Source organism: Rahnella sp. PD12R (assembly GCF_019200965.1).
In the GTDB taxonomy this organism is placed as follows: domain Bacteria; phylum Pseudomonadota; class Gammaproteobacteria; order Enterobacterales; family Enterobacteriaceae; genus Rahnella; species Rahnella laticis.
Genome location: NZ_JAHTMS010000016.1, coordinates 1 through 56,234, shown reverse-complemented (window position 1 = coordinate 56,234; position 56,234 = coordinate 1). Strand labels below are relative to the sequence as shown.

At 52.5% G+C, this 56,234-nt stretch carries 58 protein-coding genes and 1 other RNA gene (1 of these 59 running past the window's edge); 36 read left to right on the top strand and 23 right to left on the bottom strand.

Translation table 11 applies throughout. From position 1 onward, the window contains the following. The 6 genes from KWG64_RS23245 to gatZ all read right to left on the bottom strand — a co-directional run. Positions 1-321: the beginning of a tagatose bisphosphate family class II aldolase gene (locus tag KWG64_RS23245; protein WP_195823712.1), read on the bottom strand. Its footprint begins 534 nt before the window's first position; the window shows 321 of its 855 coding nt (coding positions 1-321); the start codon lies at positions 319-321; the stop codon falls past the left edge of the window. A gap of 4 nt (positions 322-325) precedes the next feature. Continuing rightward, positions 326-1,375 carry a galactitol-1-phosphate 5-dehydrogenase gene (gene gatD, locus KWG64_RS23240; protein WP_218523295.1) on the bottom strand — a complete coding sequence of 350 codons (1,050 nt, stop codon included), beginning with the start codon at positions 1,373-1,375 and terminating at the stop codon, positions 326-328. Between the two features lie 44 nt (positions 1,376-1,419). Further along, entirely contained in the window at positions 1,420-2,787 is a 1,368-nt protein-coding gene (locus KWG64_RS23235) for a galactitol-specific PTS transporter subunit IIC (protein WP_195823710.1), read from the bottom strand. A gap of 3 nt (positions 2,788-2,790) precedes the next feature. After that, positions 2,791-3,075, bottom strand: a complete 285-nt coding sequence (gene gatB, locus KWG64_RS23230) for a PTS galactitol transporter subunit IIB (protein WP_195813907.1) — start codon at positions 3,073-3,075, stop codon at positions 2,791-2,793. A gap of 74 nt (positions 3,076-3,149) precedes the next feature. Then, a complete protein-coding gene (gene gatA, locus KWG64_RS23225; protein WP_195813908.1) occupies positions 3,150-3,632 on the bottom strand; it encodes a PTS galactitol transporter subunit IIA in 483 nt (160 codons plus the stop codon). After that, entirely contained in the window at positions 3,625-4,920 is a 1,296-nt protein-coding gene (gene gatZ / locus KWG64_RS23220; RefSeq protein ID WP_218523265.1) for a tagatose-bisphosphate aldolase subunit GatZ, read from the bottom strand. Before gatZ ends, gatA begins: the two co-directional genes overlap by 8 nt. 266 nt (positions 4,921-5,186) lie before the next feature. On the opposite strand from gatZ, the gene KWG64_RS23215 reads away from it, so the two are divergent. Next, positions 5,187-5,969, top strand: a complete 783-nt coding sequence (locus KWG64_RS23215) for a DeoR/GlpR family DNA-binding transcription regulator (protein WP_218523264.1) — start codon at positions 5,187-5,189, stop codon at positions 5,967-5,969. 191 nt (positions 5,970-6,160) lie between these two features. Here the strand turns inward: KWG64_RS23215 and KWG64_RS23210 are convergent, their stop codons facing one another. From KWG64_RS23210 to smpB, 3 genes are all read right to left on the bottom strand, one after another. Continuing rightward, on the bottom strand, positions 6,161-6,940 hold the full coding sequence (locus KWG64_RS23210) for an ABC transporter substrate-binding protein (protein ID WP_218523263.1): 780 nt from the start codon (positions 6,938-6,940) through the stop codon (positions 6,161-6,163). Positions 6,941-7,287: 347 nt separating this feature from the next. Beyond that, positions 7,288-7,651, bottom strand: a transfer-messenger RNA (tmRNA) gene (gene ssrA, locus KWG64_RS23205). 49 nt (positions 7,652-7,700) lie between these two features. Then, entirely contained in the window at positions 7,701-8,183 is a 483-nt protein-coding gene (gene smpB / locus KWG64_RS23200) for an SsrA-binding protein SmpB (protein ID WP_101075405.1), read from the bottom strand. A gap of 156 nt (positions 8,184-8,339) precedes the next feature. On the opposite strand from smpB, the gene KWG64_RS23195 reads away from it, so the two are divergent. Then, entirely contained in the window at positions 8,340-8,774 is a 435-nt protein-coding gene (locus KWG64_RS23195) for a type II toxin-antitoxin system RatA family toxin (RefSeq protein WP_195823690.1), read from the top strand. Further along, on the top strand, positions 8,767-9,051 hold the full coding sequence (locus KWG64_RS23190; RefSeq protein WP_195823689.1) for an RnfH family protein: 285 nt from the start codon (positions 8,767-8,769) through the stop codon (positions 9,049-9,051). Before KWG64_RS23195 ends, KWG64_RS23190 begins: the two co-directional genes overlap by 8 nt. Before the next feature lie 77 nt (positions 9,052-9,128). On the opposite strand, the gene bamE is transcribed toward KWG64_RS23190, so the two are convergent. The 3 genes from bamE to nadK all read right to left on the bottom strand — a co-directional run bounded on the left by bamE (position 9,129) and on the right by nadK (position 12,222). Then, entirely contained in the window at positions 9,129-9,473 is a 345-nt protein-coding gene (gene bamE / locus KWG64_RS23185) for an outer membrane protein assembly factor BamE (protein ID WP_165059234.1), read from the bottom strand. Between the two features lie 112 nt (positions 9,474-9,585). Then, positions 9,586-11,247 (bottom strand): DNA repair protein RecN, encoded by a 1,662-nt coding sequence (gene recN, locus KWG64_RS23180; protein ID WP_218523262.1) that lies wholly within the window; start codon positions 11,245-11,247, stop codon positions 9,586-9,588. Positions 11,248-11,343: 96 nt separating this feature from the next. Then, positions 11,344-12,222, bottom strand: coding sequence for an NAD(+) kinase (nadK, locus tag KWG64_RS23175; protein WP_104923140.1), 879 nt, complete (start codon positions 12,220-12,222; stop codon positions 11,344-11,346). Positions 12,223-12,359: 137 nt separating this feature from the next. Here nadK and grpE point away from each other — a divergent pair, with 137 nt between their 5' ends. Continuing rightward, entirely contained in the window at positions 12,360-12,947 is a 588-nt protein-coding gene (gene grpE, locus KWG64_RS23170; RefSeq protein WP_195813924.1) for a nucleotide exchange factor GrpE, read from the top strand. A 60-nt stretch (positions 12,948-13,007) separates the two neighbouring features. On the opposite strand, the gene ung is transcribed toward grpE, so the two are convergent. Continuing rightward, entirely contained in the window at positions 13,008-13,694 is a 687-nt protein-coding gene (gene ung / locus KWG64_RS23165; protein ID WP_195813925.1) for a uracil-DNA glycosylase, read from the bottom strand. 339 nt (positions 13,695-14,033) lie between these two features. On the opposite strand from ung, the gene grcA reads away from it, so the two are divergent. Next, complete coding sequence (gene grcA / locus KWG64_RS23160; RefSeq protein WP_104923137.1) at positions 14,034-14,417, top strand: autonomous glycyl radical cofactor GrcA; 384 nt, start codon at positions 14,034-14,036, stop codon at positions 14,415-14,417. A gap of 90 nt (positions 14,418-14,507) precedes the next feature. Here grcA and srmB read toward each other — a convergent pair whose 3' ends face one another. Further along, a complete protein-coding gene (gene srmB, locus KWG64_RS23155; protein WP_195813926.1) occupies positions 14,508-15,836 on the bottom strand; it encodes an ATP-dependent RNA helicase SrmB in 1,329 nt (442 codons plus the stop codon). A 156-nt stretch (positions 15,837-15,992) separates the two neighbouring features. On the opposite strand from srmB, the gene KWG64_RS23150 reads away from it, so the two are divergent. After that, positions 15,993-16,739: a tRNA1(Val) (adenine(37)-N6)-methyltransferase gene (locus tag KWG64_RS23150; RefSeq protein ID WP_305080209.1), complete on the top strand. Its 747-nt coding sequence runs from the start codon at positions 15,993-15,995 to the stop codon at positions 16,737-16,739. 46 nt (positions 16,740-16,785) lie between these two features. Here KWG64_RS23150 and nadB read toward each other — a convergent pair whose 3' ends face one another. Continuing rightward, positions 16,786-18,387, bottom strand: coding sequence for an L-aspartate oxidase (nadB, locus tag KWG64_RS23145; protein WP_195823687.1), 1,602 nt, complete (start codon positions 18,385-18,387; stop codon positions 16,786-16,788). Positions 18,388-18,601: 214 nt separating this feature from the next. Between nadB and rpoE the strand changes: the two genes are divergently transcribed. Genes rpoE through rseC form a run of 4 tightly spaced genes read left to right on the top strand, consistent with a single transcriptional unit; the run spans position 18,602 to position 21,309 of the window. Beyond that, positions 18,602-19,177 (top strand): RNA polymerase sigma factor RpoE, encoded by a 576-nt coding sequence (gene rpoE, locus KWG64_RS23140; protein WP_037040184.1) that lies wholly within the window; start codon positions 18,602-18,604, stop codon positions 19,175-19,177. 30 nt (positions 19,178-19,207) lie between these two features. Continuing rightward, entirely contained in the window at positions 19,208-19,855 is a 648-nt protein-coding gene (gene rseA, locus KWG64_RS23135) for an anti-sigma-E factor RseA (RefSeq protein ID WP_218523261.1), read from the top strand. Beyond that, positions 19,855-20,805: a sigma-E factor regulatory protein RseB gene (gene rseB / locus KWG64_RS23130; RefSeq protein ID WP_218523260.1), complete on the top strand. Its 951-nt coding sequence runs from the start codon at positions 19,855-19,857 to the stop codon at positions 20,803-20,805. Before rseA ends, rseB begins: the two co-directional genes overlap by 1 nt. A gap of 27 nt (positions 20,806-20,832) precedes the next feature. Beyond that, positions 20,833-21,309: a SoxR-reducing system protein RseC gene (gene rseC, locus KWG64_RS23125; protein WP_218523259.1), complete on the top strand. Its 477-nt coding sequence runs from the start codon at positions 20,833-20,835 to the stop codon at positions 21,307-21,309. Between the two features lie 58 nt (positions 21,310-21,367). Here the strand turns inward: rseC and KWG64_RS23120 are convergent, their stop codons facing one another. Beyond that, positions 21,368-22,186: a DUF6585 family protein gene (locus tag KWG64_RS23120; protein ID WP_218523258.1), complete on the bottom strand. Its 819-nt coding sequence runs from the start codon at positions 22,184-22,186 to the stop codon at positions 21,368-21,370. A 423-nt stretch (positions 22,187-22,609) separates the two neighbouring features. Here KWG64_RS23120 and lepA point away from each other — a divergent pair, with 423 nt between their 5' ends. From lepA to acpS, 7 genes are all read left to right on the top strand, one after another. Continuing rightward, positions 22,610-24,409, top strand: a complete 1,800-nt coding sequence (lepA, locus tag KWG64_RS23115; RefSeq protein ID WP_152327815.1) for a translation elongation factor 4 — start codon at positions 22,610-22,612, stop codon at positions 24,407-24,409. 28 nt (positions 24,410-24,437) lie between these two features. After that, on the top strand, positions 24,438-25,415 hold the full coding sequence (gene lepB / locus KWG64_RS23110; protein ID WP_195813930.1) for a signal peptidase I: 978 nt from the start codon (positions 24,438-24,440) through the stop codon (positions 25,413-25,415). A 288-nt stretch (positions 25,416-25,703) separates the two neighbouring features. Then, positions 25,704-26,384, top strand: coding sequence for a ribonuclease III (gene rnc, locus KWG64_RS23105; RefSeq protein WP_013576719.1), 681 nt, complete (start codon positions 25,704-25,706; stop codon positions 26,382-26,384). Further along, positions 26,381-27,286, top strand: a complete 906-nt coding sequence (era, locus tag KWG64_RS23100) for a GTPase Era (RefSeq protein ID WP_152327817.1) — start codon at positions 26,381-26,383, stop codon at positions 27,284-27,286. Before rnc ends, era begins: the two co-directional genes overlap by 4 nt. An 11-nt stretch (positions 27,287-27,297) precedes the next feature. Then, positions 27,298-28,032, top strand: coding sequence for a DNA repair protein RecO (gene recO / locus KWG64_RS23095; protein WP_101075423.1), 735 nt, complete (start codon positions 27,298-27,300; stop codon positions 28,030-28,032). 101 nt (positions 28,033-28,133) lie between these two features. Further along, complete coding sequence (gene pdxJ / locus KWG64_RS23090) at positions 28,134-28,865, top strand: pyridoxine 5'-phosphate synthase (RefSeq protein ID WP_218523257.1); 732 nt, start codon at positions 28,134-28,136, stop codon at positions 28,863-28,865. Then, positions 28,865-29,245, top strand: coding sequence for a holo-ACP synthase (acpS, locus tag KWG64_RS23085; protein WP_152327820.1), 381 nt, complete (start codon positions 28,865-28,867; stop codon positions 29,243-29,245). The genes pdxJ and acpS overlap by 1 nt, the downstream gene beginning before the upstream one ends. Positions 29,246-29,266: 21 nt before the next feature. Here the strand turns inward: acpS and KWG64_RS23080 are convergent, their stop codons facing one another. Continuing rightward, positions 29,267-29,521 (bottom strand): YfhL family 4Fe-4S dicluster ferredoxin, encoded by a 255-nt coding sequence (locus KWG64_RS23080; RefSeq protein ID WP_195813931.1) that lies wholly within the window; start codon positions 29,519-29,521, stop codon positions 29,267-29,269. Positions 29,522-29,621: 100 nt separating this feature from the next. After that, positions 29,622-30,470 carry a MurR/RpiR family transcriptional regulator gene (locus KWG64_RS23075; protein ID WP_218523256.1) on the bottom strand — a complete coding sequence of 283 codons (849 nt, stop codon included), beginning with the start codon at positions 30,468-30,470 and terminating at the stop codon, positions 29,622-29,624. Positions 30,471-30,612: 142 nt separating this feature from the next. Here KWG64_RS23075 and murQ point away from each other — a divergent pair, with 142 nt between their 5' ends. From murQ to tadA, 4 genes are all read left to right on the top strand, one after another. Further along, positions 30,613-31,518, top strand: a complete 906-nt coding sequence (murQ, locus tag KWG64_RS23070) for an N-acetylmuramic acid 6-phosphate etherase (RefSeq protein WP_218523255.1) — start codon at positions 30,613-30,615, stop codon at positions 31,516-31,518. Positions 31,519-31,533: 15 nt separating this feature from the next. Beyond that, complete coding sequence (locus KWG64_RS23065) at positions 31,534-32,901, top strand: PTS transporter subunit EIIC (RefSeq protein WP_218523254.1); 1,368 nt, start codon at positions 31,534-31,536, stop codon at positions 32,899-32,901. Positions 32,902-32,905: 4 nt separating this feature from the next. Further along, positions 32,906-33,544, top strand: a complete 639-nt coding sequence (yfhb, locus tag KWG64_RS23060; RefSeq protein WP_218523253.1) for a phosphatidylglycerophosphatase C — start codon at positions 32,906-32,908, stop codon at positions 33,542-33,544. A gap of 151 nt (positions 33,545-33,695) precedes the next feature. Further along, on the top strand, positions 33,696-34,208 hold the full coding sequence (gene tadA, locus KWG64_RS23055) for a tRNA adenosine(34) deaminase TadA (RefSeq protein WP_218523252.1): 513 nt from the start codon (positions 33,696-33,698) through the stop codon (positions 34,206-34,208). Between the two features lie 20 nt (positions 34,209-34,228). On the opposite strand, the gene mltF is transcribed toward tadA, so the two are convergent. Next, positions 34,229-35,689, bottom strand: coding sequence for a membrane-bound lytic murein transglycosylase MltF (gene mltF, locus KWG64_RS23050; protein WP_195813936.1), 1,461 nt, complete (start codon positions 35,687-35,689; stop codon positions 34,229-34,231). Between the two features lie 275 nt (positions 35,690-35,964). On the opposite strand from mltF, the gene purL reads away from it, so the two are divergent. From purL to KWG64_RS23025, 5 genes are all read left to right on the top strand, one after another. Further along, positions 35,965-39,858, top strand: a complete 3,894-nt coding sequence (gene purL, locus KWG64_RS23045; RefSeq protein WP_218523293.1) for a phosphoribosylformylglycinamidine synthase — start codon at positions 35,965-35,967, stop codon at positions 39,856-39,858. A gap of 255 nt (positions 39,859-40,113) precedes the next feature. Continuing rightward, positions 40,114-40,725 carry a lipid IV(A) palmitoyltransferase PagP gene (gene pagP, locus KWG64_RS23040; protein WP_218523251.1) on the top strand — a complete coding sequence of 204 codons (612 nt, stop codon included), beginning with the start codon at positions 40,114-40,116 and terminating at the stop codon, positions 40,723-40,725. 173 nt (positions 40,726-40,898) lie between these two features. Continuing rightward, positions 40,899-42,200, top strand: coding sequence for a bifunctional glucose-1-phosphatase/inositol phosphatase (gene agp / locus KWG64_RS23035; protein WP_218523250.1), 1,302 nt, complete (start codon positions 40,899-40,901; stop codon positions 42,198-42,200). A gap of 103 nt (positions 42,201-42,303) precedes the next feature. Beyond that, positions 42,304-43,311 carry a fatty acid desaturase gene (locus KWG64_RS23030; protein WP_218523249.1) on the top strand — a complete coding sequence of 336 codons (1,008 nt, stop codon included), beginning with the start codon at positions 42,304-42,306 and terminating at the stop codon, positions 43,309-43,311. A 15-nt stretch (positions 43,312-43,326) separates the two neighbouring features. Beyond that, positions 43,327-44,124 (top strand): phosphate/phosphite/phosphonate ABC transporter substrate-binding protein, encoded by a 798-nt coding sequence (locus tag KWG64_RS23025; protein WP_218523248.1) that lies wholly within the window; start codon positions 43,327-43,329, stop codon positions 44,122-44,124. Between the two features lie 48 nt (positions 44,125-44,172). On the opposite strand, the gene sseA is transcribed toward KWG64_RS23025, so the two are convergent. The 3 genes from sseA to KWG64_RS23010 all read right to left on the bottom strand — a co-directional run bounded on the left by sseA (position 44,173) and on the right by KWG64_RS23010 (position 46,525). Beyond that, positions 44,173-45,018, bottom strand: coding sequence for a 3-mercaptopyruvate sulfurtransferase (gene sseA, locus KWG64_RS23020; RefSeq protein WP_218523247.1), 846 nt, complete (start codon positions 45,016-45,018; stop codon positions 44,173-44,175). 34 nt (positions 45,019-45,052) lie between these two features. Further along, positions 45,053-45,601: a GNAT family N-acetyltransferase gene (locus tag KWG64_RS23015; protein ID WP_218523246.1), complete on the bottom strand. Its 549-nt coding sequence runs from the start codon at positions 45,599-45,601 to the stop codon at positions 45,053-45,055. A gap of 132 nt (positions 45,602-45,733) precedes the next feature. Beyond that, entirely contained in the window at positions 45,734-46,525 is a 792-nt protein-coding gene (locus KWG64_RS23010; RefSeq protein WP_218523245.1) for a helix-turn-helix transcriptional regulator, read from the bottom strand. Positions 46,526-46,665: 140 nt separating this feature from the next. On the opposite strand from KWG64_RS23010, the gene KWG64_RS23005 reads away from it, so the two are divergent. Then, on the top strand, positions 46,666-47,433 hold the full coding sequence (locus KWG64_RS23005) for a class I SAM-dependent methyltransferase (RefSeq protein ID WP_218523244.1): 768 nt from the start codon (positions 46,666-46,668) through the stop codon (positions 47,431-47,433). Positions 47,434-47,484: 51 nt separating this feature from the next. On the opposite strand, the gene KWG64_RS23000 is transcribed toward KWG64_RS23005, so the two are convergent. Then, positions 47,485-48,399, bottom strand: coding sequence for a DUF808 domain-containing protein (locus tag KWG64_RS23000; RefSeq protein WP_218523243.1), 915 nt, complete (start codon positions 48,397-48,399; stop codon positions 47,485-47,487). A gap of 429 nt (positions 48,400-48,828) precedes the next feature. Here KWG64_RS23000 and KWG64_RS22995 point away from each other — a divergent pair, with 429 nt between their 5' ends. The 9 genes from KWG64_RS22995 to KWG64_RS22955 all read left to right on the top strand — a co-directional run. Then, positions 48,829-49,104, top strand: a complete 276-nt coding sequence (locus tag KWG64_RS22995) for a DUF1471 domain-containing protein (protein WP_218523242.1) — start codon at positions 48,829-48,831, stop codon at positions 49,102-49,104. Between the two features lie 252 nt (positions 49,105-49,356). Beyond that, a complete protein-coding gene (locus tag KWG64_RS22990; RefSeq protein ID WP_218523241.1) occupies positions 49,357-49,935 on the top strand; it encodes a class I SAM-dependent methyltransferase in 579 nt (192 codons plus the stop codon). A gap of 276 nt (positions 49,936-50,211) precedes the next feature. Then, a complete protein-coding gene (gene aroL, locus KWG64_RS22985) occupies positions 50,212-50,736 on the top strand; it encodes a shikimate kinase AroL (RefSeq protein WP_218523240.1) in 525 nt (174 codons plus the stop codon). A gap of 557 nt (positions 50,737-51,293) precedes the next feature. After that, positions 51,294-52,058 (top strand): IclR family transcriptional regulator, encoded by a 765-nt coding sequence (locus KWG64_RS22980; RefSeq protein ID WP_195813949.1) that lies wholly within the window; start codon positions 51,294-51,296, stop codon positions 52,056-52,058. Positions 52,059-52,131: 73 nt separating this feature from the next. After that, positions 52,132-53,709 (top strand): OPT/YSL family transporter, encoded by a 1,578-nt coding sequence (locus tag KWG64_RS22975; RefSeq protein WP_218523239.1) that lies wholly within the window; start codon positions 52,132-52,134, stop codon positions 53,707-53,709. A 133-nt stretch (positions 53,710-53,842) separates the two neighbouring features. Next, complete coding sequence (locus KWG64_RS22970) at positions 53,843-54,772, top strand: DUF1177 domain-containing protein (RefSeq protein WP_195823671.1); 930 nt, start codon at positions 53,843-53,845, stop codon at positions 54,770-54,772. A gap of 5 nt (positions 54,773-54,777) precedes the next feature. Further along, positions 54,778-55,455, top strand: a complete 678-nt coding sequence (locus KWG64_RS22965) for an AroM family protein (protein WP_195813952.1) — start codon at positions 54,778-54,780, stop codon at positions 55,453-55,455. A gap of 194 nt (positions 55,456-55,649) precedes the next feature. Continuing rightward, a complete protein-coding gene (ppnP, locus tag KWG64_RS22960; protein ID WP_101075794.1) occupies positions 55,650-55,940 on the top strand; it encodes a pyrimidine/purine nucleoside phosphorylase in 291 nt (96 codons plus the stop codon). Positions 55,941-56,137: 197 nt separating this feature from the next. Continuing rightward, on the top strand, positions 56,138-56,234 hold a 97-nt coding region (locus KWG64_RS22955), incomplete at its 3' end, for a transposase (protein ID WP_218523292.1).

Genomic DNA, 56,234 nt, shown 5'->3' with positions numbered 1-56,234 from the left:
ATGTGAGGCGTCGATCATGACGGATCGGATCCCCGAGCGGACTTTCGCCGCGATGTCTTCCAGTTCCTCATGATGATCAAGATGCAGTGCCAGTGGAATACGGTTTTTCCGTGCCGCTTCCTGACATATCGAAATCAGGTACCGGGTTCCCGCATAACTGAATGTGCCGGGCGTTCCGGCGAGTATGACCGGAGAGCTCATCGCGGCCGCCGTTTCGGCCACAACCTGTACCGTTTCCATATTGTGGATATTGAATGCCGGAACCGCATAACCTTCGCGCTGCGCCGCCAGCAGCATTTCTCTGTTTGAGATCAGATACATGAATTTAGCTCCTTGTTAAATCCAGCAGGATTTTGCCCGCCATAGGTTTTCCCTTCAGGGCGGTAACTTCTTTGACAAATTCCTCCGGGTCGCCAAGACAACCAATGAGCGGTGTCAGATTTATTTTCTGTTCCGCGAAAAGCTGCGTTGCGAGTTGCCATTCACTGCCGGGCCAGGGCGCGGAATAATTCATCCAGCTGCCGAGTAACGTCAGCTCCTTACGCAAGATATGGCTGAAGGTTGCCACATTCAGGGTCAGATCTTTATGCAGCGTACCGACCAGCGCGACCTGTGCTTTCGGTCCCGCAATGTCGAGAGCCAGCGCGACGGTTTGCGGCGTGCCAGCGGTTTCGATAATCAGCTGATTAAAACGACGCTCCTGACTTTGCTGGCGGATTTCGTCAGCGTTCAGCATGGCGCTGTTGAAGCTATGGCTAGCACCGGTTTCCAGAGCAAGCGCCAGCCGCTGGGGGTTGATGTCTATGGCGGTCACGGAACGCGCACCCAGGGCGCTTGCGACCTGAATGATCAACTGACCGATCGTCCCCGCACCAATCACGACGACTTCTTTGCCTTCACAACCCCCAGCCAGTTTCAATGCGTGTAAACCCACGGTGATCGGTTCCAGAAATGCGCCCTGCAACAGAGAAGCGTTTTCCGGCAGCCGGAAGAGATTTTTTCTCGGCGCGACCACATATTCCGCATGGCCGCCATCGCGCCGGGAGCCGATAAACTGGTAGTGCTTACATTGTGAGTAGGCTTCTTTTTTGCATTCTTCACACTGGAAGCAGGGGAGCAGAGGAACGCACGCCACAGCATCACCTTCCTGTAAATCATGAACTTCGCCACCTGTACTGACCACGTAACCACTGAATTCATGGCCGAGCGTGATCGGATAATAATGCGAAGAGTTGGCGAAAATACGCGGAATATCAGAGCCGCACAGGCCGGAATACGCAACGCGAACTAACACATCATCGGGCGCGCTTAATACAGGATCTGCCTTTTCCTCGACGGTAATTGTTCCGCCCTGATGTACAACTACAGATTGCATCATTGTTTCCTTAAGGCGGAGGTAACCCTCCGCCTGGATGAGGGTTAAGCGCTGGCCAGTGCAGCCGCTGCCAGTTTTTCAGCCCGGGTAAAATTACGGGCGCGTCGCCATGTGAGGAATACACCCACGGCGTAAATGACGCCGATGATGCTGAGCCCCGCGATGTTTTTCAGCGTACAAAGTTGGATCAGAAGATAGGTAATCGGAGAACCGCCCTGATCCATGGATGCCACCCGGCCACCGGCTGTGAGAGCACCGGCATTTGCCGCGAGCTGCGTATGCAGGTCGATAGTCTGCGTCGCAATCCAGAGGGTGATACTCATGATGATGCAGCCCGAAATCAGCGTGCGGAACAGGTTCCCCTGATGCACGGCAACCGCAATCGCCACAAAGAAACCGATTGTTGCCAGATCCCCAAACGGCAGAACCTGATTTCCCGGTACCAGCACCGCAATCAAAATCGTTAATGGAATAAAGATCAGGCTGGCGGAGACGACGGCGGTATGGCCGAGCAAAAGCGCAGGATCCAGACCAATCAGGAATTCCTGTCCACCGAAACGGGCTTGCAGACGTGTACGGGCATGGCGTGCAATAGGTGTTAACCCATCCATGATCGGTTTAATCACCCGCGGCATCAGGAGCATGACGGCAGCCGTTTTGACAGCCAGCTGCAATACGCCTTTGATGTCATATCCGGCGAGATAACCAATAATCAGACCCATGACAAAACCCACGGTGACGGGTTCTCCGAACGGGCCAAAGCGTTTCTGAACATCGTCGGCGCTGAAGTGGATTTTGTTCAGGCCTGGGATTTTCTCAATAAGGGTATCGACCAGCACGGCAATCGGGCCGAGATAAGCCGAGGAGCCGTGCGGGATAGCGATGCCTTCAAGGTTGAAGAAATCGCGGGTATCTTTCGCAAACCAGTCGCCAAGTTTGTAGATGAACGCCGCGTGAACCACGACGCCCATGATCCCCAGCCAGTATGATCCGGTTGCCAGATGCAGCATGGCGCCGGTGAATGTCATGTGCCAGATGTTCCAGATATCGACGTTGACGACGCGTGTCATGCGGGTCAGCAGCATCACGATATTCACCCCGATAGCAATCGGAATGGCGACCAGCGCAATCTGGGATGCCCAGGTCATCGGTGATGAACCCGGCCAGCCGATATCCACCACTTGCAGGTTGATTTCAAAATGCTCGGCCATCGCTTTTGCCGCAGGCCCGATGGAATCGAGCATAAGGCCAATGACCAGACCGATCCCGACGAAGCCGATGCCAATGTGAATGGCTGATTTAAATGAGTCCCCCAGTTTCATGCCCAATATCAGGGAGAAAATGATGATGACGCCGGGCAGCATGACTGTCGGCCCGAGATCGAGGATGTAGCGCATTATTTCGGTAAACATGGCTTACTCCTGCAACAGGGTCAGTATTTGCTCACGCAACGCATCCATGCCGACGCCAGAAATGAACGGCATCCCATGTACCAGCGGAATTGCACCGAACTTACGGTCAACTCTGGCCGTGGTGCAAATCAGATGCGCACCGTCCATGTAGGTTTCGATCTCAGTGACGCGGCACTGGACGAGATCCACTTCAATATTATGTGCTGCGCATAACTCTTTGATTTCCTCTGCTGCCAGAGTGGAAGTGGCAACGGCTCCGCCACAGGCGACAATGATTTTTCGCTTCACGGTAAGGCTCCTTGATGCTTTGTTTTAATGTTTTTAAGTAAGGTGTAGAGGAGGTGCTTCGGTTGGTAACGGCTTCAGATATAAACGGGAGAAATTTTCTCTTCAGCCGGTAAGAAAACCTGTTGCTCAAAGAGGGATGCCAGCTGATTTTCTGGCGCAGTAAGCAGTTTTTCTAAAAATTCCGGCTTCTGTAGCTGACTGAAAAGTTGACGTAACAAGCTCAGCTGTTCTGACGGATGTGTGACGATAAGCGCCACAATCAGAGACGCAGGAACGGTGCCTTCATCATCAGCCTGAAAGAATTCAACGGGAGCATCCGGGCGAATCAGGTAGATAGCCGGGCTCCGGGCATGGCTGGCTTCGCAGTGCGGAATAGCGACTGCATGCTCTTCAAGCTGAATGCCCGTCGGGAATTCGGCCTCGCGATTCAGCAGCGCCTGCGGATAGGTGCTTTCAACCACACCAGCTTTGACCATGCTTTCTCCGATGTGGGCCAAGGCTTCCAGATAATCCGTGAAGGCAATATTTGTTTTGACGAAGATTTCGCAGTTAAGCATTGCTGCAGGCCTCCGCGCTGACGGGTTGCGGGGAACAGCCGTAATGGTAGGCGCGCAGAACGTCCTGAATTTTATCGATAATCAGTTCGTGAGGATCGCTGGTCAGTTTATTCACCATCACCCGTTCAAATTGCGCAGGAAGATATTGGCTCAACAGGCCCAGCGGGATTTCTACTGATTTTAAATTGGCGACCAGCGCTTCCATAGCCCGGTTGATGCGGGCATTGGGCCAGTAATAACGAATGCGATCTGAAAGGCTGAAATGCAGGTCGATCAGCGAAAGGCTGAATGTCGGGTTGTAGTATTTTTTCCAGTAAACCGGTTCGTCCAGCATGACACCGTCGATCACGGTCAGTATCTGGCTGCGGGATTCGGGGGCGATCAGCACCTGTTCGATATTCGCCAGAGCAAAAACGGCTTCACGAAGGGCAAAGGTTAACGCAGGCCCGACTTTCAGAATGGCAAAGTGATCCTCAACCAGATGACGATAGGATTCTCGGGTTTGGTAATCGGTTGAATGTGCCTCATAAACCAGTGGAGTTGTTGTTATATAAGCCGATAATCCCGCAGCGAGTTTCGGCTGATAGTGGATCACACGGCTATGATCAAACTCTACACCTGGCTGCACAACAACGGCGATGATCCGCTCAATTGCCGCCTCAAGCCCCATTTCACGGAAAGCCTGATGATGCATTTCGAGCGTAGCTTGCGCGTCTTTCGACTCGGTCACATGAACATGCTGGATAGCAGAAGCTTCACCGCCCGGAACCGGAACTTCGGTGCCAATGACGTAAGTCAGCGAGCGTTTCTGTTGGGGTGTTGCTACACGTTCGGCCACCTGACACAAACGTGCTGCGCGCTGAGCGACAACAAAAGGATCAAGCGGAACCGGATCGTCTGCGCATGACATTGACGCGTCCAGATGGATTTTGCTGAAACCGGCTTCAACATATTGGGCTATCAGCACTTCTGCCTTAGACATTGCAGTTTCAGCATCTTCATTTTGCCAGCAGTTTGGCCCCAGATGGTCCCCTCCCAGAATGAGTCGCTGCACCGGGAATCCGACTTTTTCCGCAATCGCGAGAACGAAATCCCGAAAATCGATCGGCAGCATTCCTGTATAGCCACCAAACTGGTTCACCTGATTGGAGGTGGCTTCGATCAGCACTTTACGATTGGTGCGGAGATCTTCCCGCAGGGCGGCTTCGATTACCAAAGGATGTGCAGAGCAGACAGAACAAATCCCGGTGCTTTCGCCTTGCTTATGTTTTTCGATAATATCTTTCATATTGGCCTCCGTTTGTTTTCGAAGATACTCATATCATTTCGAAAGCCAAACAATAGCGTTTTACAGAATTCGTGACAGTGATCGAAATATTTCGTAAGGTTGTTGCATTCGTTTTCTTTCGACTTTCGGGTTGTGCCGTAATATGAAAGCAATCAAAGCCTGGCGGGCAAGGTGATATCACGTTTCACAATGTCGGGATTTTTTTCTCCTCTTAATGACGCCTTTTGTTTACACTGTCCGCAATACAGTCTTTCGGATCCTTAATCATGAATACTTATGATAGACGTAACAAAATCATTGATTTAGTGAATCAAAACGGCACCGTCATGGTCGCCGAGCTTTCGAGTTCTTTCGACGTTTCTGAAGTGACAATTCGTTCTGACCTGGGATTACTGGAACAAAAGGGGGCTCTGAAGCGCTTTCATGGCGGTGCGGCGAAACGCGATGCTTCAGTGGCCAACCTGACGGGATTGCCGCAGGATGAAATGGTGCTAGAAGAACGTTATTTGCAGGCCAGTGATCCTAAAAAACGTATCGCTCAGGCGGCGGCAGGATTGGTAAAACCCGGAGATACCGTCATTCTCGACAGTGGCAGTACCACCATGTTGCTGGCGGAAGAACTGGTAAAATCAGGTGATATCACCGTCATCACGAACAATTTGCCCGCTGCGTTTGTGTTATCTGAAAACCCCGATATCACGCTGGTGGTCTGCGGCGGAACGTTGCGGCATAAAACGCGCTCTTTGCATGGAAACATCACGGAATATGCCTTGCAGGGAATCGTCGCCAATCTGATGTTTGTGGGCGCAGACGGCCTGGACGCCGCGACAGGCATCACCACATTTAATGAGGGCTACAGCATCAGCGGTATTATGGCTGCCGCCGCTCAGCGGGTCGTCGTTGTCACTGATTCCACTAAGTTTGGCCGTCGCGGATATAACCTGGTGTTGCCGATGGAAAAAATCGACACAATCATTACGGACACGGATATTCGTGATGAAGCTTTGCAGGCGCTCAGGCAGACATCGGCGGATCTCATGTTGGTGTAACCTTTTCAGATAACGTTTATCGGCGAGGCTGACTTTAGGCTGAAAGCCGAATCAGTGAAACGGGAAGGTTTGAGGATTGCGGAGGTTCACGAAAACAATCTTCTGAATTGCAGTTTCTGGCAGGTGGTATTGGAATCCGTCCCGCAAATATTGAGCCGCATGGTTAGCCACATGCGGCCTGATGAAAGGAATTACGGCTGTTTGGTATAGACCTCAAACGTGAAGTATTTCTTTTCCAACGTCTGGTAAGTCCCGTTTTTATGGATTTCTGCCAGCGCATTATTGATAAGTGTCAGGTGCGCCTGATCATCCTTACGCAGGCCGATAGCCGTTCCTTCGCCCAGATAACGGGTGTCGTTTAACGGCTCGCCAGCAAAGGCATAATCTTTGCCTTCAGGCGTTTTCAGAAAGCCTGTTTCGGCTGCCGCCGCGTTAGTCAGCGTTACGTCGATACGGCCAGAGGCCAGGTCCTGATTGACGAAATCCTGATTCTGATAAGAGACGACGTTCACGCCTTTCTTCTGCCATTCGCCTTGCGCATATGCTTCCTGCGTGGTTCCCTGAGCGACGCCGACGGTTTTGCCTTGCAGCGATTCCGCTGTCGGTTGCAGGCCACTGCCTTTTTTCGCAATCAGCACACTGGGTACGTGATAAAGCATGTTGGAGAAAGTGACCTGCGTTTTGCGCTTTGGCGTCATCGACATGGCGGAAAGTACGGCATCAAATTTTTTGGCATTCAGGGCAGGAATAATACCGTCATACGCGGTTTCAACCCACTCACATTTAACCTGAGCCTGCTGACAGATTGCGTTGCCCAGATCGATATCAAAACCGACCAGCTTGCCGTCCGGCGCTTTAGATTCAAAAGGGGGAAACGAAGGATCTACGCCAAAACGCAATGTTGTTTCAGCCTGTGCAAAACCGCTGGTAGCGGCCAGCGCAAGAATGGCCAGCAATATGTTTTTCTTCACAAGTAATCTCCTGATGGTGCCAAAAAAACAAACCCCCGCAGCTAAAGGCGAGGGTAAAAGTGATGCTTTCTTATTTCGAATATGACGACTCAATAAGTCAGGGTCAAGCGCCACACAACTGCGCAAAACGGGCAATAGTCGAAGATGGCAGCAATAAGATAACCGGCCGCTATGGAAAACGATTATCCGCAGAAATGGATGAGATAAATGTCGTGTTTTGGATGAAAAACAAAAGGATAGACTGCGATGACTCAACGGAGAGGTTGCAATAAAAAAGCCGCAAACCCTTGCGGGCTGCGGCTTTCTTTGCGGTAACGGCCTTATCTGGTAATAACCGAAACCTTGTTTGGTGGAGCTGGGGGGATTTGAACCCCCGTCCGAAATTACTACACCGTCGGCACTACATGCTTAGTCCAATCTTTACATTCGCCGGTTAGCTGCGGATGGACACGCCACTAACAAACTATCCTGATTGGGTTTAACGCTTTCACCCCAGGCAAGGTGTCCACGCGATCTCTTTTGGGTTTGACCTCTCTTGATCCCCGTCCTAAGAGCGGAGGCTAGGGAGAGAGGGCTCTAAGCAGGGTATTAAGCTGCTAGGGCGTAGTTTTCGTCGTTTGCGACTATTTTTTTGCGGCTTTTTACGAGGCCAACCGCCCCTCGGCATGCTCCTTGGGCTTCGCAAATCCCGTCGAATCCAGAATCAGCCCCAAGTACTATTTCGCAGTATACCAGAAAAACTGCAAGCTAAGCCAGAGACTTAGCGGTTTGAGTTCTTCATGATACGTGCTTTGTCTACTTTCCACTCACGATCTTTAATGTCATCGCGCTTGTCGTGCTCTTTCTTACCTTTTGCCAGGCCAATTTTCACTTTTGACCAGGCATTTTTCCAGTACATGGAAAGCGCGACGACGGTGTAACCATCGCGTGTCACTTTACCGAACAGCGTCTCTAACTCACGTTTGTTCAGCAGTAATTTTCTTGTGCGGGTCGGATCACAAACCACATGACTTGACGCCACGTTGAGAGGTTGAATGGTTGCGCCGAATAAAAAGGCTTCACCGTCGCGGAATGTGACATAACTGTCAGTGATGTTTGCTTTACCAGCACGCATCGATTTGACTTCCCATCCCTGCAAAGCAAGCCCCGCCTCGATCTCATCTTCGATGAAGTATTCATGGCGAGCGCGTTTGTTCATCGCGATAGTCGCGGAACCGGGTTTATGTGCTTTTTTCTTTGTCATAGTGACACTTATTATACTGTAAGCGATGCCGAATGAAATCCCCACGCGGTCAGAGTCAGATGTTTTTCCTGTTTGTAGCGCGCTGTGCTTCGTAGTTTTTATTACCGCGCAGATAAATGGTATTATCTGTACGTTTTATGACTCCTGGAAAATGATATGCCACAGATAAGTCGTTCTGCGCTTGTGCCGTTCAGCGTGGAACAGATGTACACCCTAGTAAATGATGTCGATGCTTACCCGCAATTTCTGCCCGGTTGTACCGGCAGTCGGATTTTAGAAAACAGTGACACGTCGATGACGGCCGCTGTCGATGTTTCTAAAGCAGGCATCAGTAAAACGTTTACCACAAAAAATACGCTGATAAGCAATAAACGCATTGATATGCAACTGGTTGATGGCCCTTTTCGTAAGCTCACCGGCGGGTGGGATTTCATCGAACTGAGCCCTGAAGCCTGCAAAGTTCAGCTTAGTCTGGATTTCGAGTTCACGAATAAGCTGATTGAGCTCGCGTTCGGTAAAATCTTCAAAGAGCTTGCAGGAAGCATGGTTCAGGCTTTCACACTGCGTGCAAAAGAGGTCTACAGTGTCTGAGATCCGCGTTGAAGTGGTCTACGCGTTGCCAGAACGTCAGTACCTGCGAACCGTCAAGCTGGAAGAAGGCAGCAATGTTGAACAGGCTGTTGTTGCTTCTGGCTTGCTTGAACTGCGTCAGGATATTGATTTAAAGAAGAACAAGCTGGGGATTTACAGCCGGCCCGTAAAATTGGTGGATACGGTGAGTGACGGTGATCGGATTGAAATTTACCGGCCGCTGATTGCGGATCCGAAAGAGCTGCGGCGCATTCGAGCCGAACGTTCTAAAAAATAAGGCGCCTGAGGCGCCTTATTTTTTTACCCTGAAAGATGATTTTTGGTAGTTACCAACGACCATCACACCCGGGCGATTTATTGCTGATCGCTCAACTTCGGTTTGTTATCGATGTTGGTCAGCTCGCCACCCTGGTTGAAGGTCAGCGTTAATGTTTGCTGAGTTATACCTTCATGACCTGGCTCCTGACGGAACACGTAATACCAAACATCACTGCCGAACGGGTCGTGCAACATCGGCGTGCCAAGAACATAAGCAACCTGTTGCTTAGTCATGCCGGTATGAATTTTTTGTACATCAGCAGGAGACAAGTAGTTCCCCTGATTGATGTCAGGCCGATAAACCACCTTTTCCAGAGTGGAACAGCCCGCAGTAAGCATTAGAAGAGCTACAGCGGCGGCAGTTAGCGTTTTACAGCGCATAGTCATTACATTCCTTTAGGGCATAAGATGCCGATGATAATAGACCTTTCATCAGTTTGAAACCTTTGCGGGGCACCTGTATGACCGCTTAAATGTAAAAAAGTTGAGCTTTTTACGCTGCGAGTAACTCTTTTGCATTGGCTAACGTGTTTCGGGTGACTTCACTTCCGCCCAGCAAGCGTGCCAGTTCCTGCAAACGCGCCTTCTTATCAAGACGATTCATTTGAGTTTCTGTCACTTCGCCGTCGGTTTCCTTGCTGACAAAATAATGCTGATGACCACATCCTGCAACCTGAGGTAAGTGTGTTACGCACATTACTTGTGTCGATTCACCCAATTGGCGCAACAGGCGGCCGACAATCGCGGCAGTTGGTCCGCTGATACCGACGTCCACTTCATCAAAGATCAGCGCCGGAGTTTCCATTTTTTGTGCCGTAATGACCTGAATTGCCAGCGCGATACGCGACAGCTCACCGCCGGATGCCACTTTAGCCAGCGCCTGAAGAGGCTGGCCCGGGTTAGTCGTAACCTGGAATTCAAGGCGATCCGCGCCTTCGATGCTGAGATGCTCAGGCTCGAACTGAACCTGAATTTTAAATTTACCGTGCGGCATGGATAGCGCCTGCATGCTTTGGGTAATCAGGTGTGTGAGTTCATCGGCGAAGTACTGACGTTTGTCATGTAATTGTTTTGCTATGGCCACTGCCTGTTGGTAATGCACCTGCACGGCTTCGCTCAATTCGGCCTGATTCGTTTCCTGCTCATCGAGTGCCTTTTGTTCTTCAAGTAACTGGCGATGAAGTTCCGGTAATTCTTCTGCGCTGACATGATGTTTACGCGCCAGATTCATTTGCCGGGATAAGCGCTGTTCCAGCTCGTACAATCGGTTTGGATCCATATCCAGACGTTCGCTGTAATGACGCAGTTCGTCGCTGGCTTCGCTAATCTGAATTGAGGCCTCATCCAGCATAATGATCAGTTCGTTCATTTTGCTGTCGAGTTCAGCCAGTTCAGTTAACTGATTACGGGCGGTGTAAAGCATGCTGACAATATTCTGTTCTTCACCATCGGCCAGCAAATACAGAGCACTCTGGCTGAGAGACAGCAGTTGTCCGCTGTTGGCCAGACGCTTGTATTCTTCGTCAATTTGCTCGTATTCACCCGGCTGAGGGGAAAACTCATTGAGCTCTTTTAACTGGTATTGAAGGAGCTGACGGCGTGATTCACGCTCATTCATCTGCTGCTGATATTGCGCCAGCTGGCGGCAGCTTTGGTGCCAGTTCTGGTAAGCGGCACGCATTTCTGCCAGCAACAAAGGCTGGTCTGAATACGCATCGAGCAGGGCTTTCTGATGCTCCGGTTTGAGCAGAAGCTGATGGGCGTGCTGGCCGTGAATCTGAATAAGATGCTGGCCCAGTTCGCGTAGTTGGGATAACGGAACAGGCGTTCCGTTGATAAAGCCACGTGAGCGGCCATCGCTGCTGATCGTCCGACGCAACAGGCAATCATGCCCTTCATCCAGCTGATTATCGGCCAGCCAGTGTTTTGCGGAAGGTGTATCGGCAAGTGTGAAACGCGCGCAGATATCTGCACGGCTTGCGCCAAGGCGAACCATGCTGCCATCGGCGCGGTTGCCCAGGCAAAGGCCCAGTGCGTCAATAGCAATGGATTTACCTGCACCGGTTTCGCCGGTGATTGCTGTCATCCCTGCATGAAAATCGATTTCTAATTCACGGACAATGGCAAAGTTACTGATAGTTAATTGCGCCAGCATGATCACCTTCCTGTACATAACAACAGACCTGTAATTACATACAGTATAAACTGGTTTTATATACAGTAAAGGGGCTGGCGAATTATTTTTATCAAATCAGAAGAGTTTTTTCGACCATCCGAGTTTTGTGCTTAATGTATTGAAATAACTGTAATCCTTCGGGTGGATTAAGTTCAGATGGAATTCACTGCGGCGGATCACCACTTCTTCACCCGGCTGGATGGGCAGGGCGATCTGGCTGTCACAGCTGATTTCCAGATCATTGCTCATATGTGAAAAACGCAGACAAATGGTGCTGCTGCTATTGATGACCAGCGGGCGTGCCGAAAGCGTATGCGGGAACATTGGCACCAGCGCGATGGCTTCAAGCGTTGGCGTCAGAATCGGCCCGCCGCCGGAAAGTGAGTACGCCGTTGAGCCGGTCGGCGTGGAGATGATCAGACCATCTGAACGCTGGGAAAATGCGAATTTGTCGTCAATATAGACTTCAAACTCAATCATATGCGCCACTTTCCCCGGATGCAGAACGACTTCATTGATGGCGGTGCTAACGCGGCATTGCTGGTCTTTACAGCGCACCATCGCTTCCAGCAGGAAACGTTGCTCGCTGATGTATTCGCCCTGCAAAACATCATCGAGTTGCTGAAGGGCGTTATCCGGATCGAGATCGGTCAGAAAACCGAGATTACCGCGGTTAATGCCGATGACTTTGATGTCATAGCGTGCCAGGACGCGCGCGGCGCCCAGCATATTACCGTCACCGCCAACTACAACGGCAAGATCGGCCAGTTTGCCGATCTCCGCCAGGCTGCCGGTTTGAGCGCCTTCCAGGGCTAAATCCTGTGCCACCTGCCGTTCAACGACGACCTGATAACCTTTTGAAATTAACCAGTGATAGAGCATTTCATGGGTGGCAAGTGCCGAAGGATGGCGTGGGTGTCCGACGATCCCAATGCACTCAAATTTTTTATTCATCGCTGTGGTTATCCTCAGCAGGGTGTGATGACACCTGCATTATGACCGGTTTCATTCAAAACCAAACCTTGAAACCCCGGTTTTGATCCCCATAATAAGCCAACTAGCAAGATTAATGCTAAAACGCGGAGAGATTCATGAGTAGTAAAGAACATAAGACACCTGACGAGCAAGTCTCTGAAGAACTGAATCAGGAACAAGAGCTGCATGCGGAAGCGGAAACTCAGGCGGCAGATGTCGTTGACCCTCGCGATGAACGCATTGCTGAATTGGAAGCACAGCTGAAAGAAGTTCAGCAGCGTGAGCGTGACAGCCTGCTGCGTGCGAAAGCGGAAGTGGAAAACATCCGTCGTCGTACCGAACTGGATATCGAGAAAGCGCACAAATTTGCCCTTGAGAAATTCTCTGGCGAATTGCTGCCGGTCATCGATAACCTGGAGCGTGCTCTGGATCTGGCTGATAAATCGAATTCAGAACTGGCAGGGTTGATTGAAGGCGTCGAACTGACCCTGAAATCTCTGCTGGACGCTGTACGCAAGTTCGGTATGGAAGTGGTAAGCGACATCCACGTTCCATTCAACCCTGAGCAGCATCAGGCCATGACGATGATGGAATCCGACGAACTGGAACCTAATCACGTCATGATGGTGATGCAGAAGGGCTACATGCTGAATGGCCGTCTGTTACGCCCGGCGATGGTTGCGGTTTCTAAAGCCAAAGCCTGATTCTGTTTCAGAACGACTGTAAAAATAAGAGGCACCTTCGCGGGTGCCTCTTTTTTTATGCTATTCCGTGGCCGGTAAAACAGGCATCCAGTCAATGGGTGCCAGGCCTTGTTGCTTGAGTAATTCATTGGCCTGAGAAAAATGCTTACAGCCCAGAAAACCGCGATGCGCAGAAAGCGGAGAAGGGTGCGGCGCTTTCAGTACGTGATGGCGGTTGCGGTCAATGATATTGCCTTTTTTCTGGGCATGAGATCCCCACAGCAAGAATACTATTCCTTCACGATTTTCATTCAAGGCTGCGATCACCCGGTCGGTAAAGGTTTCCCAACCCAGTTTGGCGTGGGAATGTGCCTGCCCGCCTTCTACGGTTAACACCGTATTGAGCAGAAGTACGCCCTGGTCGGCCCAGCTCTGTAAATATCCATGATGAGGGCGCTCGAAACCGGGGATATCCGTTGCCAGCTCTTTATACATATTCACCAGTGACGGCGGCGCAGGGATACCAGGACGAACTGAAAAGGACAGTCCGTGAGCCTGATTTGGGCCATGGTACGGATCCTGCCCCAGAATAACGACTTTCACATCGGCAAGTTCAGCGGATCGAAAGGCATTAAAAACATCCTGCTGAGGCGGATAAATCGTTTTTCCCGCCGCGCGTTCAGCGGCAACAAACTTCAATGTATCAACAAAGTAAGGCTGTTCTTTTTCCTGACCGATGACGTCATGCCAGGTGAGAGTGGTGGACATTGACGCTCTCCTTTTCAAGGTGATTTTTCTCTGCGCGTAGCTTACCTGCTCATTCTTCCGAGTTAAACCCGCCTGAGCTTTTGCTGATGTTTATCTGCGGCTTAACGGTTTTATGCAAAAATTATTGATAATTTACAAAAATAATTTAAGCCTGCTACTTGGAAAAATTGATATAAAACATAAATATGCTGAGTAACAGGAATAACCACACTGGAAAGATTGATATTAATCAAAGAATGCGGGGTGTTCTGCTGTTATATCTGACAGCAGGACAATGGGTTGTTGATCAACCCTACACCAATCAATTCACAGTATCGTAGCCAATTATGGAGGCAACATATGATCACCGGGATCCAAATTACCAAAACCAATAACGAAGCGCTGAAAAACTCTTTCTGGCTGCTGGATGATGAAAAATCGGAAGCTCGCTGTGTTTGTGCAAAAGCGGGTTATGCGGAAGACCAGATCGTTGCTGTCAGCGAACTTGGCCAGTTTGAATACCGTGAAGTTCCAATGGAAATTCAACCGACTGTACGTGTGGAAGGCGGTCAGCACCTGAACGTTAACGTTCTTCGTCGCGAAACGCTGGAAGATGCTGTTAAACATCCGGAAAAATACCCACAGCTTACCATTCGTGTTTCTGGCTATGCGGTGCGTTTTAACTCGCTGACTGCTGAACAGCAGCGCGATGTAATTACCCGTACTTTCACTGAAAGCCTGTAATCTCAACAGATTACGTAAATTTCAGATAATAAAAAACCGCCTGTTCAGTTCAGGCGGTTTTTTTTCGTCATGAATAAGTCCGCAGGTGGCTTATTTTGACGTGTCTTTCGCAGCATCAGGTTTAACGCGACGTTTGCCGACGTTTTTACTGTCACGATGGCGAACTTTAACTTTCACCTTCGATTTTTCCTGCGCTTCTTTCTGCTTCTCTTTGCGTTTCGCCAGCACTTTCTTCGATGGCTTGCCGGTGACTTTCTCGCTCGGTGCTTTCGTTTTCGCACGGAACCCGTCGAGCACGCGTGCTTTCAGCGGCTCGTTCAGGTAGCGACCGATTTTGCCCAGCAGCAGGTGGTCATGTGCTTCCACGAATGAAATGGCTGTGCCTTTACGGCCTGCACGGCCGGTACGGCCGATACGGTGCAGATAAATATCCGCCGTCAAAGGCAGGTCGAAGTTAAACACGTGGCTGATGTCGTTGATGTCCAGGCCACGGGCGGCGATGTCAGTCGCTACCAGCACGTTGACGCGGTCTTCAACCATGCGTTTTACCGCTTCAGTACGCTTCACCTGAACCATTTCGCCTTCGAGATAACAGGAGTTGATCCCTGCTTCGCGTAACCAGGCCACCAGCTCATGCACACGCTCACGCTTACGCACGAAGATTACCGATTTAGTGACATCTTCCTGTTTCAGCAAATGGATCAGCATCTGGGTTTTGTGCGCCAGATCGTCTGCGCGGTAGTACCATTGCAGAATTTTTTTACGCTCGCGGCGCGACGGGTCGGCTTCGATTTCAACCGGCTCAGTCAGAATGCGTTCTGCGAATTCACGGATGGCTTCCCCTTCCAGCGTTGCGGAGAACAGCAACGTCTGTTTACGCCAGCGAGCTTCGGCAGAAATCGTTTCGATATCCTGAGCAAAACCCATGTCCAGCATGCGGTCTGCTTCGTCGAGGATCAGCGTTTCGATTGCGCGGCAGTCAAAGTTTTCTTCTTTGATGTATTGCAGCAAACGGCCGGTCGTCGCAACGACGATATCCTGGTTTTCGCTGAACACTTCGGCGTGGTTCATATATGCCACACCGCCGGTGATCGTCGCGATATCCAGATCGGTATGTTTCGCCAGCTCACGGGCCTGTTCAGCAACCTGCATAGCCAGTTCACGAGTTGGCGTGAGGATCAGAATACGGGGCGGACCAGATTTCTTACGCGGGAAATCCAGCAAATGCTGCAAGGCTGGCAACAGGAATGCCGCGGTTTTGCCGGTGCCGGTAGGAGCCGAACCCAACACATCGCGTCCGTCCATTGCTGGCGGAATTGCCTCTGCCTGTATGACAGTCGGGCGGCTATAGCCTTTGTCGCCTAAGGCGTCAATCAGGCGTTCATCGAGTTCGAGTTCGGAAAAAGTGGTTACAGTCATGGTCTACCTCTACTTGGGGCGCCGATTATAGACGTGTTAGACGCGATCTTCACCTATTTAAGCGGTTTGCGTGCCTTTTCCTCCACATCTCTTTACCCTATGCTACGACAGTTTTCGTTCAGAGGCCTGATGGCCGGCGTAATTACGGTGAAATGAGTGGCAAAAGAAGTCAGTTCGGCCCGGCCTTTGCGGCGCAACGGGTTTACCTTTAAACAGTTTTTTGTCGCGCACGACCGCTGTGCGATGAAAGTTGGTACCGATGGCGTTCTGCTTGGCGCAACGGCGCCCGTCAGCGGGGCTAAACGCATTCTGGATATCGGCTGCGGCAGCGGCCTTATTGCCATAATGCTGGCTCAGCGCAGTGGCCCTCAAACTGCTATTGATGCCGTCGAACTCGAACCTGCCGCCGCTGCACAGGCTGCGGAGAATTTTCGCGAATCTGTCTGGGCGCAACGGTTGTCTGTCTTCGCGCAGGATATTAATGATTACGCACGGCAGCACCCAGCTGAGTATGATCTGATTGTCAGCAATCCACCTTATTTCGAATCGGCGGTAGCCTGTCGGGATGAAGCGCGAAATGCGGCCCGATATACCGAAACTCTTACCCACGCCGCGTTGCTTGAATGCGCCGGGAAGTTGATTTCGCCGCAAGGGTTATTCAGCGTTGTGCTGCCTTATGACATTGGTCTGGCATTTGAAACGCTGGCGAATCAGCAAGGCTGGTTCACCGCATGGCGGATGGCCGTGCGCGATCGCCCGGGAAAACCCCTTAATCGCCTGTTGCTGACGTTATCGAAACAGCCCGTTGAGAAAGAAGAAATGGAACTGGAATTGCGGAAATCAGAAGGTATTTACAGCGAAGCGTTCTGTGCACTGATTGCGGATTTTTATCTGAACTACTGATGGATTTTGTGTCTGTAAAAGTGCGTTCCTTCGCACTTTTTAGTGTCTAAGGCTGCAAGATTGTCGGTTGAGGGTTTTCCTCTAACTCCGGATAATCCAGTGTGAAGTGCAGCCCGCGGCTTTCTTTACGTTCCAGTGCGCTGCGCACTATAAGCTCTGCTACTAACACCAGATTGCGTAATTCGAGTAAGTTATTGGAAATACGGAAGTTGGCATAGTATTCGTCAATTTCCTGTTGCAGAGTCATGATGCGCCGCAATGCGCGCTCCAGACGTTTTGTAGTCCGAACAATCCCGACGTAATCCCACATAAACAGCCGCAGTTCATGCCAGTTATGCTGAATCACCACTTGCTCATCCGAATTGTCGACACGACTTTCATCCCATTGCGGAATATTTTTTGCCAGTTTGGCATGCGGTAAACGCTTGATGATGTCTTCCGCCGCCGACCAGCCGTAAACTACGCATTCCAGCAGCGAATTGGACGCCAGCCGGTTAGCGCCGTGTAATCCGGTATAACTCACTTCGCCGATCGCATACAAACCGTCGAGATCGGTACGCCCGTGCTGATCAACCATCACGCCACCGCAGGTATAATGTGCGGCCGGAACAATCGGAATCGCCTCTTTCGTCAGATCAATGCCGAGTGATTGCAGCTTTTCGTCGATCATCGGGAAGTGATGCTTAATGAATTCCGGCGGACGATGGCTGATATCCAGATACATACAATCCGCGCCAAGACGTTTCATTTCATGGTCGATTGCCCGCGCCACCACATCACGTGGTGCGAGTTCGCCACGTGCATCGAAATCGGGCATGAATCGCGTGCCGTCGGGGCGTTTGAGCAATGCACCTTCGCCGCGCAGAGCTTCAGTGAGCAGAAAATTGCGCGCCTGAGGATGATAAAGACAAGTCGGATGGAACTGGTTGAATTCCAGATTGGCAACGCGGCATCCTGCGCGCCAGGCCATTGCGACGCCATCGCCGGAAGAAATGTCCGGATTCGTGGTGTATTGGTAGACTTTCGCCGCACCACCGGTGGCCAGTACAACGGCTTTAGCGCGCAGAGTCTCAACGTGCTCTTTGTCACGGTTCCAGACATAGGCACCCACCACGCGCTGCGTACCGGGCAAACCCAGCTTGCTTGAGGTAATTAAATCAACGGCATTATAGCGTTCTTTAACGCAAATATTGGCGTGCGCCCTTGCTTTCCCAACCAGCGTAGTCTCTACTTCTTTACCTGTAGCATCAGCAGCATGCAGGATCCTGCGGTGGCTGTGACCGCCTTCGCGAGTCAGATGATATCGCTCTTCTGAGCTCTCGCTGGTTTCGGTATCAAACAGTACGCCCTGGTCGATCAACCACTGGACACAATGACGTGCGTTGCTGGCGATAAATTCAACGGCTTCTTTATCACATAAGCCTGCGCCGGCAATTAATGTGTCATCTACGTGTGAGGCAATGCTGTCTGCTTCGTCGAAAACGGCGGCGATCCCGCCCTGTGCGTAAAACGTTGAGCCTTCGTTGAGCGGGCCCTTACTGAGAACAGTGACGTGACAGTGGTCTGCAAGTCGCAAAGCCAGAGAAAGGCCCGCAGCGCCACTTCCGATTATCAATACATCGCTAACAAATTCAGATGAAGGTTGCATAACGTATGATGTTTGCAGAAGAAGAGGGAAATTCATGTTAGCCTAAACCTCCGTGAAAAAGCCACGGGCATGAGACTTCAATAGAAAAAACAATGGCGATGTGGAACTTTATGTTTCATGTGAACTCCAAGCAGTACTTGCTCAGGAATATAATGATGAAAGCTGGCAGTACGACTTTAAGCGCGGAGATGGTTTTGGGGAGATTTTACCTCGGATGAGCGAGCAGTTAGCCGATCAAGTTCTGGTTGAGCGGGTCCAGAAGGGTGATCAAAAATCGTTCAATTTACTGGTTATTCGTTACCAGCATAAGGTAGCGAGCCTTGTATCCCGCTATGTGCCACAGGGCGATGTGCCTGATGTGGTTCAGGAATCTTTTATTAAAGCGTATCGCGCGCTGGAATCTTTCCGCGGCGACAGTGCTTTTTATACCTGGCTGTACCGTATTGCAGTCAACACAGCGAAAAATTATCTGGTCGCCCAGGGACGACGTCCGCCTTCAAGTGACGTCGACGCAAATGAAGCCGAAAATTTCGAAAGTGGCGGTGCCCTGAAAGAAATTTCGAACCCTGAGAACTTGATGTTGTCTGAAGAGTTACGGCAGATAGTTTTCCGTACTATTGAAGCACTTCCTGAAGATCTTCGCATGGCGATTACCTTGAGGGAGTTGGATGGGTTGAGCTATGAAGAAATAGCCGCCATCATGGATTGTCCGGTGGGTACGGTCAGATCCCGTATATTCCGTGCCCGGGAAGCAATTGATAACAAAGTTCAACCGCTCATCCAGCGTTAGAGATGACGGACACAGGAAGGGTACTTAGGCATGCAGAAAGAAAAGCTTTCCGCTCTGATGGATGGTGAAGCGATTGATTCAGAACTGCTAAGTTCTTTATCAACGGATAATAAGCTTCAGCAAAGCTGGCAGAGTTATCATTTGATCCGCGATACCTTACGCGGTGATATTGGGAATGTGGTGCATCTGGATATCGCAGACAGTGTGGCCGCAGCGCTGGCAAACGAGCCGGTTAAACTGGTGCCGGGTTCCGCTACAGAATCGCAGCCTCAGCCTCATACCTGGCAGAAAATGCCTTTCTGGCACAAAGTTCGTCCTTGGGCGAGCCAACTGACCCAGATTGGTGTGGCCGCGTGTGTGTCTCTGGCCGTTATTGTGGGTGTGCAGCACTACAATCAGCCTGACGCAACAGGTGCTTCTCCGGAAACTCCTGCGTTCAATACGTTGCCTATGATGGGTAAAGCTTCTCCGGTGAGCTTCGGCGTGCCAAATGAAGGCAATACCACCAGCGGGCAACAAAATGTGCAGGAGCAACGTAAACGCATCAATGCTATGTTGCAGGATTACGAATTGCAGCGCCGCTTGCACTCTGAGCAGCTTCAGCTCGAACCGATCACCCCGCAGCAAGCTGCTGTTCAGGTCCCAGGAACTCAGTCTTTAGGAACGCAAACGCAGTAATGAAGCAATTTTGGTTTGCCGTTTGTTTAGCGACGGGCAGCCTGCTTTCTTCAAGCATCGCCTTGGCAGAACCGACTTCCGAGGCGTTATTACAAGAAATGGGTAAAGCCAGCCAGTCGCTGAATTATGAAATGGGTTTTATCAACATCACGAAGCAGGGGATTGACTCCTTTCGCTATCGTCATGCTGTCTCGAAGGAAGTCTTACTCGCTCAACTGGTTCTGATGGATGGGCCGCGCCGTGAAATTGTCCAGCGTGGAAAAGACATCAGCTACTTTGAGACCGGGTTACAGCCTTTCACTCTGGATGGCGATCATATCGTTGATTCCCTTCCTTCCATCGTTTTCAGTGATTTCTCCCTGCTTTCAAAATACTACGACTTTATTGCCGTAGGCCGCGCCCGTGCTGCCGACCGCCTGAGTCAGGTTATCCGCGTTGTTTCGCGTGATGGTACGCGTTTCAGCTATGTCATCTGGGTGGATGAGCAGACGAAATTGCCTATGCGGGTTGATCTGTTAGACAGAGATGGTGAAACACTGGAGCAGTTCCGTGTCATCAGTTTTGATGATGGAAAACAAGCTATTGGCATGCTGGCTGATTTGGAAAAAGCAAGTTTACCACCAGTGCTTTCTTTACCTGCTTCCGAGCAGGCGAAATTTAGCTGGCAGGTGAAATGGCTTCCGGCTGGCGTCACGGAAGTAGCAAGCAGTCGCAGAAACTTGCCAAATATGCCCGTCACGATAGAATCACGACTGTATACTGATGGATTATTCAGTTTCTCCGTCAATATCAGCTCTACGACCAGCGGGCCCTCTGAACAGTTAATCAGGCAGGGGCGCAGAACGGTGCAGACGGAAATTCGCAACGGCAATGAAATTACCGTTGTCGGAGAATTGCCACCTTCAACCGCCAAACGTATTGCTGACAGTATCGTCTTCTCCGCAAAATGAATTTTGGCAAAAAAAACGGGTGATCACATGATGAAAGAATGGGCCACGGTTATCTCGTGGCAAGATGGTATTGCGACGCTGCGTTGTGAAACGCAGGCGGGTTGCAGTAGCTGCCATTCACGCTCAGGATGTGGTGCCCGCGTACTGAACGAGTTAGGGCCACAAACCGAGCATAATCTTCAGGTCAGCATCAACGAACGTCTGGAACCGGGCCAGAAAGTCGAACTGGGGATCCCTGAGGGAAGCCTTTTGCGTTCGGCATTTTTGGTCTATATGACGCCATTGTTTGGTGTGATTGCCGGCGGCGGGTTGCTCCAGGCCTTGCTCAAGGAAGATATGTACGCGGTGATTGGTGCTGTGCTCGGCGGTGGATTAGGCTTCCTGATTGCAAAAGCGCTGGCAGCAAAAGTCGATGGCAAAGCCGGTTATCAGCCGGTGGTCTTGCAGGTCGGGTTACCACCGAATGCATTCCGCTACTCAACTGACAGCGAGTTGCCTTCTTAAAATCGCTCCATTCGTGATGCGTATAAATGCCACTGTTTCTATTGATTCAGTGGCATTTTTAGTTTCTGACAGGTATCCGGTTCTGAATCATATGCTCAATCAGCGCGATGAAAAGATCTGCGCTTGAGAGCGAGGTATAGGGCACGGAAAACAGGATCCTGCCATGTTTATCCAGCAATCGGATCAGCGGGCTGTTGCTGCCACCGCTGATAAACTGAATGTCTTCAACCGGCACCGTCTTTCCTTCATCCGTGGTCAGCATCAGCGCGCTCAGCCTGATTCGTTTTTCGTGCGTTGCCAGAAGGTTAGAGCTGATAAACCGTTTCAATCCGCAACGGGCATTAAGCAGCCGGGTAAAAAGAATATCGCCACCCTGAGCCAGGGTATTTAATGCCCACGGACCACGAAACATCAGCTGTTCGTTTTTAATAACCTCAATTAACCGTTCGGAATGAGCAATATTTGGCGTGATCCGATGCCAGGTTTTGCTATTTTCTTCACGAAATATCATCGTGTTTAAAATACGACGTGTGTATTTACCGGTTCTGAAGCGATATATATCCATAATCCGTTCGAACGGAATAAAACGATTTTTTTTGTCCGTCTGGCTTATAACTAAAATACCATTTTCATGCAGCTGATAGATTTGAAGTGGACGGATGAAGCGTCTTAACATGATGAGGACTATCCCCAGCGCAATGCTGAGCAAAGCCGACAACACCACGCTGTGCAGCCCGGCTGCGGTGTGCCCGAAAGCCAGCAGGAATGCAATTTGCACCGCGCCGCCAATCAGTAACAGAACTGACAGGACCAGAGTGATCCACGAGTTGGCTTTGGCAAAGCCATGCTGACTGAGCAGCCGCCCTTCATTGATCATATCGCTAACCTTGTGACCGGATTGAATTAAAATGAAAAAAGTTGTTTAAAGAAGACAGTAATTAAGAATTAAGTAGGTTGGGGGAGAGTTATTTCTTTTTATAACAATATATTAAGTTGCGGTGTCTGTTTTTGTATATGGGTATTTTCCTAAAGTAAACAGGAGGCTTTTGCATTTGCCCGAGCCGGATTAATGGATGTTGCTGGCAGACGCAAATAGGTGACAAATGAAAATAAATGAAAAGTTGGCCTCTTCCTGATGGGAAAGCTCGCATAATCTGGAGTTAGGGCGTGCCGAGACTAGGTTTTCCCAGTGCTGGCATGTAGAATGCTGCGACTTAGGCGAAAGACAGCCAACCTACAAACCGTCGCTGTATGTTCATGGCGAATGATTCAGAAATACCAAGGCAGAAAAACTTTTATAATGAAGCATATACGAAATTTCTCCATTATTGCCCACATTGACCACGGTAAGTCGACGCTGTCAGACCGTATTATTCAAATTTGCGGTGGCTTGTCCGATCGTGAAATGGAAGCGCAGGTTCTCGATTCAATGGATCTGGAACGTGAACGCGGCATCACCATTAAAGCGCAAAGCGTTACCCTCGATTACAAAGCGAAAGATGGGCAAGTTTACCATCTGAACTTTATCGACACCCCGGGGCACGTTGACTTCTCTTATGAAGTTTCCCGTTCTCTGGCCGCCTGTGAAGGTGCGTTGCTGGTGGTCGATGCCGGTCAGGGCGTTGAAGCGCAGACGCTGGCAAACTGTTACACCGCGATGGAAATGGATCTGGAAGTTGTTCCGGTTCTGAACAAAATCGATTTGCCTGCTGCTGATCCCGATCGCGCTGCACAGGAAATCGAAGACATCGTGGGTATTGATGCGACCGACGCGGTGCGTTGCTCGGCGAAAACCGGTGTTGGCGTGCCAGAAGTGCTGGAACGTCTGGTTCGTGACGTTCCGCCACCAGAAGGTGATCCGGAAGCGCCGCTCCAGGCACTGATCATCGACTCCTGGTTCGATAACTACCTTGGCGTGGTTTCTCTGGTTCGTATCAAAAACGGCACCATGAGAAAAGGCGACAAAATTAAAGTGATGAGTACCGGACAGGTGTATAACGCCGATCGTCTGGGTATTTTCACGCCTAAACGTGTTGATAAAGACATTCTGAACTGCGGCGAAGTAGGCTGGCTGGTTTGCGCGATCAAAGACATCCTGGGCGCGCCGGTGGGCGATACCCTGACGTTAGCGCGTCAGCCTGCGGACAAAGCATTGCCTGGTTTTAAGAAAGTGAAACCTCAGGTTTATGCTGGCCTGTTCCCGGTCAGCTCTGACGATTATGAAAACTTCCGTGACGCGCTGGGCAAACTCAGCCTGAACGATGCCTCCCTGTTCTATGAACCAGAAAGTTCTACCGCGCTGGGCTTCGGCTTCCGCTGTGGCTTCCTGGGCTTACTGCACATGGAGATCATTCAGGAACGTCTGGAACGTGAATACGATTTGGATCTGATCACCACCGCACCGACGGTAGTGTATGAAGTCCTGACGACCGGTAACGAAACCGTTTATGTCGACAGCCCGTCTAAATTACCTGCGCTGAACAACATTCTCGAATTACGCGAGCCTATCGCCGAGTGTCACATGCTGATGCCGCAGGAATATCTGGGCAGCGTGATTACGTTATGTATTGAGAAACGTGGCGTGCAGACCAACATGGTTTATCACGGCAATCAGGTTGCGCTGACTTACGAAATTCCAATGGCGGAAGTCGTGCTCGATTTCTTTGACCGTCTGAAGTCCACTTCACGCGGTTATGCGTCTCTTGATTACAATTTCAAACGTTTCCAGACTTCTGACATGGTGCGTGTTGATGTTCTAATCAACGGCGACCGTGTGGATGCGCTGGCGCTGATCACTCACCGTGGCAACTCACAGTTCCGTGGACGCCAGCTGGTTGAGAAGATGCAGGAATTAATCCCGCGTCAGCAGTTCGACATTGCAATCCAGGCGGCGATTGGTGCTCACATCATTGCCCGTTCGACGGTTAAGCAATTGCGTAAAAACGTTCTCGCCAAGTGTTATGGCGGTGACGTCAGCCGTAAGAAAAAACTGTTGCAGAAACAGAAAGATGGTAAGAAACGCATGAAGCAAGTGGGTAACGTTGAGTTACCACAGGAAGCGTTCCTGGCCATTCTTCACGTGGGCAAAGACAGCAAATAAATCCTTAATTGAGTTGTAGGGAGTATGCATGGCTAACATGTTTGCCCTGATTCTGGCGATTGCTACGCTGGTATCAGGGATTATCTGGTGCCTTGATCGTTTCAAGCTCGCACCCGCACGTCGGGCGAAAATTGCTAAAATTAAGGCCGAAACTGGCGGTGCAGTTGACGACGTCACGCTGAGCAAGGTCGCGAAGCAGCCAGGCTGGGTGGAAACCTGTGCTTCTGTATTTCCGGTATTGTTAGTCGTGTTCGTGGTGCGTTCATTTATTTATGAACCCTTCCAGATCCCGTCCGGTTCAATGATGCCAACGCTGTTGATTGGCGATTTCATTGTGGTGGAAAAATACGCCTATGGTCTGAAAGATCCGATCACTCAGACCAAGCTTATTCCGACTGGCGAACCAAAACGTGGCGACGTGGTGGTATTTAAATACCCGCGTGATCCGAGCATTGACTATATTAAACGTTTAGTAGGGATGCCGGGCGACCGTGTAACTTATGATCCGTTCAGCAAGCAAGTGACCGTTCAGCCTGCCTGTGAAAATGGTCAGAGTTGCAATACGGCGCTTGCGGTGACTTACGACACGGGTACAGCCAGTGATTTTGTGCAGACTTTCGGCCAGTCTTCTGGTGGCGAAGCGAGCAGTGGTTTCTTTGAGACTCCGCCGACCGGCAACGTTCCGCAAGACGGCGTTCGTCTGGTGCAACGCAATGAAACGCTGGGCAATGTGACTCACCGTATTCTGACCGTGCCTGGCGCGCGTGACCAGCTGGGTGCGTATTACCAGCAGCCGGGTCAGCCTCTGGGAACCTGGGTTGTTCCGGCCGGCCATTATTTTATGATGGGCGATAACCGTGATAACAGCGCTGACAGCCGTTATTGGGGCTTCGTGCCAGAGCAGAATTTAGTGGGCAGAGCTTCTGCAATCTGGATGAGCTTTAAAAAGCAGGAAGGTGAATGGCCGACCGGTGTTCGTTTAAGCCGTATTGGTGGAATTCATTAATCTGCTGGCGTCAGTAGCCCGATAATTCAAGTTGCAGGAAGCTATTGCTCCTGCAACTTCTGTTTTGGCGGGTATATTAGCGCAGCATTATATTTTCACCCGTTGTAGAATATCCTTTCGGGCGATAAAAGTTGGCCCCCTGATTTTTAGTTTTTCTTTGAAAAGAACAAAAACACAAAAGAACAGAGGGAGCCACTGCAAACGAAACAGCTTTGGATTGGCTTAGGGCGAAGCAGGCCTGTTCCGTATGCTGAAGTTTTTGACGCATTCTTGATCTATTGGTAACTCATGAATCCCATCGTAATAAACAGGCTTCAGCGGAAGCTGGGCTACACTTTTCAACAGCAGGAGCTTTTATTGCAGGCACTGACTCACCGCAGCGCCAGCAGTAAGCACAATGAGCGTTTAGAGTTCCTGGGTGACTCAATTCTTAGTTATGTAATTGCTAACGCTTTGTACCATCGTTTTCCTCGCGTAGACGAGGGCGATATGAGTCGTATGCGTGCCACGCTGGTACGCGGAAATACGTTAGCTGAAATGGCACGTGAATTCGATCTCGGCGAATGTCTGCGTTTAGGGCCGGGCGAATTGAAAAGTGGTGGTTTCCGCCGTGAGTCAATTCTCGCGGATACGGTGGAGGCACTCATTGGCGGCGTGTTCCTGGACAGTGATATCCAGACCGTCGAAAAGCTGATTCTCGATTGGTACCGTAGTCGTTTAGACGAAATCAGTCCCGGTGATAAGCAGAAAGACCCAAAAACCCGTTTACAGGAGTTTTTGCAAGGTCGCCATCTGCCGTTGCCTTCTTATCTGGTTGTGCAGGTTCGCGGTGAAGCGCACGATCAGGAGTTTACCATCCACTGCCAGGTCAGTGGCTTGAACCAGCCGGTTGTAGGAACCGGTTCAAGTCGCCGAAAAGCCGAGCAGGCGGCAGCGGAACAAGCGCTGATACAGCTGGAGCTTGAATGAGCGAAGAAAAAAGTTACTGTGGTTTTGTTGCAATCGTAGGCCGTCCTAACGTCGGCAAATCTACATTGCTTAATGAATTATTGGGGCAAAAAATCTCCATTACTTCACGCAAACCACAAACCACGCGTCACCGCATCATGGGCATCCATACCGAAGGGCCATATCAGGCTATTTACGTGGATACCCCGGGGCTGCACATCGAAGAAAAACGTGCAATCAACCGCCTGATGAACCGTGCTGCAAGCAGCTCAATTGGTGATGTTGAACTGGTGATCTTCGTGGTTGAAGGCACAAACTGGACTGCCGATGACGAAATGGTCGTCAACAAACTGCGTGATTTGAAATCGCCGGTTCTGCTGGCTATCAACAAGATTGATAACGTCACCGACAAATCTAAATTACTGCCGCATTTGCAGTTCCTTAGCGAGCAGATGAACTTCGTCGATATCGTGCCTATCTCTGCTGAGAAAGGGACCAACGTAGACACCATTGCCGCTCTGGTTCGTAAACGTCTGCCGGAAGCGATTCATCACTTCCCGGAAGATTATATTACCGACCGTTCACAGCGCTTTATGGCCTCTGAAATCATCCGTGAAAAACTGATGCGTTTCCTGGGCGAAGAGCTGCCGTATTCAGTCACCGTTGAAATCGAACGTTTCGTCACCAACGAGCGTGGTGGTTACGATATCAATGGCCTGATTCTGGTGGAACGTGAAGGCCAGAAGAAAATGGTTATCGGTAACAAAGGCTCTAAAATCAAGACGATTGGCATCGAAGCCCGCCAGGACATGGAAAACATGTTCGAAGCGAAAGTCCATCTTGAGTTGTGGGTTAAGGTCAAATCCGGCTGGGCAGATGACGAACGTGCATTGCGCAGCCTGGGTTATGTAGACGACTTATAAGGTCCGCGCCTATGGAAGGCTGGCAACGCGCATTTGTTTTGCATGGGCGACCTTACAGTGAAACCAGCCTGATGCTGGATCTCTTCACTGAGGGACAAGGGCGGGTACGCATACTGGCTAAAGGTGCGCGTGGCCGCCGGTCCAATCTGAAAGGCTGCCTGCAGCCTTTTACGCCTTTACTGGTTCGCTGGAGCGGGCGGGGAGAAGTCAAAACCCTGCGCAACGCCGAGCCGGTTTCTCTGGCACTTCCCCTTTCTGGTTTGATGCTTTACAGCGGTCTGTACGTCAATGAGCTGGTTTCACGCGTACTCGAGCAGGAAGCGAACTATTCCGCCTTATTCTTCGATTATCTGAATTGTCTGCAAAATCTGGCCGGTGCGACAGGCTCGCCGGAATATGCCCTGCGCCAGTTCGAATTATCCCTTTTGTACCATCTGGGCTACGGTGTTGATTTTCTGCATTGCGCTGGCAGCGGCGAAGAAGTCAGCGACACCATGACTTACCGTTACCGCGAAGAGAAAGGGTTTATCGCCAGCCTGGTTATCGACAATTCCAGTTTCACCGGCAGGGATTTAAAAGCCCTCGCCAGCCGTGAATTCGACGTCGTCACTTTGCGCGCCGCCAAACGTTTCACGCGCATGGCGCTGAAGCCGTATCTCGGCGGGAAACCGCTGAAAAGCCGTGAACTGTTCCGCCAGTTTCAGGTTAAAAAGCCCGTCTCATCTTCTGACAATTCTGCCGGTTAATTCAGACTCCGGTCTACACCCCGACATACGGTAAGGTGTAAACTGCGGAAATCGTTTTTGTTCCATTCTTAAATCAATCCATTCAAAAATCTGGAGCTGTTATGGCTGAGTTGCTGTTGGGCGTTAACATTGATCACATCGCGACACTGCGTAATGCGCGTGGTACGGCTTACCCTGATCCGATCCAGGCTGCGTTTATCGCCGAGCAGGCGGGGGCGGACGGCATTACCGTTCACCTGCGCGAAGATCGCCGCCATATCACCGACCGTGATGTGCGTCTTTTGCGCCAGACTATCCAGACCCGCATGAATCTGGAAATGGCCGTGACCGATGAAATGGTCGGGATCGCCTGTGAAATTCTGCCGCATTTCTGCTGCCTGGTGCCGGAAAAACGCGAAGAAGTGACCACAGAAGGCGGGCTGGACGTAGCCGGTCAGCTCGACAAAATGACAGTCGCCGTTTCCCGTCTCAGCGAAGCGGGTATTCTGGTTTCCCTGTTTATCGACCCGGATTTGCGTCAGATTGACGCCGCAGTTGCCGTCGGCGCGCCTTATATTGAAATTCACACCGGCGCTTACGCTGAAGCCCAAACCGATCTTGAGCGTCTGGCTGAACTGGAACGCATCAAACAAGGTGCTGCGTACGCCGCGGGCAAAGGCCTGAAGGTCAATGCGGGCCACGGTCTGACTTACCATAACGTGCAGCCGATTGCGGCCCTGCCGGAAATGCATGAGCTGAATATCGGCCACGCGATTATCGGTCAGGCTGTGATTGACGGGTTGTCCGGTGCCGTGCGCGAAATGAAAAATCTGATGCGGGAAGCACGCCGTTAATGAGCATTTTAGGTTTAGGTACGGATATCGTTGAAATTACCCGTATCGAGGCTGTGATTGAACGCAGCGGAGACCGGCTGGCGCGCCGTATTCTGTGCGCGAATGAATGGGCTGTTTACCAGCAACATCAGCAGCCGGTTCGCTTTCTGGCCAAGCGTTTTGCGGTCAAAGAAGCCGCAGCAAAAGCGCTGGGAACCGGGATCCGCAACGGTCTGGCGTTTGAGCAGTTTGAAGTGGTCAATGACAGTCTCGGGAAACCGGGGCTGGTGTTCCATGCGCGCGCAGCGGAAATGGCGGCAGAAATGGGCGTGAAATCGGTGCATGTCACGCTGGCTGATGAACGCCGTTATGCCTGTGCAACCGTGATTATCGAAAATTAATTCAGTGCATCACGCCGTGAATTATACGGTGTGATGCAGTACCACGAATTTATCCCACAGCGCTTCGTTGGTTTCTTTATGCGCCGGGTTGATGATGATCGTATTGTCGATCGGGCAGACACTCTGACAGGTCGGTTTATCGTAATGACCGATACATTCCGTACAGCGATCGCTGTCGATTTCATAGATCTCATTGCCCATCGAAATCGCCTGATTCGGGCACTCCGGTTCGCACATATCGCAATTTATGCATTTGTGTGTGATCAGCAGGGCCATAGTCTTTCTCGTATCTTCAATAATCAGGGCGCGCAGTATAGCAGAATTGCGCTGGCGTAGGATCCGCACCCGCGCCTTTCCACACCTCAAATGATCCTGATCAAACCAGCTTTTTCACCAGCTCTTCGCTGTGGCGGATCCGTTCCGGCGCATGCTCTGTATCTTGCTGAACCAGCGCAACAAACAGTAAATCCGTCAGGGAAGATTGCGCCGTGGTGGCCGAAAGAGCCGCGCCGCGCGTTGCCGGCAATTCGGCGACCGTATACAGGCAATGGTCAGCCAGCTGCTGCAATGAATTTGGCGAGAAGCCGGTCAGTGCCAGCACTTTTGCGCCGCTCTCTTTCGCCACCCGTGCCGCCAGATTGATTTCACTGCGCTCACCGCTGGAAGAAATCGCCAGCAATAAATCGTCTTTTGAGAGTGCCTGAACGGTGGCAATCAGCACGTGCGTATCGGATTCCGCGATGGCCGTGACGCCGATTTTCAGCAATTTATACGCCAGATCTCTCGCGACCAGCCCTGACGCGCCGATGCCCGTCAGCACAATTTTTCTGGCATCTGTCAGCATTGAAAGGGCAATTTGCAGACGCGGCTCGCTGTTAATATCCAGCGTGGCACGCAGCGCAGACTGCTTTTCGGCCAGCAGCTTTTCCCCGACAACGTGCAGGCTGTCCGTACTCAGAATCTGATTATGGACGGTAACCGGCTCACTGTTATTGGGAGATGCCAGCGATTCACTCATGGCCAGTTTCAGCGCGGGGAAGCCTTTGTAGCCCAACTTCTGAGCGAATTTCACCACGCCGGACTGGCTGACGCCGGCCATTTCAGCCAGTTTTTGTGAACTCAGATGGCGCGCCTGTTCCGGCTGCGCCAGTAAAAAGTCAGCCAGTTTTCGGTCATTTTGCGCCAGTGTCGGGTAAAGCTGGCGGATGCGGATCATGCAGCTCATGGTGGTTTTTCCCAGCCTCTCTGAATACTGACATCACGTTTTACGGATTATGTTATCTAAAATAGCAAATATTCCTCGCAATGATGAATAAAATATTCAAATATCACGTAACTAATTTGAATTAAATATTCAGGAGAACATCATGAGCCATAACGCTAACCTGGGAACCCTCGTTTCAGAAACACGTAACCCGGAAACCATGAATCTGGATGAGATGTCCACGCTTGAGCTTGTGACCTGCTTCAACCAGCAGGATCGTAAAGTGCCGGAAGCGATTCAGAAAGTTTTACCGGAAATTGCGAAAGCGGTAGACAGCGCCGCAGCCTCTTTTAAAGCCGGTGGCCGGTTGATTTATCTCGGTGCCGGAACCAGTGGCCGCCTCGGCGTTCTTGATGCATCTGAATGTCCGCCGACTTTTGGCGTGCCGCACGGGATGGTAGTCGGGCTGATTGCCGGCGGCCCTGGCGCGATGCTGAAAGCCGTGGAAGGCGCGGAAGACAGCGAAACGCTGGGCGTTGAAGATTTAAAAAACCTCAACCTGACGGACAAAGATACCGTCGTCGGGCTTGCTGCCAGCGGCCGCACGCCTTACGTCATCGGCGCACTGCGCTACGCAACGGAACTGGGATGCGCGACGGTCGCCATTTCCTGTAACCCGGATTCCCCGATTGCCCGCGAGGCAAACATCGAAATTTCACCGGTGGTTGGCCCGGAAGCCCTGACCGGTTCGACCCGTCTGAAATCCGGCACGGCGCAAAAACTGGTGCTGAATATGATTTCGACCGGTGCGATGGTTAAAACCGGCAAGGTTTACCAGAACCTGATGGTCGATGTAAAAGCCACCAACGTGAAGCTCGTCGACCGCGCCTGCCGCATTGTGGTGGAAGCTACCGGAGCCTCGCGCGCAGACGCTGAACAGGCATTATCGCAAACCGATTTCGACGTTAAACCGGCCATCCTGATGCTGCTGGCCGGTATTGATGCGTCCGCAGCGAAGGCACGCCTGAGTCAGCATAATGGATTCCTGCGCGCTGCTCTGGCGGAATAACACGGAGAGAAAAGCATGGCGAAGGATAAAACGAATCTTTTAGCTTCACAGATTTTGCAGGGTGTCGGCGGCGAAGGAAATATCAGTAAACTGGAAAACTGCATGACCCGCGTTCGTGTGGAAGTGCATGACGACGCGCGTCTGGATCTGACCCGCCTGAAAACGCTGGAAGGCATTAAAGGCTACCTCAAGCAGGGCGATCAGCATCAGTTTATCGTCGGGCCGGGTGCAGCGGCGAAAGTCGTGGATGCCATGCGCGCTTTGCTCAGAACCACCGATGCGCCGGTTCAGAATGATATCGCGCGTAACAAAGCCAGCGCGAAAGCCAAATACTCCGCGCCGATGAGCGGGGCGCTGCGCAAACTGGCTGATGTCTTTATCCCGCTGATCCCGGCCTTTATCGCGTCGGGGCTGATCATGGGCATTATCAACCTGCTCAAGCGGCCAGATATTGCTGGTTCCATTGCCACGGATTTCCCGAATATTCTCGGGCTGTTAGCGATTTTTGGCGGCGCGGTTTTCGCCATCATGAATATTCTCGTGGGCGTGAATGCGGCGCGCGTTTTCGGCGGTTCACAGGCGATGGGCGGCGTAATGGCCGGCATTCTTTCCAGCCCGGCGCTGGCGCAAATTACGCTGTTTGGCGAAACGTTGCAGCCGGGACGTGGCGGGGTAATCGCGGTGCTTTTAGTGGTAGCCCTGATGTGCTGGCTTGAAAAACGGCTGCGTAATTTACTGCCGGAATCGGTGGAGCTGATCCTGAATCCGCTGATTACCACGCTGATTACTGCCACGCTGGCCATTGTCATCCTGCAGCCGATCGGCGGTTTCATTTCTGACGGCATCGCGCACGGCGTGAATATCGCGATAGATAAAGGTGGTTTGCTGGTCGGCGCAGTGCTGGCGGGCGCTTTCCTGCCGCTGGTATTGTCGGGGTTACATCAGGGGCTGGTGCCGATCCACGTTGAGCTGATTCAGGCGCACGGTTCTAACCCGTTACTGCCTATTCTGGCGATGGCAGGCGTCGGGCAGGTTGGCGCGGCGATGGCGGTATACATGAAAACCCGCAATGCGCGGCTGAAAAAAGTGATTAAAGGCGCGCTGCCGGTCGGTATTTTAGGTATCGGCGAACCGCTGATTTTCGGGGTGACATTGCCGCTGGGACGGCCTTTTATCGGTGCCTGTTTAGGCGGCGCGGTCGGCGGTGCGCTAATCTGTTACTGGAAAGTCGCGACGGTGATCACTTTTGGTATTTCCGGATTGCCGCTGGCGCTGACCATTATTTCCGGCAAAGTCATGTTGTATCTCGCCGGTTTAGTCATTACGGTATTGGCTGGTTTTATTTTTACCTGGCTGATGGGGTTCAACGATCCCGAGGAGTAACGGATTGAGTACGAAGCCTGATCGACGGGTCGTGTTTTTTGATCTTGATGGAACGCTGCACCAGCAGGACATGTTCGGGAGTTTTTTGCGGTTTTTGCTCCGGCGGATGCCGCAGAACCTGATTCTGGTGATCCCGGTCTTGCCGCTGGTGGCGATTGGATTGCTGATGCACGGGCGGGCCGCGCGCTGGCCGATGAGTCTGCTGCTCTGGTCGATCACTTTTGGTCACAGCGAAGCCCGGCTTAAAGCGCTGGAATTGCAGTTTGTCACCGCGTTTCGCCACAAAGTGGTGGAGTTTCCGGTCGTACAGCGGCGGTTGCGTGAATACCTCGACAGCGAGGATACCGAAGTGTGGCTGATCACCGGTTCGCCGGAAAATCTGGTTCAGCAGGTGTATAACGCGTCGCTGTTTCTGCCGCAGGTGCGTCTGGTGGGCAGCCGCATTGCGCGCGGCAAAGGCGGCTGGGTGCTGCCTCTGCGCTGCCTGGGTGAGGAGAAAGTAGTTCAGCTTGAACGCCGCATCGGTTCTCCGCTGAAACTTTACAGTGGCTACAGCGACAGCAAACAGGACAACCCGCTGCTGTTTTTCTGCGAGCACCGCTTTCGCGTCAGTAAGCAGGGTGAACTCCAGCAACTGGAATAATTCCGCCGCCGGACCTTCGTCTTAACTATCATTCTAAAACAGGCCGGTTTCCGGCCTGTTTGCATTGGGATGACGCAGGTATACTGCTGGCCGCTAAAAAGAGATTGAGGTTGAAGTGTCGGACGCAGAGTTGGGTAACGGGTTAGCAGAAATGAAAGAACACGAACACTGGATGCGATATGCCATGAATCTGGCGCTGAAAGCGCAGGGTGAAGGCGAAGTGCCGGTGGGCGCAGTGCTGGTTTTGGACAACCAGGTGATTGGCGAAGGCTGGAACCGGTCTATCGGGCATCATGATCCGACTGCGCATGCGGAAATTATGGCGCTGCGCCTCGGCGGAAGTGCTGTACAAAATTACCGTCTGCTGGACGCCACGCTGTACGTCACGCTTGAACCTTGCGTGATGTGTGCAGGGGCGATGATCCACAGCCGTATCCGTCGCGTGGTGTATGGCGCAGCGGATGCCAAAACCGGCGCCGCCGGTTCCCTGCTGGACGTTTTGCGCCATCCGGGCATGAATCATCAGGTGGAAATTGTGCCGGGCGTTTTAGCGGAAGAATGTTCAGAACAGCTGAGCGCGTTCTTTCGTTTACGCCGCAGCCAGAAAAAAGCGCTGCGGCTGGCAGAGCGCGCTGCGCAAGCCGGAAACACCTCTGAAGAATAAGCCGTTCACCGCTATAAATCCTACGGCGCCAGGGCTTCTTTTGCGTCCACGACCGGATAACCCTGGCCCAGCTGAGCCTGCAACGCCGCTTTCTGCGCCTGTTGCTTCTCTTTTTCCATCAGATAACCGACCAGACTGAGCTGATAGCGGCGGATGTTTTCCACGTAGTTGTACGCCTGCGTGCCGCGCGCGTAGCCATACGTTGTACGGCTGAAATAGCGCTTCTGGTTAAGCATTGGCAGACGCTGTTTTACATCGGCCCAGCTGTCCGGGTTGGCTTTTTGCTGCGCGGTCAGCTTACGGGCGTCGAGCATGTGGCTGTAACCCATGTTGTACGCCGCCAGCGCAAACCAGATCCGTTCATCTTCAGGAATCGATTCCGGCATCTTATCCATCAGGTGCGACAGATACAGCGCGCCTCCGCGAATACTTTGCTCAGCATCGGTCCGGTCATCCACATTCAGGCCATCCGCCGTGGTTCGGGTCAGCATCATCACGCCGCGCACGCCGGTCGGAGATTTTGCCTGCGGATCCCAATGGGATTCCTGATAGGCAATCGCCGCCAGCAGCCGCCAGTCAATTTTATCGGCGTATTTCTCAAACAGCGGTTGTAACACCGGCAGCGTACTGTCGATGGCGTTCAGGAACGTCCGCGTATCGACATAATCAAAATCGCCGACGTGCCCGAGATATTTCTCCTCAAGCTTCTCCAGCGTACCGTCTTCGGAAATCTGGCTGAAAAAGTCCAGCATCGCCGCGGAAAGGCTGTCGTCATCCGGTTCCTTTCGGTAATACCAGGTCACCGGCTCATCTTCCGTGGCATCAAAGGCCACGGCCAAACGCGGGTAAACGCGCTGCATCAGGGCGATGGTGACGGAATCCCCCAGCGTGTAATCAAGTTTGCCGTTCTCAACTTGTTGCAGAAGATCGCGCGGCGAGAGCTTGTCCGTCGTGGTCCACGTCAGATTGGGATATTTTTTGGCGGCGGCTTCCAGCGTCAGGATGTGTGCACTGCCGGCGGAAACCACCAGCGTACCCTTCACATCCGCAAAGCTTTTCGGGCGCGCGGCTCCCTGCCGGTAAACCAGTTGCTGAGAAACGGAATAGTATTCCGGCCCGGCACGGTAGTTTTTCAGGCGCGCATTGTTGTACACCAGCCCGGAAGCCAGCATGTCGGTTTTGTTGTTGTCCAGATCGTCGAACATGGACTCGATCGTGGTGTGCTGATTCACGACCAGCTTTACGCCCAGATAATCTGCGAAGCGTTTAGCCAGTTCGTAATCGAAGCCGAGATTTCCTTCCGGGGAGTCCATAAAAGTCAGTGGAGAATTGAGCGTGCTTACGCGCAATTCTCCACGGGATTTTATCTGATCCAACTGGTCGCCTTCGCCTCTGTGCCACGGGACGGCAGGCCATAAGGCCAGCGCCAGCAACAGGGCGGCAATCCCCATCAGAACATAGTTAATTTTTAGTCGCGTCAAATAGTTATCTCGCTGCGGCGCTCTTGTTTTTTTACGATGTGCTGTGCAGTTTCTATGGTTATATCCCCAGTGCTGACGCATTTTGCTCAACAAAACGGCAGTCTGCAACTTTATTCATATTAACCTCAATCTTTACAAGGTTATAAATGAATATCAATATTCCCGACGCAAACGGTTTCGTATGCCGCCAGCTTTCTTTATAATAGCCCGCGTTTTCCCCCTGTTGCGCCCAATGAAGCACTGTGGTCAGTGTCTTCGAAGACGAGAGATCTGTGATTATGGAAATACTGCGTGGTTCGCCCGCTTTGTCGGCTTTTCGCATTAACAAATTATTATCCCGCTGTCAGGAAGCACGCCTTCCGGTCAATGATATCTACGCCGAATATGTACATTTTGCCGATGTCAGCGCGCCGCTGAATTCGGACGAACAAACCAAGCTGCAACGCCTCCTGAAATACGGTCCTTCTCTCACTGAACACGCGCCAACAGGTCGTTTACTGCTGGTTACCCCGCGCCCTGGCACCATTTCTCCGTGGTCTTCCAAGGCGACTGATATTGCACACAACTGCGGTTTATCTCAGGTTCTTCGCCTTGAGCGCGGTCTGGCGTTTTACGTTCAGGCTCCTGAACTGACCGAAGCACAATGGTCGCAGCTGGGCGCATTGCTGCATGATCGCATGATGGAAACCGTCTTTGGCAAGCTCGAAGACGCCAGCGCGCTGTTCGCGCAACAACAGCCTGCACCGGTTCAGCATGTCGATATTCTCGGCGAAGGCCGTATCGCGCTGGAAACCGCCAATACCAAGCTGGGTCTGGCGCTGGCGCAGGACGAAATTGATTACCTGATGGAAGCCTTTACGTCGTTGGGGCGCAACCCGACTGACATCGAACTGTATATGTTCGCACAGGCAAACTCAGAGCATTGCCGTCATAAAATCTTCAACGCTGACTGGATTATCGACGGCGAAACGCAGCCGAAATCCCTGTTCAAGATGATCAAAAACACCTTTGAACAGACGCCTGATCACGTGCTTTCTGCGTACAAAGATAACGCTGCCGTGATGGAAGGTTCTCAGGTCGGCCGTTTCTACGCCGATGCGAAAGACGGTCTGTACGATTTCCATCAGGAACAGGCGCATATCCTGATGAAGGTTGAAACCCATAACCACCCGACGGCGATCTCTCCGTGGCCGGGTGCGGCGACAGGTTCCGGCGGCGAAATCCGTGACGAAGGCGCAACAGGTCGTGGTGCAAAACCGAAAGCCGGTCTGGTCGGTTTCTCCGTTTCTAACCTGCGTATTCCGGGCTTCGAACAGCCGTGGGAAGAAGATTTCGGTAAGCCGGATCGTATCGTTACCGCGCTGGATATTATGACTGACGGCCCGCTGGGCGGCGCAGCCTTCAACAACGAATTTGGTCGTCCGGCGCTGCTGGGCTACTTCCGTACTTACGAAGAAAACGTCAACAGCCACAATGGCCCTGAGCTGCGCGGTTATCACAAACCGATCATGCTGGCGGGCGGTATCGGCAACATTCGTGCTGATCACGTGCAGAAAGGTGAAATCACCGTTGGCGCGAAACTGATTGTGCTCGGCGGCCCGGCGATGAATATCGGCCTGGGCGGCGGTGCGGCTTCTTCAATGGCCTCCGGCCAGTCTGACGCGGATCTGGATTTTGCTTCCGTACAGCGCGACAACCCGGAAATGGAACGCCGTTGCCAGGAAGTGATCGACCGCTGCTGGCAGCTCGGTGAAGCCAACCCGATTCTGTTTATCCATGACGTGGGCGCAGGCGGTTTATCCAACGCGATGCCGGAACTGGTCAGCGACGGCAACCGTGGCGGCCGCTTCCAGCTGCGTGACATCCTGAACGACGAACCGGGCATGAGCCCGCTGGAAGTCTGGTGTAACGAATCGCAGGAACGTTACGTGATGGCGGTTGCACCGGATCAGCTGGCCCAGTTCGATGCCATCTGTAAACGTGAACGCGCGCCTTACGCGGTGATCGGCGAAGCCACAGAAGAAATGCATCTGTCTCTGGAAGACAGCCATTTCGACAACCAGCCGATTGATATGCCGCTGGACGTACTGCTGGGTAAAACCCCGAAAATGACCCGTGACGTCACCACGCTGAAAGCGAAGGGCGACGATCTCAACGGTGAAAATATTCAGATTGCCGAAGCGGTAAACCGCGTTCTGCATCTGCCTGCTGTGGCGGAGAAAACCTTCCTGATCACCATCGGCGACCGCACCGTGACCGGTATGGTGGCACGCGATCAGATGGTGGGACCTTGGCAGATCCCAGTGGCTGACTGCGCGGTCACTACCGCCAGCCTCGACAGCTATCACGGCGAAGCGATGTCTCTGGGCGAACGAGCGCCAATCGCCTTGCTGGACTTTGCCGCTTCCGGCCGCATGGCCGTCGGTGAAGCACTGACTAACCTGGCCGCGGTCGAAATCGGCAGCCTGAAACGCGTTAAGCTTTCTGCTAACTGGATGTCTGCGGCCGGTCACCCGGGCGAAGATGCCGGTTTGTATGCAGCGGTGAAAGCGGTCGGCGAAGAGCTCTGCCCGGCGCTGGGCATTACCATTCCGGTAGGCAAAGACTCCATGTCGATGAAAACCCGCTGGCAGGAAGGCAACGAACAACGCGAGATGACTTCACCGTTGTCTCTGGTCATCACGGCATTTGCCCGCGTCGAAGACGTGCGTCATACAGTGACGCCACAACTGCGAACCGATAAAGGCGACACCGCATTGCTGCTGGTGGATCTGGGTTCCGGTCACAACGCACTGGGCGCGACGGCACTGGCGCAGGTTTATCGTCAGCTCGGCAACACGCCAGCGGATGTGCGCAGTGCTGAACAGCTCGGTGGCTTCTTCAACGCCATGCAGGCGCTGGTTTCTGAACAGAAACTGCTGGCCTACCATGACCGTTCCGACGGTGGTTTGCTGGTCACGCTGGCGGAAATGGCCTTTGCCGGTCACTGCGGCCTGACGGCGGATATCGCCGCTCTGGGCAACGATTCTCTGGCGGCGCTGTTTAACGAAGAACTGGGTGCAGTGATTCAGGTTCGCGCTTCTGACCGTGAAGCCGTCGAAAATACGCTGGCACAGTTTGGTCTGGCAGATTGCACGCATTACCTTGGTACGGCTGAAACCGGTGACCGTTTCATCATCACGCAGGGCGATAAGCCGGTGTACAGCGAAAGCCGCACCACGTTGCGTACCTGGTGGGCAGAAACCACCTGGCAGATGCAGCGCCTGCGCGATAACCCGGAATGTGCCGATCAGGAACATCAGGCCAAAACCCATGATCTTGATCCGGGCCTGAACGTGAAACTGAATTTTGCGCCGGACGAAGACGTGGCGGCACCTTACATTGCGAAAGGTGCGCGTCCGAAAGTGGCCGTACTGCGTGAGCAGGGCGTGAACTCCCACGTTGAAATGGCGGCCGCTTTCCATCGCGCCGGTTTCGATGCGGTTGACGTGCATATGAGCGATTTGCTGGCCGGTCGCCGTGATTTGCAGGACTTCCATACGCTGGTCGCGTGCGGCGGATTCTCTTACGGCGACGTGCTGGGCGCGGGCGAAGGCTGGGCGAAGTCTGTCCTGTTCAACGACCGCGTGCGTGAAGAGTTTGCTGAATTCTTCCACCGTCCGCAAACTCTGGCGCTGGGCGTGTGTAACGGCTGCCAGATGATGTCGAACCTGAAAGAGCTGATCCCGGGCGCAGAACACTGGCCGCGCTTTGTGCGCAACCTGTCTGACCGTTTTGAAGCGCGTTTCAGCCTGGTTGAAGTGACCGCCAGCCCGTCAATGTTCATGCAGGGCATGGCCGGTTCACGTATGCCAATCGCTGTTTCGCACGGCGAAGGCAATGTGGAAGTGCGAGATGCGGCGCATCTGGCACAGATAGAACACAGCAATCTGGTGGCGCTGCGTTTTGTCGACAACAACGGTCAGGCGACTGAAAACTATCCGGCCAACCCGAACGGTTCTCCGAACGGCATCACCGCTGTCACCAACCTCTCGGGCCGCGTCACCGTCATGATGCCGCACCCTGAGCGTGTCTTCCGTACCGTCAGCAACTCATGGCACCCGGAAGAGTGGGGCGAAGACAGCCCTTGGATGCGCATGTTCCGTAACGCGCGTAAACAGCTGGGCTAAGCGTTAAATAGCCTCAGTAATAAAAATCCGCAGTGCGAAAGCTTGCGGATTTTTTTATACGATAAATCCTATTTTTCAATTTTATTGACGAAAACTTTACTTTTTATTTGTCGGATTACTCCCATAATTAAATCCTGAACCCCAGTAATTTCAATAAATTAACTTTCTTAAATTCCCTGTTTTAATTACGTTTAATTCGCCGCTGTTAAGAGTCAGGTATAATGTCGACCTTACAACAGGGAGTTATTAAAAAAGATGTTAGCGAAGAAAATTTTCAGGGATCTCAGCCTTACGGTTTCAATCGTATTTTATGCACCGGTTTTTGCTGCCAGCAATGGCACGCATCCCGTCAGTGACGCTGGTGCGCCTCAAAAAGAATCTATCTTCCCAGGTTTGTGGTCCGATTTTAAAGACAAGGTCTCCACCACCTGGAATGACTCTGATTCTCAGGATTTGTATCTGCCGGTTATTACCTGGCACAACCGGCTGACCTACGATAAAGAGAAGACTGACAAATATAACGAGCGTCCCTGGGGCGGCGGTTATGGTATTTCCCGTTATGATGATAAAGGAAACTGGAACGGCATTTATTTTATGGCGTTTAAAGACTCGCATAATAAATGGGAGCCGATCGGCGGTTATGGCTGGGAGAAAATATGGACACCTGCGCAGGATAAAGATTTCCGTTTAGGTCTGGGTTATACCGCCGCCGTGACGGCGCGTGATGACTATAAATATATTCCTATCCCTATCGTTTTACCGCTGGCCTCCATCGGCTATAACAAGCTGACTTTCCAGGCCACGTATATTCCGGGAACCTACAACAACGGGAATGTGTTCTTTGCCTGGCTGAGGTATCAGTTCTGATGCCCTGCATTGTTACACTTTTGTGACAATGCAGGCCGGGGGTGTGAGCACGATCTCCCTCTTTTTCTCAATATTCACCTATGCTGAAAATTCACCGCACTTATCAATCTGTTGAACGCAGAATGAGTGCGGTGCTTTTCTATTTCAGGGAATATTCATAAAGAGGATCACTCGTGAAAACAACGTCGCGTTATCTCGCTTTAACCGCACTTGCCTGCTTATTGCCACTCTCACTGCCCGCCGCTCAGGCCGCACAATCCGATAACCTGGAACTGAAACAGGTACTGGTTCTCAGCCGTCACGGCATTCGTGCGCCGCTGGTGAATTATGGTGATGTCCTGGCGGAATCCACCACGCACACCTGGCCGGTCTGGAAAACGGAAGGGGGATTACTGACCCCGAAAGGCGGCCAAATCTCCGAGCATATGGGGCATTACCTTCGCGCATGGCTGGCGAAAGATAAGCTTCTGCCTGCTGCGGGTTGCCCGGAAGCTCAACAGGTTTTCGCCTATGCCAACAGCCTGCCGCGCACGATTGATACCGCGAAACATATCACCACCGGCGCATTCCCCGGCTGTGATGTGCCGGTCATCAACCGTGTAGAAATTGGCAAAATGGATCCGGTATTCAACCCGATCATTACCGCCGAAGTGAATGACAGCTTTAAAACCAGTGCGCTGAATTCCATCAGCCAGCACGCGGGCGAGGGCGGTTTGCCGGGCCTGAATCAGCGTCTGAAGCCGAACTATGCGTTGCTCGAAAATATTCTCGATTATAAAAACAGCAAAATCTGCAAAGAGAAACAGCAATGCGATCTGGCGTCTCAGCCTTCGGATGTGGTGCTGACGCAGGGTAAAGAACCGGGTATTACCGGGCCATTACGTATGGCAACCGGCGCGGCAGATGCGTTCATGCTGCAATATTACGAAGGTTTCCCGATGAAGGACGTGGCGTGGGGGAAAATCAGCACAGACGATCAGTGGACGAAACTGGAAACCATCAAAAATCTGTATCACGAAACGCTGTTTGGCTCTCCGGCGATTGCTGCCAATGCCGCTAAGCCTTTACTGACGTTCATCTCCGGCGCGCTTGATCCGAAACAGGCTTCGACCGCGGATGAAAAAGCTGCACAGCAGGCAAAACTGGCTCTGCTGGTCGGGCATGACTCGAACATCGCTTCATTGCTTGCAGCACTGAAAACGCAGGATTACACGCTGCCGGGGCAATTTGAACGCACGCCAATCAGCGGCACGGTGGTCTTCCAGCGCTGGCATGACAAGAAAGCGGATAAAGATCTGATGAAGATCGAATACGTTTATCCGACAGCGCGTCAGATCCGCAACAACGTTGCCCTGAGCCTGAAAAATCCTCCTGAGCGTGTCACGTTGCAAATCGACGGCTGTAAAGTGGATAAGCAGGGCTTCTGCCCGATGGAACAGTTCACTCAGGCCGTACAGAAAGATTTGCAGGGCTGAACCGGCCTTAGCCGCTAACTGGCAATAGATAGTGTTTTAAGTTAGTTAGCGGCAGCAAACTGTCATCCGATAATGTGCCGAAGTTTTCTTACTCCGGCACATTATGGCGTCCTCTTCTTTCTATCTCAGCCCGCAGCAACGGGGCGAAATTAAAGCGCGTTCCCGCAGCCTTTGGTGGCGGCTGGAAATACCGACGTGGTGCCTGATTTTCGCCATTTACGGCGGCTGGTTTTCCGTGGTGTTCTTCTGGAACAGCCTCGGTCCGTGGCTCGGTACGCCTTTGCTCATCGGGTTTACCGCCTGGTATATGTCGCTGCAACACGAACTTATTCACGGCCATCCCACACGTAAAGCCTGGCTGAACCAGCTGCTCGGCACCTTGCCGCTGGCGGTCTGGTATCCCTACGGACTTTACCGCGACACGCATTTGCAGCATCACAACAATGAACATCTGACGATACCCGGTGACGATCCCGAAGCCTATTATTTCAGCCGCAGAAGCTGGGAAAGCCTGACGCCTGCGATGATGGCCATTGTCCGTCTGCGCAATACCTTGCCTGGCCGGATGATACTCGGCCCGCTGCTGGATATTTTCAGCACGCTGACCGGCGCGTTGCTGGCCGTTTTTCGCGGTGAATGGCGTACCGTCGCGATGTGGCTTGTTCACGGAATTTTGCTGGCGCTGTTGCTGGTCTGGATGGCGCGGCAGGGGTTATCTCCGGGCTGGTTTGTATTGGCAATCAGCTATCCGGCACTGAGCCTGACGAAAGTGCGCTCGTTCTATGAGCATCGCGCTGAACACTCACCCGAAGCACGTTCCACGCTCAACGAAGCCGGTTTTGTCTGGCGTCTGCTGTTTCTGAATCTCAACTATCATCTGGTGCATCACGATTTGCCGGGCGTGCCGTGGTTTGCGCTGAGGCAGGTATATTTTGCCGACCGCGATGCGTATATCCGGCGCAGCGAAGGGTTTGTCGTAAAAGGCTACCGCGAGTGGTTCCGGCAGCATACGCGCGCGCCGGTCGCAGTGGAAATGCATCCGTTTGCTGCGGGAGATCCGGCAGCAGAAAATGGTCACAGCGACTATGATTATCAGCAGGACACCCCCTGACGGAGCTGCCAGATCATGCTGATGTCTTTACCGATGTACGCCATTTCCCCGCTGGACGTGGAAATTTTCACCGTTGCGTTACTGGGCAAACTCAAGCGGCTGGGCATGAAACCGCTGCCGGTTTCACTGAGCTGGCCGAAGGATTTGCTGGCGCACTGGCAGAATAAAGATTTGTTGCTGAGTCAGACCTGCGGTTTCCCGTTGGTGGAAAGCCTGCCGGAGGTGCAGCTGGTCGGCACATTCAGTTACCGTGCGCCCGGCTGTGATGGTTTCCGTTACCGCAGTTTTCTGCTGGCGCGTGAAGAACATAGCGGCTTACATCTGACCAGCTTTCGCCATCGCAGGCTGGCGTTCAACAGCACCGATTCACAGTCTGGCTACAACAGCCTACGCGCACTGGTTGCGCCCCTGGCCGAAAACGGAAAATTTTTCTCCAAGGCGCTGGCAACCGGCAGCCATCTCGAATCACTCCTGTACGTGCAGCATCATAAGGCCGACATTGCGGCGATTGACTGCGTAACGCTCGAACTGCTGCGCCGCACCGATCCGGAACGGGTCAGCGGGCTGGTTGTCGTCGGGCAAACGGCTGCCGTGCCGGGGCTTCCGCTGATCACTTCCGCGCAAACATCTCCTGAACATCTGGCGATGCTGAGACAGGCATTGCATGAAGTTTCCCGCGAAGCAGTGAGTAAACCGCTGCTGATCGAATCGTTTACCGAAGTGCCGCGACCGGCGTATGAAGTGATCCGGCAGATGAAAAGAATTGCTGAGGAGTTTGGCGTGCGTGAGCTGATGCCGGAATCTGTCAGCTAAAAAAACCGGACTTCAGCGTCCGGTTTTGTCTGTCAGATCCACGGATAATCAGTGTGTTTCTATCGGGAAATCTTCGTTCACGTCGCCCCATTCGGCCCATGAACCGTCGTACAACAGCACATCTTTCACGCCTAACGCGTCCAGCCCGAAAGCCAGCGCTGCGGCGGTAACGCCGGAACCGCAGCTGGTGATCACCGGCTTATTCAGATCCACGCCTAACCGTTCAAACGTCGCTTTCAGCTCCTGCGGCGATTTCATGTGGCCTTCCTGCGTCAGCTCGGTAAACGGCACACTGAGGCTCTGCGGAATATGTCCGCCGTGCAGCCCCGGACGTGGTTCCGGCGCTTCGGCTTTGAAACGCGCCTGCGAGCGTGCATCGATAATCTGTACCTTCCCGATGGCCTCTTTCACCTGCTGCGCGCTGGCGACGACCGGGCGCACCAGCCGGGCATTGAACGTCGACGGCACACGGGTGTGTTCGCCGCTCTGAACGGGTTTACCTTCGGCAATCCAGGCATTCAGCCCGCCATCGAGCACGCGCACGCTTTTCGCGCCGAAACTGGTCAGCATCCACCAGACACGCGGCGCGGAGAACAAATCCCCTTCATCGTAAAGCACGATGGTTTGCGTGTCGGCCACGCCAAGACGGCTCATCGACGCGGAGAATTCTTCCGCCGTCGGCATCATGTGCGGCAGGCCGGTAGTGCAGTCGGAAATACTGTCGACTTCGACATAAATGGCGCCGGGAATGTGCGCCTCAAGATATTTGCCATGAAAATCAACCGGCGGAGTAATGCCCGGTTTGGATTTACGGCAATCGATAATGACCACGTCCGGTGAATTCAGATTCTTCGCCAGCCAGTCGGTAGAAACGGTATGGGTAGAGAAAGTCATGTTCTGTTGCCTTATCTTTTTTGTGGAGCCAGCCTCAGAGATCGCCGGGGATCAGGGAATACATCCAGGCGTCGCGCGGCTGACCATGATAATAAAGCCGGTTGCGGTGCAAACCTTCGGACGTCGCGCCTGCTTTTTCCGCGACGCGGCGGCTGCGGTCATTGCCGTCCATCGCGACGATTTCCAGTCGCGTCAGTTCAAGCTCTTTAAATGCGAACTGCGCCGTGGCTCTGACCGCCAGCGTGGCCAGGCCCTGACCGGTATAACCGGTGCGGATCCAGTAGCCGAGATTAGAAAACTTATAATCCTGACTGATACGGTTGATGCCCACGCTGCCAATCAGATTGCCGCTGGCACGTTCAAACAGACAGAAATTGAATTCTGTGCCGCGATGACGTTTGTGCTCGCTGTCGGTGAGATATTTCCGGCTGTCTTCCAGCGAATATTTATCCGTACACCAGGATTCCCACTCACCAATCTCGGCGACGGAAGCCTGAACGGCAGCAAAATGCGTGATCGCTTCCAGTTCGGTTGCGGCGCGGATCTCAATATTTTCGTCCTGATAAATCTGGCGTGTCATCATCTACGGTGTCCTGGAAGCCGGAAATCATCTATGAAACCAATCAAATCAGCCTCACATATCCGGCCGCTGGATGTCAATTAGCGCAGAGATCAAATAAGTGAGAAAAAACAGCAGGCTGTCCGTCAGCGCAATTCAGCTTTCCGGCACCAGCATCACCAGTTTGCAATCAGCGTAACCCGCCGGGAAAAACGTTTGCTGCCGGTAACCCGTTTCGCCGCTGAGCGGGTGGTTAAAACGCCGTGCGCCGCCTTCGCGCGCCAGCACTTCCTGCTGCGTCCACCACTGATTGAATTCGCTGCTTTGCCCGCGCAGGCTGATCACTTTCTGACGCACGGCGTCGGAATGCGCGTAATGACTGGTTTCCGCACGAAATTCTGCCACCACGCGTTTAGCGCGTTCTGCCCAGTCGGGTACCAGCTGCCGTGCAAGCGGATGCAGAAACATAAAATCCAGCAGATTAGGCTGTTCAACCGTTCCCAGCCAGCCGCTGAATAACGCGCCTGCGGGGGGATTCCACGCCAGCACATTCCAGCAACTGTCGAGCAGATAGCCGGGGCCTGCGATCTGATTGACGCAATTCTTCAGGCTGTCATCCGGCGCGCCCGACAGGGGCACGGCAAGCGGATCTTTTACCGACGCCAGACTGAACAGATATTCGCGGGCGGCCGGTTCCATTTGCAGGGATTTCGCCAGCCTGTCCAGCGTGGCGGCAGAAATCGAGACATCGCGCCCCTGTTCAATCCAGGTATACCACGTGGCGCTGATGCCGCTGATTTGTGCCAGCTCCTCGCGCCGCAGCCCGCTGGTTCTGCGCCGTGCAGAACCGGGAAGGCCTACCATTTCCGGCGTGACGCGTTCGCGATGCGTGCGTAAAAAGGCGCCTAAGGCTCCCGGGCCGCTGAGTGACTCTGCGTTATCAATCATATTTTTTCTCAGGCTGGAAGTAACTCATACCAGTATAAATGCTCATATTGTACCCGTATAGAACAATGCCTATAGTGATTTTGAGGTCATCTGAAACCGGCGTTTCGACGAAAATAATAAGGCAAACAGGAGCAATGAAAATGACAACAAATACCCACAGTCAGGCGGTTGATAAGCAATTTGGTTCGCAGGCACAAAATTACCTGACCAGCGCCGTTCACTCGCAGGGCGCGGATTTACAGCGTCTGGCCGTTTTACTGGCGCCATTCCCGGATGCGCAGGTCATTGATCTGGGTTGCGGCGCAGGGCACGCCAGTTTTGTTGCGGCGCGCGCCGTAAAAAATGTGATTGCCTATGATTTGTCGGCGCAAATGCTGGACGTGGTAGCGCAGGCCGCGAAAGATAAGCAGCTGGAAAATATCACCACTCAGCAGGGCGTGGCAGAATCGTTGCCGTTCGCCAGCGCCAGTGCGGATATCATCATCAGCCGGTATTCCGCGCACCACTGGCACGATGTCGGGCAGGCGCTGCGTGAAGTGGCGCGAGTGCTGAAACCGGGCGGCAAATTCATCATGATGGACGTGGTGTCGCCGGGGCATCCGCTGCTGGATATTTATCTGCAAACGGTCGAGGTTTTACGCGATACCTCGCACGTCCGCAACTATTCTCCGGGCGAATGGCTGGAAATGGCATCCGGTGCCGGGCTGATTGCCGGTGAGGTCACCACCGACCGTCTGCCGCTGGAATTCACCAGCTGGATTGCCCGTATGCGCACGCCCGAGCATTTCTCCGTCGCTATCCGCGAACTGCAAAAAGTGATGTCAGATGACGTGATCCGCCACTTTGAGATCCAGCCAGACGGTTCGTTTACCAGCGACATTATGATGCTGGTGGCTTCTAAGGGGTAAAGTGCCTGAAAGGGTTTTCGCCCTCCCGTGAGGGGAGGGCGAAAGTTATGCTTATTTCTTCCCGAACATCTTCTGCCCGAGCATCACCAGCGCCAGAACGGCGGCGCCGACGATAAGGCCGACTACTAAATCCGTTGCGCCGGTAATCAGCGTGTTGATCCAGCTTTGGTGGCCGTGAGTCAGCGGTTCAATCAGGCTGTGCATAAACGGCAAACCGTGGCTGATAATACTGCCGCCCACCAGGAACATCGCGATTGTGCCAACGACAGAAAGTGTTTTCATCAGCCACGGGGCGGCGTTCACGATGACGCGGCCAAACGCGCGTACGCCATTCATTACGCTGCTTTCACCTGAAAGCTTGCTGAGATACAAACCGGCGTCGTCAATTTTGACAATCGCGCCGACCAGCCCGTAAACGCCGACGGTCATGGCGACAGCAATCAGCACCATAACGGTGACCTGATTGAGGAACGGTGCAGATGATACGATGCCCAGCGAGATCACGATGATTTCAGCAGAAAGAATGAAATCGGTACGCACGGCACCTTTTACTTTTTCTTTTTCCAGTTTTTTGGCATCGGCCTCATCTTTTACCTGCGGTGTGGCCGGTTTCTCTTCGTGATGATCGCTGGGCATCAGTTTGTGCGCGACTTTCTCGAAGCCTTCGTAACATAAGTACGCACCGCCAATCATCAGCAGCGGCGTAATTGCCCAGGGAATGAACGCGCTGATCAGCAGCGCCAGCGGTACCAGAATAGCCTTATTGACCATCGAACCTTTTGCCACGGCCCAGACAATCGGCAATTCCCGGTCGGCTTTAACACCGGAAACTTGTTGCGCGTTCAGTGCCAGATCGTCTCCCAACACACTGGCTGTTTTTTTTGCCGCGACCTTACTCATTGCGGCTACATCATCAAGTATGGATGCAATATCGTCGATCAAGGCCAGAAGGCTGCCACCCGCCATAAACACTCCCTTATGTCCCGGTCATCATTCCGCAGGGAAGATGCCGGGGAATTTTGTTGTTAAAATCAGCTTTCGCGCACGCGAAAACCGTTCCTCTGTCGCCCCGGCTGTGCAGGTGATCACGGCGACAGGTAAAACCCTAAAAAAATAATCATAACAGTGATTGCACTCTCGAGTCGATTTGTGCGAATGTTGTCCGGGTTATAAATAACTTTAAAAACTCTCCATACTTTCTCCATTAAATATCTTTGATTTTCGGTTAGTTATCCTGCAGGAAATGTTTACTTTCATTCTCTCCTTATTTTTACCACAATGGTTAAACTTCTTTACGTTGCATTACGTCCGCTTTCATTGATTCGCCGATAATTAATTCAACGGATTGCTTCCGCTCCATTAATTAACGAAACTAACGAAAGAAAGGTGCGTATTATGAAACTCTTACCTATGTTCACTGCAGCTGTAATTACCGCCGCTTCATTCTCAGCACTTGCCGCAACGCCTATTTCTGAAATGCAGGCGCAAAGTGGTAACTACCAGTCACTGGGTATGGTTTCAGTGAGTGCATCAAGCACAGTCCCTGGCAGCCTGCATGACCAGCTGAACCAAATCGCCAGCGATAAAGGCGCGACACATTACCGCGTAGTCGGTGCCGGTACTCCAGGTGATTCCAGCCTGACCCGTGCAAACGTTGAACTGTATAAATAAAGATTAAAATTATCGGCTGATAACGAAAACTTTTTATTAAGACGTTATTGAGTCAATAAGTGTGAGAAGGCCAATGTCACCTGACATTGGCCTTTTTATTATTTGTGCCACCTCTGATATTTCCGGTCATTTTTGAGAATCATCCCATGTGAATTTTCTGAGTTAAATCTTTCTGACGTTTATTCCCCTTATTAATCATTTCTTAAGAATTTTTCGGCTTAATGGGGGTCTGATTCCTCAGGAGGAGTTAATATGTTAAATGCCGCAAGAATGACAATTAAGAACACCGGGCTTTCGCTTCAGAACCAGTTTTTTTATCTGCAGAATTTTATTACCTCACCACGGACGATGGGGACGCTGATGCCATCCTCGCCATGGTTGTGCCATGCGATGCTGAGCCAGATTGACTGGACGACATCGCTGGATATCGCAGAGCTGGGCGCCGCAGATGGCGTGCTCACCCGGCGGATCCTCAGCCGGATGCGCGCGGATGCGAAGCTGGAAGCGTTTGAAATCCAGCCCGCGTTTGTTCGTAAGCTTAATCAGATGGAAGACCGGCGCTTGCAGGTGATGGCGCATTCTGCCGAGCACATGAGCACGGATTACGACGCGGTGTTTTCGTGCCTGCCGCTGTTGTCGATGCCGGTGCGAACCAGCATGAAGATTTTGCAAAAAACGCAGCAGCAGCTGAAAAGCAAAGACGGCGTGCTGGTCCTGTTTCAGTACAGCCAGATGTCTGAGAAACTGCTGTCGCGCTATTTCACCTGGAAAAAAATCCGCGTGGTGAAGAATTTTCCACCGGCCATTGTGTATATCTGTAAACCCCGCTGATACAGCCACTTAGACATTCTTGCTGTCTGAGCGGTTTGCAGGGCATTGCGCTACAAGGATTTTTCAGTATGATGCCCTGAATGGCGTAAATAAAACGCTACAGAAGCTTCACCGGCAGGTGACAAAAATCTGCCAGTGAGGCTTTTTTGTTGTACTATCTCGCGAGTACAGCGCAAACCAGTACATCAGACCACTTTTTGCGACAAAGACTTCATATTGATGATGGATTTTCATCAGGTGAGATACGGGACTTTCGGGGAATAAAGGATAGCGGTAATGACACAACCCATTTTCATGGTAGGCGCGCGTGGCGCGGGTAAAACGACAGTTGGCAGTGAGCTTGCAAAAGCGCTGGGCTACAAATTTGTCGATACCGATCTGTACCTGTTACGCACCTCAGGCCTCAGCGTGGCGGATATTGTCGACCGTGAAGGCTGGGAGGGATTCCGTCGCCGTGAAACCGAAGCCCTGAAAGCGGTATGCTCACCGCTGACCGTGGTCGCGACCGGCGGCGGCGCGGTGCTGGCGCAGGAGAACCGTGATTTTATGCGCGAAGCCGGAACGGTTATTTATCTGCGTTCACCGGCATCGACGCTGGCAAATCGTCTGGAAGATGCCCCGCAGGAAGATCAGCGTCCGACTCTGACCGGCAGGCCTATCACCGAAGAAATGATGCAGGTGCTGAACGAACGTGAAGCGTTGTATCAGGAAGCCGCTCACCACGTGGTAGATGGTACGCAGGATCCTGCGCAGGTCGTGAATTCTGTTATGGATGCACTGGCGTTGCAGTTGGCGCGCTAAACGTAATTCGCGGTAAAACGTCATCATGACGGGCCCTCTGAGGCCTGTTTTTTTTTGCCTTAAATCCGGCGTTAAACTGTAAACAAAACGGGCCATTTCTCGTGACGGGGATCACAGTCGCCTAAGTATTGTACTGGTGTATGACCGGGCGTAAACTAATAACTCAGGTGATTACTTAGACGCAGCGCCGTGACGCTGAAAACCCACAACGGACCCGATGATGAAACCCCTGATGTCTTTCTTTAACCAGCACAGTAAAGCCATGCCCGCAATCTGGTCGATCACGATCATTCTGGTCGAAGCTTCTATCGCGCTGTATATTTTGCGTAATATTTAATCAAAATAATCTGCTGAGTTTTACATCGTTCACTTCATAAATACTCGGCATTCATTTCCCTCTCCTCGCCTTTTGATTGCTTTAGGAATTTCTTTAAGCATATTCATTTATCTGTCTTCTTCTGGCGGTTAAATAAACGTCTTGACGCTGACACGTATCAGCTTTAGTTTTTATTTAACTTAACAGGAACCCTGTTCCATATACCGGAACTTACTCCTTTATGACCACTTTAGAAAATGCGGCTGCGGTGCTGAAGTTATTTTCAACCCAGGGGATCCGGCAGGGACATCCCGGCTTGTCATTCAGTGACGTGGTCGAAAATTTAAAATTACCGAAAAGCACCGTTTCACGTTTACTGATGACGATGGAAACGCAGGGGCTGCTGGAACGCGACCAGGACAGCCGCTTATACCGGATCGGTAAATTATTGCTGGCAGTCTCCAGCCATTATTTATCTGCGCCGCTCGTGGATTCCGTTTCACCGTATATGACGCAGCTGAGTCAGCTGACGCAATGCACGGGCTATGTGTCGATGCTGGAAGGGCGCGACATTATGGTCATGCGGATGTTCCCCGGCAGAACCTATTTACAAGTGGTGACGCCCGCCGGAAGCCTGCTGCCCGCGCATGAGACCGCCATTGGCCGTGCGATCCTCGCGCGCTTTAGCGACGAAGACGTGGTTCAGCGTTTTAACGGGGAATATCAGGTTAACTCCGTCAATTCCCCCGCAAATATGGATCTTCTTTTGGCCAGGCTGGCGGAAGTCCGGCAGACAGGATTATCGTTTGCCAATAATGAAACGCTTCAGGGCATCAGTTCTTTAGCGACCAGTATTTTTAATAAACACCGAAATGAAACGGTAGGACTTTGTTTGTCTTTCCCTTCTCCCGAACGGGGAAAAAATATTCCGGAAGGCATAAAAGAAGGACTGATTGCCGTAACCCGGCAAATCGCCGAAAAATTGGGTGATGAGTACTGGCAATGATTTTTCATCGCAATGACCAGTAACGGACCCGGATTATTTGTTTTATTCATTTTTAGCCAACACCAGGGGCCTTATGTCAGACCAACCTGCAAAAGATAATAAGGAAAATCCGCTAAAGGATATTGGCACGCTCATCGTGATGATTATTCTGTCTATTTTAGGCGCTATCATCGGGGTTCAGTTAATAACGACGTTAGGCGTTACGCCGAATACTTCTATTATCGGCGCGCTGTTTGCCATGCTGCTGGCCCGCATTCCGATGCAGGCTTTTCAGCGTTACCGTTCAATCCACACCCAGAATCTGGCGCAAACCGTCATTTCTTCCGCAACTTTTGGCGCAGCAAACAGTCTGCTGATGCCGATTGCCGTGCCTTATGTTCTCGGGCAGCCGCAGCTAATTATGCCGATGTTTATCGGTGTGGCCGCCGCGATGCTGCTCGACGCCTATCTGCTTTACCGTCTCTTCGATACCAAAGTTTTCCCGGCCAGTAACGCCTGGCCTCCGGGTGTGGCGGCGGCGGAAGCGATCAAAGCCGGCGATAACGGCGGGCGCCAGGCATGGTTGCTGGTGGCGGGTGTGGTGATCGGGCTCGGTGGCGCGATGCTGAAAATCCCGATGGCGGCGTTCGGGACGGCGTTCATCGGTAATATCTGGGCGCTCAGCATGTTCGGCATCGGATTGCTGATCCGCGCTTACGCACAACCGTTGGCCGGGCTGGATCTTAATGCCCTGTACATTCCGCACGGCATGATGGTCGGCGCAGGGCTGGTTTCGCTGATTCAGGTGATTCAGGTGGTTCGCGCAAAAAATGCCGATGCCCGCACGACGTTTACCCAGCCGGCGAAAGAAGTGCGTACGGCGCTGGGGTTGGGCGCATTCGGCTATATCGCGATTGCTGCTCTGCTGGCGCTGGCCGGGGGGTTATACAGCGAAATGTCCGTCGGCATGCTGATTGCGTTCGTGGCTTACGCCGCCTTTGCCGCTTTTTTCCACGAGCTGATCGTCGGCATTGCGGCCATGCATTCCGGCTGGTTCCCGGCGTTTGCCGTGGCGCTGATCACGCTGATTATCGGCATTCTGATTGGTTTCCCGCCGCTGGCACTTTGCGTGCTGACCGGTTTTACCGCCGCGACCGGCCCGGCGTTTGCCGATATGGGCTTCGACCTGAAAGCCGGATTCATTCTGCGCGGCTATGGCAAAGACTTACGGGCCGAACTGGCGGGGCGTCGCATTCAGCTATTCGCCGCGTTGCTGGCTTTTATCATTGCGATCCCGGTGGTGTGGTACGCCCATTACGGCTACTTCGCGCAGGATCTGGTGCCGCCGGTGGCGCGCGTTTACGCCAAAACAATACAGGCGGGCGCGCAACCGGGCATTGCCCACAGCCTGCTGATTTGGGCGATTCCGGGCGCGCTGATTCAGCTGATCGGCGGCCCTAAACGCCAGCTCGGCGTACTGCTGGCGACCGGGCTTCTGATCAACAGCGTGATGGCGGGCTGGGCGGTGGTCTGCGGGATCGCGCTGCGCATCATCATTATTCGTATCTGGGGTGAAAAAGGGCGTACGCCAATGGAAGTGCTGGCGGCAGGTTTCATTGCCGGTGATGCACTTTACAGCTTCTTCACCTCGGTTTTCAGTGCCAAAAAGTAAAGCGTTATTGCCAACACCAGGGCCGTTATCTGGCCAGCATTAAACACTGACTGTTCCGATGATGAACAGCGTTTGTGACCGTTTTGGCTTCTGCGCCTGTGCGCCGGTCACGAAGTTTTAAGAGGATTTTGTGATGAGTTTGCAACAGACATTAACGGTATTTGAACTGATGGATAGCGCACACGTCAGCGGTCAGGATGTTGTGGATTTATTTGCCCGTTATCCCGGCGTCATCGCCAGCACAAATCGCGCGGATGGCCCGAAAGGCGGCACGGATTTCGTCCGTATCACCGTGCCCGGCAGCAAAGGAAAAAGCAGTGGCGGCACTGCACCGACGCTGGGGATTATCGGCCGTCTGGGCGGGATTGGTGCACGCCCGACGCGCATTGGTCTGGTGTCCGACGCGGACGGTGCGATTGCTGCGGTAACCTGTGCGCTGAAACTGGCGGACATGCAGCGAAAAGGCGATACGCTGGAAGGCGATGTCATTATCACTACCCACATCTGCCCGAACGCGCCAACCCGCCCGCACGATCCGGTGGATTTCATGGATTCGCCGATCGATGACGTGACCATGAATGACAACGAAGTGGTTGACGGCGTGGACGCGATCCTTTCCATCGACACCACTAAAGGCAACCGCATTATCAATCACAAGGGTTACGCCATTTCGCCGACGGTGAAAGAGGGCTACATCCTGCGTGTTTCCGAAGATCTGGTGCGCATTATGGAGATGACCAGCGGTAAACCTGCGGTCACTTTCCCCATCACCACACAGGACATCACGCCTTACGGCAACGGCGTTCATCACCTTAACAGCATTTTGCAACCGTCAACGGCGACCGACGTTCCGGTGGTTGGTGTGGCGATCACGGCAGAATCTGTGGTGCCGGGCTGCGGTACCGGCGCGAGCCATGAAGTAGATATCGCCCTGGCGGCGAAGTTTGCCGTGGAAGTCGCAAAAGAATTCGGGCGCGGTACGTGCCAGTTCTTTGATGCCGACGAATATCAACTCCTGTTGTCGCTGTACGGAAGCTTGCGCCACCTGCAAAACCGGAAGTAAGCCTTATGATCACGACCTTTGCGACGTTAACCATTGGACAGGCGCCGCGCAGCGACATTATGCCGCTGCTGATGGCGCATCTGCCGGCCAAATCAGTGACCCACGTGGGCCTGCTGGACGGAATGAGCACGGAGCAAATTGAGCAGCGATATGCGCCTGCGGAAGGCGATGCGGTGCTGGTTTCGCGTTTGCTGGACGGTTCGCAGGTCACCATGGCGGCGCATCGGGTCGAACGCGGATTACAGGAAAAAATCGACGTTCTGGAAGCGCTCGGTTGCATGACCATTTTGCTGCTGTGTACCGGCGAATTTAAAAAGCTGCGCGCCCGCAATGCGCTTCTGCTCGAGCCTGACCGGATTATCCCTCCGCTGATTGGCGCGATTGTCGGCGAGCATCGCGCAGGAATTGTCGTGCCGATCGAAGAGCAGATCGTCGAGCAGTCGAACAAATGGCGAAAGCTGTCCAAACCGCCGTGCTTTGCGGTGGCCAGCCCGTATATTTCCGATGACCAGACCATTATCGAAGCGGCGATGCGTCTGGCGCAGCAGGGTGCGGAAGTGGTGGTACTTGATTGCATTGGTTACACGCGGCATCACGCCGAATTGCTGAAAAAGCATCTCAGCATTCCGGTTCTGTTGTCGAACGTGCTGATGGCAAAACTGGCGGCGGAACTGATCGTCTGACGTTGGGGAGTAAAGCGGACATGTGCGGAGCGGACAGCCACCCACAATGGCACTGTGCGACGCTAAAATCAAATCAGCGACGCCGCTTTGCGGGCGGTGTCGTCTGGTGCAGATAAAGCGGTAATAATCAGTGACAGAACGAGGTTTCTGCCCCTAATATGGAGGCTCTGAAAATTATCGCAAAGGGCCAATCTATGTTGAAAAATAATGAGTATTTTGACGGGAAAGTTAAGTCGATTGGTTTTGACAGCGACAGTACGGGTTCAGCCAGCGTTGGCGTGATGGCCGTCGGCGAATACACTTTCGGCACCGCTAAGCCGGAAGAAATGACCGTCATCAGCGGCTCGCTTAAAGTGCTGATCCCGGGTTCTCCGGACTGGCAGGTCTTCAAGCCGGGCGAAACCTTCTACATTCCGGGTAAAAGTGAATTCAATTTGCAGGTCGGCGAAACCACGTCGTATCTCTGCAAGTATCTGACCAAATAAATCATTCAGACACAGCACAAACAGAAAAGGCGCCAATGAGCGCCTTTTCTTATTGTGCACAGAAAACCCCCAGCTAGGCTGGGGGTTCAGTAAAGCTTTCAGCTTTGAGCCAGTTATAAAAACCCCTTTTGATTTGTTAAAACAGTTTGCGGTCTGGCAACTGCAAAGGTTCAACAAGAAATCAAAAGGGGGTCCCAATGAGGGACGAAAAGAGCTTAGCGCACACGCGATGGAACTGTAAATATCACATAGTTTTTGCGCCGAAGTACCGAAGAAAGGTGTTCTACGGAGAGA

What these genes read in the sequence shown, in the direction of transcription:
- acpS (WP_152327820.1), top strand. Translation starts at nt 28,865, where the DNA reads ATGAGCATTTTAGGTTTAGGTACGGATATCGTTGAAATTACCCGTATC.
- grpE (WP_195813924.1), top strand. Translation starts at nt 12,360, where the DNA reads ATGAGTAGTAAAGAACATAAGACACCTGACGAGCAAGTCTCTGAAGAA.
- lepB (WP_195813930.1), top strand. Translation starts at nt 24,438, where the DNA reads ATGGCTAACATGTTTGCCCTGATTCTGGCGATTGCTACGCTGGTATCA.
- KWG64_RS22970 (WP_195823671.1), top strand. Translation starts at nt 53,843, where the DNA reads ATGAGTTTGCAACAGACATTAACGGTATTTGAACTGATGGATAGCGCA.
- rseA (WP_218523261.1), top strand. Translation starts at nt 19,208, where the DNA reads ATGCAGAAAGAAAAGCTTTCCGCTCTGATGGATGGTGAAGCGATTGAT.
- murQ (WP_218523255.1), top strand. Translation starts at nt 30,613, where the DNA reads ATGAGCCATAACGCTAACCTGGGAACCCTCGTTTCAGAAACACGTAAC.
- srmB (WP_195813926.1), bottom strand. Translation starts at nt 15,836, where the DNA reads ATGACTGTAACCACTTTTTCCGAACTCGAACTCGATGAACGCCTGATT.
- KWG64_RS23235 (WP_195823710.1), bottom strand. Translation starts at nt 2,787, where the DNA reads ATGTTTACCGAAATAATGCGCTACATCCTCGATCTCGGGCCGACAGTC.
- lepA (WP_152327815.1), top strand. Translation starts at nt 22,610, where the DNA reads ATGAAGCATATACGAAATTTCTCCATTATTGCCCACATTGACCACGGT.
- KWG64_RS23010 (WP_218523245.1), bottom strand. Translation starts at nt 46,525, where the DNA reads ATGATTGATAACGCAGAGTCACTCAGCGGCCCGGGAGCCTTAGGCGCC.
- bamE (WP_165059234.1), bottom strand. Translation starts at nt 9,473, where the DNA reads ATGCGCTGTAAAACGCTAACTGCCGCCGCTGTAGCTCTTCTAATGCTT.
- nadB (WP_195823687.1), bottom strand. Translation starts at nt 18,387, where the DNA reads ATGCAACCTTCATCTGAATTTGTTAGCGATGTATTGATAATCGGAAGT.
- recN (WP_218523262.1), bottom strand. Translation starts at nt 11,247, where the DNA reads ATGCTGGCGCAATTAACTATCAGTAACTTTGCCATTGTCCGTGAATTA.
- KWG64_RS23000 (WP_218523243.1), bottom strand. Translation starts at nt 48,399, where the DNA reads ATGGCGGGTGGCAGCCTTCTGGCCTTGATCGACGATATTGCATCCATA.
- KWG64_RS23030 (WP_218523249.1), top strand. Translation starts at nt 42,304, where the DNA reads ATGGCGTCCTCTTCTTTCTATCTCAGCCCGCAGCAACGGGGCGAAATT.
- rseB (WP_218523260.1), top strand. Translation starts at nt 19,855, where the DNA reads ATGAAGCAATTTTGGTTTGCCGTTTGTTTAGCGACGGGCAGCCTGCTT.
- gatD (WP_218523295.1), bottom strand. Translation starts at nt 1,375, where the DNA reads ATGCAATCTGTAGTTGTACATCAGGGCGGAACAATTACCGTCGAGGAA.
- gatZ (WP_218523265.1), bottom strand. Translation starts at nt 4,920, where the DNA reads ATGAAAGATATTATCGAAAAACATAAGCAAGGCGAAAGCACCGGGATT.
- era (WP_152327817.1), top strand. Translation starts at nt 26,381, where the DNA reads ATGAGCGAAGAAAAAAGTTACTGTGGTTTTGTTGCAATCGTAGGCCGT.
- recO (WP_101075423.1), top strand. Translation starts at nt 27,298, where the DNA reads ATGGAAGGCTGGCAACGCGCATTTGTTTTGCATGGGCGACCTTACAGT.
- KWG64_RS22980 (WP_195813949.1), top strand. Translation starts at nt 51,294, where the DNA reads ATGACCACTTTAGAAAATGCGGCTGCGGTGCTGAAGTTATTTTCAACC.
- KWG64_RS22995 (WP_218523242.1), top strand. Translation starts at nt 48,829, where the DNA reads ATGAAACTCTTACCTATGTTCACTGCAGCTGTAATTACCGCCGCTTCA.
- pagP (WP_218523251.1), top strand. Translation starts at nt 40,114, where the DNA reads ATGTTAGCGAAGAAAATTTTCAGGGATCTCAGCCTTACGGTTTCAATC.
- aroL (WP_218523240.1), top strand. Translation starts at nt 50,212, where the DNA reads ATGACACAACCCATTTTCATGGTAGGCGCGCGTGGCGCGGGTAAAACG.
- KWG64_RS23025 (WP_218523248.1), top strand. Translation starts at nt 43,327, where the DNA reads ATGCTGATGTCTTTACCGATGTACGCCATTTCCCCGCTGGACGTGGAA.
- gatA (WP_195813908.1), bottom strand. Translation starts at nt 3,632, where the DNA reads ATGCTTAACTGCGAAATCTTCGTCAAAACAAATATTGCCTTCACGGAT.
- KWG64_RS22975 (WP_218523239.1), top strand. Translation starts at nt 52,132, where the DNA reads ATGTCAGACCAACCTGCAAAAGATAATAAGGAAAATCCGCTAAAGGAT.
- rseC (WP_218523259.1), top strand. Translation starts at nt 20,833, where the DNA reads ATGATGAAAGAATGGGCCACGGTTATCTCGTGGCAAGATGGTATTGCG.
- rpoE (WP_037040184.1), top strand. Translation starts at nt 18,602, where the DNA reads ATGAGCGAGCAGTTAGCCGATCAAGTTCTGGTTGAGCGGGTCCAGAAG.
- smpB (WP_101075405.1), bottom strand. Translation starts at nt 8,183, where the DNA reads ATGACAAAGAAAAAAGCACATAAACCCGGTTCCGCGACTATCGCGATG.
- grcA (WP_104923137.1), top strand. Translation starts at nt 14,034, where the DNA reads ATGATCACCGGGATCCAAATTACCAAAACCAATAACGAAGCGCTGAAA.
- KWG64_RS23215 (WP_218523264.1), top strand. Translation starts at nt 5,187, where the DNA reads ATGAATACTTATGATAGACGTAACAAAATCATTGATTTAGTGAATCAA.
- KWG64_RS23065 (WP_218523254.1), top strand. Translation starts at nt 31,534, where the DNA reads ATGGCGAAGGATAAAACGAATCTTTTAGCTTCACAGATTTTGCAGGGT.
- rnc (WP_013576719.1), top strand. Translation starts at nt 25,704, where the DNA reads ATGAATCCCATCGTAATAAACAGGCTTCAGCGGAAGCTGGGCTACACT.
- ung (WP_195813925.1), bottom strand. Translation starts at nt 13,694, where the DNA reads ATGTCCACCACTCTCACCTGGCATGACGTCATCGGTCAGGAAAAAGAA.
- KWG64_RS23015 (WP_218523246.1), bottom strand. Translation starts at nt 45,601, where the DNA reads ATGATGACACGCCAGATTTATCAGGACGAAAATATTGAGATCCGCGCC.
- KWG64_RS23120 (WP_218523258.1), bottom strand. Translation starts at nt 22,186, where the DNA reads ATGATCAATGAAGGGCGGCTGCTCAGTCAGCATGGCTTTGCCAAAGCC.
- sseA (WP_218523247.1), bottom strand. Translation starts at nt 45,018, where the DNA reads ATGACTTTCTCTACCCATACCGTTTCTACCGACTGGCTGGCGAAGAAT.
- tadA (WP_218523252.1), top strand. Translation starts at nt 33,696, where the DNA reads ATGAAAGAACACGAACACTGGATGCGATATGCCATGAATCTGGCGCTG.
- ppnP (WP_101075794.1), top strand. Translation starts at nt 55,650, where the DNA reads ATGTTGAAAAATAATGAGTATTTTGACGGGAAAGTTAAGTCGATTGGT.
- KWG64_RS22990 (WP_218523241.1), top strand. Translation starts at nt 49,357, where the DNA reads ATGTTAAATGCCGCAAGAATGACAATTAAGAACACCGGGCTTTCGCTT.
- KWG64_RS23080 (WP_195813931.1), bottom strand. Translation starts at nt 29,521, where the DNA reads ATGGCCCTGCTGATCACACACAAATGCATAAATTGCGATATGTGCGAA.
- nadK (WP_104923140.1), bottom strand. Translation starts at nt 12,222, where the DNA reads ATGAATAAAAAATTTGAGTGCATTGGGATCGTCGGACACCCACGCCAT.
- KWG64_RS23005 (WP_218523244.1), top strand. Translation starts at nt 46,666, where the DNA reads ATGACAACAAATACCCACAGTCAGGCGGTTGATAAGCAATTTGGTTCG.
- KWG64_RS23075 (WP_218523256.1), bottom strand. Translation starts at nt 30,470, where the DNA reads ATGAGCTGCATGATCCGCATCCGCCAGCTTTACCCGACACTGGCGCAA.
- KWG64_RS22965 (WP_195813952.1), top strand. Translation starts at nt 54,778, where the DNA reads ATGATCACGACCTTTGCGACGTTAACCATTGGACAGGCGCCGCGCAGC.
- KWG64_RS23195 (WP_195823690.1), top strand. Translation starts at nt 8,340, where the DNA reads ATGCCACAGATAAGTCGTTCTGCGCTTGTGCCGTTCAGCGTGGAACAG.
- pdxJ (WP_218523257.1), top strand. Translation starts at nt 28,134, where the DNA reads ATGGCTGAGTTGCTGTTGGGCGTTAACATTGATCACATCGCGACACTG.